The following is a 57,075-nucleotide window of genomic DNA, read 5'->3' on the forward strand; positions in this document are numbered from 1 at the left end:
ATGCTGCCCTGGTTGTAGGGGGCGGGCGCGCTGCGACACGTTGAATTTCCCGCAAACGTCGCCATTGCTTTCATGACCGAACAGGACGTGACGGCATGAAACGATGGATGCGACGCGCAGTACTGGCCATGACCCTGCTGTGCAGCGCGGCGATTGCCGCGCCTGCACCCGATGAGACGGCTACGCAGATCATGCGGCACGCCGGCGACCACCGCCTGGTCGTGCTCGGCGAATATCACGGCACCGCCGAAACGCCGCTGCTGGTGGCCGACCTGATGGAGCGCTACAGCCGCAACACGGCCGCCGTGCGGCTGGGGCTGGAACTGCCGATGAGCGAGAACGTCGCCCTGGCGCGCTACCTGCGCTCAGACGGTGGTGCCGACGCGCGCGAGACGCTGCGCACGTCGCCGTTCTGGGCGGTCAAGGACGATCAGCATGACGGCCGACGCAGCCGCGACATGCTCGCGCTGATCGAGGCCGTCCGTGTGTTGCGGGCCCAGGGCCGCGATGTGGGCGTGGCCGGCTATGACACCGAAACCGGCGCCTCCACCAGCAGTGACCAGCGCGATGCGGCCATGGCCACGCACCTGCGCCAGCAGTTCAATGCGTTGCCTGCCGATGCACGGATGCTGGTGCTGACCGGCAACGTGCATGCCATGCGCACCCGGTCGGCCGATGCGCCCCCAGAGATGCAGAAGACGATGGCCGCGTACCTGCTGGACCTGCCGCTGTACAGCGTGCGTCTGGAAGCGCTGCGCGGCCATTTCTGGGCGTGTTTTCAGCCGTGCCGCGCGGTACCGCTGATCGAGCGTCCGCCGCACGCGGCGAAAGAAGATACAGGAGCGGATCGGCAGTACGACCTGTGGATATGGATGCCCGCCTTGAGCGTTGCCACCCTGACCGACCCGTAGTGCCGGATGTCGCGTCAGACCTGTCGCTACCCTGTTGCGATGCCTCTGCGCGGTCTTTGGTGATGGTCTTCATCGGAACATCGTCGGGATATGCCGTGTTGAAGTGTCCGCTACGCCCCAATGCGTGGTGAGTTGGAATGCAGTGCACCGTTTACCCTCACCGTGCGGCGTACATAGGTGGTGCGAGGTGACTCGCCAACATGTGAGGGAGCGGCAATGAAACTAATCAGACGCCTTGGCGCCGGGCTGCTGTTGATGGTCGCATTCGGGAGCGGGGATGCGGCAGCAGAAGTAAAAGCCATCAGCCGAGCGAACTGTCTTGGCTTCGTCAATGAATCGATAACCTACGACAGGCCCCAGTTCAGGAGCATTCAAGGCTCTGCGGCCAGTAGGCACATTCCGTTGGGCGCCATCCAGGCAAAGCATGTCCTCGGTGCGCCAAACAACGGGGGCTTCTCCTGGCAGTTCAGGGCAGGCGATCAATCCGATCCGGAGCGAATGCTCGTGCGCGGGTACCACACCTGGGTACTCAACCGGATCGTGCACACGCGAAATACCGCGACCGCCGACTGCAGCCTGACCGAGTGGTGATGCACATGAAGAAGATCTCAATCGCGCTCGCGCTGTTTGCTTCGTTATCGTCGGCCCATGCCAACGCGGAATCCGGCGATGCGATCGGTCAATGGCTTCAGGAGCGCGTCATGCGGGCCGCTCTCAACGACGATCTGCACGGTGCCCGGCAGAATGATGAAGAGGGAACCTACCGGATAGTGCCGCTTGCCGATCTGGACGCTCCCGACACGGTCAAGAGCGCGTTCCGCACTCAGATCGCGCGCAGTCGGGCAGGTGCCGTACGTGTCCCTGTTGGCGCCATTCCATCTCAGGCCGAACTGCTCACCGCCTTGCCCAAAGTGCAGCGCCCCGATTCGGTTCTTCGCCAGCGGCTGCCCAGTCCGCCGAGTAACCTGCAGGGCACCGTGCTCGGCGTTGCAGAGGTGATCGGCATGGAGCCAAGCGGTGCGCTGGATGGGGTCAAATCGTCCGGGCTGACCCGCTTCTATCGGTTGACCGATGTGGGCATCGTCGCCTTCAACGAGGAGAACTTCCGCATTCCCGGCACCACCATCGAGGTCATTGCCGAAGCCCAGAACACCGCCGTCAACGGCTTGCCCGCACAGATCGACATGAATGTTGACGGACAGGGACGTGGTCGCGTGGTGTTGTCGTGGGCCGCTGGAGACAAGGCGTACACACTTACCGCAACCGGCGACAGTGACGTGGAGGGCAAGGCGCGCGTGTTGCAGGGGATCGCCGCGGCAATCACCGATTGATCTTGAGCAGACGGGGACTGACGTGCAAAAAACGGAGGGAGTCGAGCGAGCTCAACTGCCTCCGTCACCCTTCAGCGGTTCCACCGGATCGCGCGCATACCGCTGCGCGATCATCGCGCAGACGATCAGCTGGATCTGGTGGTAGATCATGATCGGCAGCACGATCGCGCCCAGGCTGCCGCCGGCGAACAGTACCTTGGCGATCGGGACGCCGGTGGCCAGGCTCTTCTTGGAGCCGCAGAACAGGATGGTGATCTCGTCTTCGCGGTTGAAGCCCAACCGGCGGGCGATGAAGCGGATCAATGGCATCGCGATGCCGAGCAGGACGGCGGCAACAATGGCCACGGTGAACAGCGACACCAGTGGCGTCTTGCTCCACAGCCCTTCGCTGACCGCTTCGCCGAATGCCGAATACACCACCAGCAGGATGGTGGCCTGGTCGGTGTAGCGCAGCAGCGCGCGCTGGCGTTCCACCCAACCGGCAATCCACGGGCGCAGCAGGTGGCCGGCCACGAACGGCACCAGCAGCTGCAACATGATGCTGACGATGGCCTGCACCGGGTTGTGCATGCCGCCCTCGGTGCCGGCGAGCAGGGCCAGCAGCAAGGGGGTGAGGAAGACGCCGAGGATGCTCGACAGCGAGGCGCTGCACACCGCCGCCGGCACGTTGCCGCGCGCCATCGAGGTGAAGGCGATGGACGACTGCACCGTGGACGGCAGCGCGCACAGGAACAGCACGCCGATGTAGAGCTCGGGCGTGAGCAGCCAGCCATCGAGCGGTTTGAACAGCAGCCCCAACAGCGGGAACAGCACGAAAGTGCAGGCCAGGATGGTCAGGTGCAGGCGCCAGTGCAGCACCCCGGCCACGATCGACTCACGCGGCAGCCGCGCGCCGTGCAGGAAGAACAGCAGGGCAATGGCCACGTCGGTGACATCGTCGAGCACCATCGCCGCCGCGCCGTGCATCGGCAGTAGCGAGGCCAGCAGCACGGTGCAGAGCAGGGCGAGGGTGAAGTTGTCCGGCCGCAGGCGCGACCACCAGGGCTTCATGCGCGGCATGCTCCTGTGAGGATGAAAAGAGAGAGGGAAAACACGGGCTGACTCAACGCGCGGCAGCCTGTTCGAGCAGGGCGCGGGTAGGCGCTTCCAGCGAGGTCATGCCGGCATCGCGACCCAGCTGCAGGGCGTGCTCCACCGGGGCGCCATCGCGTGCGTCCAACAGCGCCAGCAGCGCACCGGCGCGGTTGCCGGAGGCGCAATGCACCAGCACCGGGCCGCTGCTCTGCGCCAGTGCCGTGCGCAGCGCGTGCGCATTGGCGTCGGTCAGGCCGGCAGCGCCGGCCACCGGTATGCGTACATAGCGCAGGCCCAGGCGTTCGGCGGCCGCGGTTTCATCGAAGCCGCGGTCTTCATCGGGCTGGCGCAGGTCGATCACGGTGGTGACGCCGGCGTCGGCGGCCTGTTGCAGCTGGGCGGCACTGGGCTGGCCGGCGCTGTACAGCTGGGGGCGCGGCTGCGCGAAGGGCAGCGTGTCGGCCACTGCCGGCAGTGCCATGGCCAGCAGGGCGGCGAGGGCGCCAAGGCGGACGTGGCGGGCGAAGGATGCGGCGGGGTTCACTCGGGGAGAGGCCACGGCTGCTCCGTTGGTCAGAAGCGGAGGGTGCTGCGCGCCTTGAGCAGTTCGCGCAGTTCGTACTTGTCAGTATCGTCCAGACCCTGCTGGCTCTGCTTTGCCTGAAGCTCATCCATGCGTTGCCGCATCAGCTGCTTTTCAAGCTGGGCCACCGCATCGTGCAGTTCCTCGGTCCACATCGCCTCGTCGCCTGGCTGGGTGTGGGCGGCCAGTTTCTGCAAGGAGGCCTGTTCCTCGCGCCCCTCGAAATGCTCCAGCAGTGCGCCGGTGGTGATGTCCGGGCGCTGTTCGACCAACCCAAGCAGCTCCAGCAGCAGCTCAATGCCGGGCAGGCGCAGGCCGTTGAAGTGGTGGCCTTCCAGGGTCATGGCCAGCGAGGGCTGCTGCAGCAGGATCGCAATGGCCGCGCGCACCAGGCTGCGGCGCTGGGTGGGTGCCACCGCACGCGGTGATGGGCGCGAGGGCTGCGCCGATGCCGTGGGCCGGGCACCCAGCCCGGTGAGCGTGGTCAGCTGCTGCTTCATCAGGTCGCCGAAGGCGCCATCGGGAATCTGCGCCAGCATCGGCTTGGCCCGCTCGGCCAGCCGCGCCTTGCCGTCCAGCGTGGCCATGTTGACCTCGCGGGTGAGCTCGTCGAAGAAGAACTGCGACAGCGGCGTGGCCTGCTTGAGGCGTTCGTCGAATGCGGCGCTGCCTTCCTTGCGCACGATGGTGTCGGGGTCTTCGCCGTCGGGTAGGAACAGGAAGAACGCCTGGCGGCCATCCTTCATGCGCGGCAGCACCGACTCCAGCGCGCGCCAGCCTGCGCGGCGGCCGGCGGCGTCACCGTCGAAGCAGAAGAACACGTCCGGCGCATTGCGGAACAGCAGCTCGGCGTGGTCCGGCGTGGTGGCCGTGCCCAGCGTGGCCACCGCCTGGGTGACCCCGTACTGGAACAGCGAGACCACGTCCATGTAGCCTTCGACCACGATCAGCCGCTCGATCTTCTGGTTGGCCTGGCGCACCTGCCACAGGCCGTACAGTTCGCGGCCCTTGTGGAACAGCGCGGTCTCGGGCGAGTTGAGGTACTTGGGGCCGTCGTCCTTCTCCATGACCCGGCCGCCGTAGGCGATCACGCGGCCGCGGCGGTCGAAGATCGGGAACATCACCCGGTCGCGGAACTTGTCGTAGACATGGCCGCGGTCGTTCTTGGAAAACAGCCCGGCGCGGTCCAGCAGCTTCATGCGCCGCTCGTCCTTGCCCAGTGCGTCCTTCAACGCGCTGTAGCCGTCGGGCGCATAGCCGATCGCGAACCGCGTGCGGTTTTCCTCGTCTACGCCGCGCTGGTCCAGGTAGGCGCGGGCCTTGTCGCTTTCCTCCAGCGATTTCTGGAAGAAGCGCGTGGCCGCATCCAGGGCCGAGTACAGCTCGCGGCTGTCGTCCTGCTGCTGGGCGGTGCGCGGCTGGGTATCGCGCGGCACTTCCATGCCCACGCGCTTGGCCAACTCATCAACCGCGTCGAGGAACTCGAGGCGGTCGTAATTCATCAGGAAGCTGATCGCGGTGCCATGCGCGCCACAGCCGAAGCAGTGATAGAACTGCTTGGTGGGCGAGACCGTGAACGAGGCCGAGCGCTCGTCGTGGAACGGGCAGCGTGCGGCGTATTCCTTGCCTTGGCGCTTCAGCGGCACGCGGCTGCCCACCACCTCGACAATGTCGGAGCGGGCCAGCAGGTCGTCGATGAATGCGTCGGGGATACGGGCCATGGGCAGCAGGCAGGTGGCGCGACCGGTAACGGCCACGCAGGGCAGCGGGGGACACCGCTAGTCTACTAGCTGCCGGTGGCTTCGCCCGGTTTGGGCACGGCGATGCCGGCCTGGGCCAGGTGGAAATGCGCGCGCAGGCGTTCATCGATGACCGCGGTCATCAGCGCGCCTACGAAGAACACCACCGTGGCGTAGTAGATCCACACCAGCGAGATCACCAGCGCGCCCATCGAGCCGTAGGCGCTGCCCGGCGCGACGGTGGCGATGTACAGCCCGATGCCATAGCGGCCCAACGCGAACAGCGCCGAGGTGATGGCCCCGCCGATGAAGGCTTGTCGCCAGGCCACGCGGCGGTCGGGCAGGTAGTGGTACAGGAAGGCGAAGCCCACCGTGTACAGCGCCAGGCTGGTCAGGTAGCCGATTGCCGGCAGTACCGAGGGCAGCTGCGCGAAGGCCACCTGCAGCATGGTGGTGGCGGTCATCGACAGGATCAGCAGGAAGCCCAGCGCCAGCACCACGCCGAAGGAGAACACGCGCTTGCGCAGCCACGCCACGATGCCGTCCAGGCGCTCGCCACTGGTGTTGAAGATCAGGTTCAGCGCGTTCTGCAGCTGCGCAAACACCGCCGTGGCGCCGATGAACAGCAGCAGCGTGCTCCAGACCCCGGCCAGCGAACCCACGTCGGGCTGGTTGTCGGCGTTCTTGAGCACGGTGTCGGCCACGGTGGCGGCACTGCTGCCGGCCACGTCGTTGATCTGGGCGATCAGCGCCTGTTGCGCCGGCGGATACAGCGAGGCGGTGAGCCACAACAGGAGCACCAGCAGCGGCGCCATCGACAGCAGGGCGTAGAAGGAGACCGAGGCGGCCTGGGTGAGCACGTCGATCTCGACGAAGCGCTTGCCCACGGCCATCGGGAAGCTGCGTTGCAGCCGGTCGACATACTTGCGCAGGCGCGGCGGCACGCCGGCGTGGGCGGGCGAGGGATCGGCGTCGGGGGTGGGGGCAGGCGGCAGTGAAGACATGCGGCCGATTTTTGCAGGCCCGGGTCGAAGGCGGGGTGAAGCGGGCGCGCGGCAGTGCGCGTGCATGCATGCATGCACCGACCAACGGTCGGTGCCTACCGGAATCCGGATGACGTACATCCGGCGAGGCAGGTAGCGACCGTGGGTCGCTACCTGGCCCGATCAGCCTGCCAGCTGCTGCTTGACCAGCTTGGACACCAGGCCCATGTCGGCCTGGCCGGCGAGCTTGGGCTTCAGTGCGCCCATCAGCTTGCCGATGTCGGCCGGGCTGGCCGCGCCGGTTTCGGCGATGGCGGCCTGGATGGCGGCCACGATCTCGGCCTCGCCCAGCTTGGCCGGCAGGTACTGGTCGATGACCAGGATCTCTTCGCGCTCGATCACGGCGAGGTCTTCACGGTTGGCCGCTTCGAACTGGCTGACCGAATCCTTGCGCTGCTTGACCATCTTTTCCAGCACGGCCAACGCGGTGGCGTCGTCCAGCTCGATGCGCTCGTCCACTTCCTTGCGCTTGATGTCGGCCAGCATCAGGCGGATCACGCCCAGACGGTGCTTCTCGCCGGCCTTCATGGCGGCCTTCATGTCATCGGTAAGCTGCTGTTTCAGGCTCATGGAACACCTCGTATTCGGTCAAAAGGGCGGAAAGAGACGCCAAACGACTGGAACGCAAAAAGCCGGCAACGCTCGCGCGTTCCGGCTTCGGCTCCGCCACGACAGACCAGCGGCCTGTCGTATCGAAGTTGCGTCCGACTCAGTACAGGCGCTGACGCTTGGTAACGTCGCGCGACGACCGGCGCAGCTGACGCTTCACAGCAGCAGCAGCCTTACGCTTGCGCTCCTGGGTCGGCTTTTCATAGAACTCGCGCTTGCGGGTTTCGGCCAGCACGCCGGCCTTTTCGCAGGTGCGCTTGAAGCGACGGAGCGCAAACTCGAAGGGCTCGTTCTCGCGGACTTTAACGCTGGGCATGGAATCTCCGGGACACAGTAGAACCGGGTCACGCCCGGTGAGAGCCGCACATTATAGCGGCGACAAAAGAAGTTGCAACCCACCCCGGCAAACTTCTTGGCCACAGGTGGTGTCAGGTGGGCTGGCGGTAACGCTGCCGGGGCCTCAGCGGTCCATAATACCCGGTATGCGAGTCCTTGGTATTGAATCTTCCTGTGATGAGACCGGCGTGGCGGTGTACGACACCGCCCTGGCCGGCCCGGACGCCCTGCGCGCCCATGCGGTCTATAGCCAGATCGCCCTGCACGCCGAGTACGGCGGGGTGGTGCCTGAACTGGCCAGCCGCGACCACGTGCGCAAGCTGCTGCCGCTGATCCGCCAGACCTTGGCCGAGGCCGGGATGGGCGTGGCCGACATCGACGGGGTGGCCTATACGGCTGGCCCGGGGCTGGTCGGCGCGCTGCTGGTGGGGGCGGGCGTGGCCCGCTCGCTGGCCTGGGCGCTGGAGGTGCCGGCGGTCGGTGTACACCATATGGAAGGGCATCTGCTGGCCCCGCTGATGGAAGACGACCCGCCGCAGGCGCCATTCGTGGCGCTGCTGGTGTCCGGCGGGCATACCCAGCTGGTGGCAGTGGACCGGATTGGCCAGTACCGCCTGCTGGGCGAGACCCTGGACGATGCGGCTGGCGAGGCCTTCGACAAGACCGCCAAGCTGATGGGCCTGCCGTACCCGGGCGGCCCGCAGCTGGCGGCGCTGGCCGAGCGCGGTACCCCGGGCAAGTACAAATTCACCCGCCCCATGACCGACCGGCCCGGGCTGGATTTCAGCTTCTCCGGCCTGAAGACCCAAGTGCTGCTGGCCTGGCGCGACAGCGACCAGAGCGAGCAGACCCGCGCCGACATCGCCCGGGGCTTTGAAGATGCCGTGGTGGACACCCTGGCCATCAAGTGCGAGCGCGCGCTGGATGAGGCCGGCACCGATGTGATCGTGGTGGCCGGCGGGGTAGGAGCCAACAAGCGGCTGCGCGCCAAGCTTCAGCAGATGGCGGCCCGCCGCGGCGGCCGGGCCTGCTTCCCGCGCCCGTCGCTGTGCACCGACAACGGCGCGATGATCGCCTTCGCCGGCGCACTGCGGCTGGAAGCCGGCCAGCACAACCCGCCGCAGGTGCAGGTCACCCCGCGCTGGGATATGGCGACGCTGCCGGCGGTGTAGGTGGAGTTGGGGCCCTTCGTGTTTACTCCGGCGCGCCTGCAAGAGAGCGTACGGTGCGAATCCACTGCGCATTGCATTGCAGTTCTGCCACCCCGGGCTTGCCGCTGTCGTTGCCATCACGTAGCGTCATCATGACGTGCCACCGGGACATGCGGATGGGTGATCCCCATCTCCCCCCGGGGACAAGGTGGTAAGCAAAGGGCCCCGCGGGGCCCTTTGTCTTTAGGCGTCTCCGACCGCATTTGCCCCCGGTTCCCGGCACGTTCCGGCCCGCGCCGTTACCATGTTCGGCATCTTCCACGTGGCATGGCTATGGACAAGGTATTCATCGAAGGGCTCGAGATCGATGCCCTGATCGGCATCTACGACTGGGAACGGCGGATCCGCCAGACCCTGCGGTTCGACCTGGAAATGGGCTTCGACAACCGTCGCCCGGCGGCCAGCGACGACATCGCCGATACCCTCAATTACAAGGCCGTGAGCAAGCGCATCGAACAGTTCGTGCGCGAGTCCGATTTCGGCCTCGTCGAAACCCTGGCCGAGCGCATCGCCGAGATCGTGCTGCGTGAATTCAAGGTGGAATGGCTGCGCCTCAAACTGAGCAAGCCCGGCGCCGTGCGCGGCGCGCGCGCGGTGGGCGTGATCATCGAACGCAGCGCGTCCTGACCGGGTGCTGCCCACCGTAGTGCCGGGCGCTGCCCGGCAACCCCCAAATCTGGAGACCTCAACAAGATGCTGGATGCGGTAGTAGCAACCCGTTGGCTGGACGACCTGCAGCGAACCCTCGAACCCTGGCCGTGGGCCTACACCGCCGCGGTGCTGTGCCTGCTGGCGCTGGCCGCGTGGCTGGCCAATTTCGTCACCAAGAAGATCCTGCTGCGCGGCCTGCGCGGGTTGATCAACCGGCTTCCCGGCGGCACCGCCCATGGCGGGCGCGGCAGCAACGTGATGCGGGTGGTGTCGCGGTTGTCCAACGTGGTGCCCAGCCAGGTCATTGCCGCCGGCATCACCGTGGTGCCCGACCTGCCCGCGCCGCTGGTGGCCTTCGTCATCGGCGCCTGCCAGGCCTGGGCGATCCTGACCGTGGCGCTGGCGATCTCGCACGCGCTGGACGCGGCCAACGACATCTACGAGCGCCGCCCCGACGCGCGCAACAAGCCGATCAAGGGCTACCTCCAGGTTGGCAAGATCGTCATCTTCGTCATTGCCGGGCTGTCGATCGTGGCCACCCTGGCCGGCGTGGACCTGCGCTATCTGGTCACCGGCCTGGGCGCGGCCACCGCCGTGCTGATGCTGATCTTCCAGGACACCATCCTGTCGCTGGTGGCCAGCGTGCAGATCAGCGGCGACGGCCGGGTGCGGCTGGGCGACTGGATCGAGATGCCCAGCCAGAACGCCGACGGCGACGTCATCGACATTGCCCTGCACACCATCACCGTGCAGAACTTCGACAAGACCATCACCACCATCCCGACCAAGAAGCTGGTCACCGAGTCGTTCAAGAACTGGCGCGGCATGCAGGAGGCCGGCGGACGCCGGATCAAGCGCGCGCTGTACCTGGACCAGCACAGCGTGGGCTTCGTCGACGCGCCGATGCTGGCCGAACTGGAACAGTTCGCGGTGCTGGGCGAATACCTGCGCGAGAAGCAGAGCGAACTGCAGCAGTGGAACGCGCAGCTGCAGGCCAAGGGCGTGGCGGCGGTGAATGCGCGGCGGGTGACCAACCTGGGCACGTTCCGCGCGTATGTGGAGCGCTACCTGCGCCAGCATCCCGGTATCCATACGGACATGACGCTGCTGGTACGGCAGCTGCAGCCGACCACCGAAGGCCTGCCGCTGGAGATCTACTGCTTCACCCGCACCACCGCGTGGGGCGAGTACGAGGGCATCCAGTCGGACGTGTTCGACCACCTGCTGGCCACGCTGCCGGCCTTCGGGCTGCGCGTGTTCCAGGCCTCCAGTGATGCGATGTTGATGGCCGGCCAGCAGCGCCTGGCCGCCGCGGAGTAAGCTCCTGTGCCCCCGCCACCGCGCTCACGGTGGCGGGGTTCTTCCCCCGGGGAAGAAAAATGAACGTCAAAATCATTCACAACGGGCCCGGGAACGCTAGAATCCTGGCCTTGTAAACGTTTTCATAAGGACAGCCGGTGGCCGCCGATCGTATCGAAACCCTCATTGCCAAGATGACCGTCGAAGAAAAAGTCGGCCAGCTCGGTGTGTTCGCCGACATGGTTCGGCCGTTCGCCCCGGACGTGAACCCGGAAGCCAACGTGCTCAACGCCGACCAGGTGCTGCAGCAGGTGCGCGAGGGCAAGGTGGGGTCGCTGTTCAATGGCGTGGGCGTGGAAGCCGGCCGCCGCATCCAGCAGGTGGCGCTGGAAGAAAGCCGCCTGGGCATTCCGGTGATCCTGGCCGCCGATGTCATCCACGGCATGCGCACCGTGTTCCCGATCCCGCTGGGCGAAGCCGCCAGCTTCGAGCCGGACCTGGCCGAGCGCACCGCGCGCGCCACTGCGGTGGAAGCCACGGCGGCCGGCCTGCACTGGACCTACGCACCGGCGGTGGACATCGCCCGCGACCAGCGCTGGGGCCGCGGTGCCGAAGGTGCCGGTGAAGACGTGGTGCTGGGCTGTGCCTTCGCCGCCGCCCGCGTGCGCGGCTTCCAGGGTCCGGACCTGCGCGCCGCCGATGCGCTGCTGGCCACGCCGAAACATTTCGCCGCCTACGGCGCGGTGATGGCCGGCATGGAATACAACATGGTCGACATCTCGCCGCAGACCCTGCGCGACGTGCACCTGCCGCCGTTCCAGGCCGCCTTCGAGGCCGGCGCGCTCACCGTGATGTCCTCGTTCAACGACATCAACGGTGTGCCGGCCAGCGCCAACGCCGAACTGCTCACCGACATCCTGCGCGGCGAATGGAAGTTCCCGGGCGTGGTGATCTCCGATTACACCGCCGACATGGAGCTGGTGGCGCACGGCTATGCCGCCGATGACCGCGACGCCACCGCCAAGGCCTTCACCGCCGGCCTGGACCTGAGCATGCAGAGCGGCTTCTATGCCGAACACCTGCCGGGCCTGATCGAGAGTGGCGGGGTGCCGATGGCCACGCTGGACGAGTCCGTGCGCCGCATTCTGCGCCTGAAGGATGCGATCGGCCTGTTCGACGATCCCTACCGCTCGCTGGATCTGGACCGCGAAGCCTCCACTGCGCACATCGCCGAACACGATGAACTGTCGCGCGACGCTGCGCGCCGTTCGATCGTGCTGCTCAAGAACACCGACGCGGTGCTGCCGCTGAAGAAGACCGGGCAGAAGATCGCGCTGATCGGCCCGTTCGTGCAGGACCGCGAGAACATTGAAGGGTGCTGGACCCTGTTCGGCGACAAGACCCGCTATGTGAGCCTGGAGACCGGCGTGCGCGCGGCGATCAGCGATGAAGCGCTGCTTGAAATCGTGCCGGGTTGCGACCTGGAAGCGGCCGTGCAGGATGGCATCGAGCAGGCCGTGGCCGCTGCACTGCGCGCCGACGTGGTGGTGCTGGCGCTGGGCGAGCCGCAGCGTTACAGCGGTGAAGCGCAGTCGCGCGTGGAAATCACCCTGCCGCCGGCGCAGCAGGCGCTGGCCGAAGCGGTGGCCATGACCGGCAAGCCGCTGGTGGTGCTGCTGCGCAATGGTCGCGCGCTGGCACTGCAGGGCGCGGTGCGCAATGCGCAGGCCGTGGCGATCACCTGGTACCTGGGCACCCAGACCGGTCATGCCGTGGCCGATGTGCTGTTCGGCGATTACAACCCGTCCGGCCGCCTGCCGGTGAGCTTCCCGCAGGTGTCGGGCCAGCAGCCGTTCTTCTACAACCACCCGCGCACCGGTCGGCCGGAACTGCCGACCATGTCCGAGTTCAAGGCGCGCTGGCGCGAGATTCCGAACGAGGCGCTGTATCCGTTCGGGCATGGCGTGGGCTACACCACCTTCGGTTACGGCGTGCCGCAGCTGAGCGCGGAGACGCTGGGCTGGGACGACACCCTGACCATCACCACCACGCTCACCAACACCGGTGCGGTGGCGGGCGAGGAAGTGGTGCAGCTGTATATCCACGACCGCGTGGCCAGCCGCGTGCGGCCGGTGCGTGAGTTGAAGGCGTTCCGCAAGGTGGCGCTGCAGCCGGGCCAGAGCACCGAGGTGCAGTTCACCCTGGACCGCCACGCGCTGGGCTTCACGGGTCGCGATGGCGTGTTCCGTGCCGAGCCGGGTCAGTTTGAGCTGTGGGTGTGTGCGTCGTCGGCGAGCGGTGAGCCGGTGATCTTCGAGTTGCTGGCGGGTTGATCCTGCGGGGGGCATCGCCGCCGCTCCGGCGGTAGAGCCGACCGTTGGTCGGCTGCCCCAAACGCATCGGTCTCCGCTTGACGGCAGCCGACCAACGGTCGGCTCTACGTTATGGGTCGGTTGTCTGTGACGGTAGCCGACCAACGGTCGGCTCTACGTTGTGGGTCGGTCGCCTGTGGCGGTAGCCGACCAACGGTCGGCTCTACCCCGGTTGTTTTGGGTCTGGCCGTTATCCCCTGTGGTGCGGCTGTGGCCGTCATCGGCGGCTGACGTTTGGGCGGTTAGGCTGGCTGCCTTGCACATCGATGGAGCCAGCATGCGCGCGATCCGAATCCTGCTTCCCACCCTGTTGCTGGCGGCATGCTCGCAGCCGGCACCGCCGGCGGCCGATGCGGCCGCCCCTGCACCCACCTCGCCGCCCACCACGACCACTACGCCCAGCGAGGACGCGCCGACGGCCGGCATGTCGCCGGATGCGGTGGCAACGCCGGCCGAAGCGGCCGCGCAGACCACGCCTGCTACCGCCGCACCGGATGCGACCGCCGACAGCAGCGACGGCGACGTCCGCCAGCGCATCGAACGCCTGCTCGGCGATGCACCCCGTTATGAGGCCGTCTTCACTGCACTGCAGAAGGGCGTGGCCGCGCACGATGCCAAGGCCGTGGCCGCCCTGCCGCTGTACCCGGTGAACGTCAACGTGGGTGGCAAGAAGCGCAAGGTCGCCGATGCCGCGACATTCGAGCGCGAGTACGACCGCATCATCACCGCCGACATCGCCAAGACCATCACCGAACAGACATTCGATGATGTGTTCGTCAACTGGCAAGGCGTGATGCTGGGCAACGGCCAGATCTGGATCAACGGCATCTGCCCGGCCAACGACTGCACCAAGGCCAAGGTCGGCATCGTCACCGTACAGGATTGACCGGTGCGTACCGACCGTTGGTCGGCACGCCATGACCGGGCATTGCCCCGAACCGGTGGGTACCGACCCGCTGCTCGGCACCCCGTGATGGGGCATTGCCCCCACCCGGTAGGTACCGACCGTGGTCGGTACGCGCAGATCCCGCGGTACGCCCTCAGCTCACCCCTTCGGGGTGAGCTTCAACAACCGCCCGTTCTTCCCGTCTTCCAGCAGCCAGATCGCGCCATCCGGACCCTGTTCCACTTCGCGGATGCGCTCGCCCATGTCGAAACGCTCGGCTTCGCGCGCGTTGTCGCCATCAAAGGCCACCCGCACCAGTGACTTGGACGACAGCCCGCCGATGAAGCCGCTGCCCTTCCACTGCGGGAACTGCGTACCGGTGTAGATGATGAAACCGGCCGGCGAAATCACCGGCGTCCAGGTCACCTTGGGCGCGGCGAATTCCGGGCGGGTGCTGTGGTCGGGAATGTCGCGGCCGTCGTAGTGGTTGCCGTTGGACACGATCGGGTAGCCGTAGTTGGCGCCCCGCTCGATCAGGTTGAGCTCATCGCCACCGGCCGGGCCCATTTCATGCACCCACAGCTTGCCGCGCGCATCGAAGGCGATGCCCAGCGCATTGCGGTGGCCCAGCGACCAGACCTGTGCGGCCACGCCGCCCTGCGAGGCAAACGGGTTGTCGGCCGGCACGCTGCCATCGTCGTTCAGGCGCACGATCTTGCCGAGGTTGCCGCCCATGTCCTGGGCCGGATCGAACTTCTGGCGTTCGCTGGAGGTGATCCACAACTTGCCGTCCGGGCCGAACGCCAGCCGGTGGCCGTAATGGCCGCCGCCTTCCACCTTGGGGGTCTGGCGCCAGATCACCTTGAAGTCCTGCAGCGCGCCGCTGCCATCGGCGGCCAGCACCAGGCGGGCGCGGCCCACGGCGGCGCCGCGGGTGTCGCCTTCGCCGGCCTCGGCATAGCTCACATACAGCAGCTGGTTCTTGGCAAAGCCCGGGTGCGGCAGCACGTCGCCGAAACCGCCCTGGCCGGCATAGGCCACCTTGGGCACGCCGCTGATGGCGGCGCGTTTGCCGGTTTTCAGGTCTACATGCTGCAGGGTGCCGGCCTTTTCACTGACCAGCAGGCTGCCATCGGGCAGGAAGCTCATCGCCCACGGTTCGTTGAAGGTGCCGGCGTCGGTGGCGGCGAAGGGCCACTGGGCCTTCTTCAGGACCGGCGCGGACGCCTTGTCAGCCGCCACGCAGGCGGTGGCGAACAGGGGCAGGGTAAGGGTGACGGCGAGCGAGAGCAGCAGCTTGCGGGTCATGGGGTATCTCCGGGTGGGGATGCGATGGCCAGCCATGGTTGTACAGCATGCCCATCAACGCGGCGTGGACCATACGTCATCCCCCGTAGGCGCGCGGGCCGTGATCGGCTACCGTTGGCGCGGGCTGCCCGTGGGGCGGCGCGTGCGGCTTGCCGCCATCAAATGGAGTTGGATCACATGAAACAACAGGTGCACAAGCCGTCCCCGGCCTTCATTGCCGCCTCGTGGGCAGCGCTGCTGCTGGGCGCGGCGGCCTATCTGGTTGGTCTGTTCAACGCCGAGATGGCGCTCAACGAGAAGGGCTATTACCTCACCCTGCTGTTGTTCGGCCTGTTTGCGGCGGTGTCGCTGCAGAAGAGCGTGCGCGACCGCGTGGAGGACATTCCGGTCAGCGGCCTGTACTACGCGCTGTGCTGGTTCGCCCTGCTGGCCTCGCTGCTGTTGCTGCTGGTGGGCCTGTGGAACGCCACGCTGCTGCTCAGCGAAAAGGGCTTCTACGGCATGGCCTTCGCCCTGAGCCTGTTCGGCGCAGTGGCGGTGCAGAAGAACACCCGCGACCTGATGGCCGCGGGTGGCAATGTGCGCGAGATCCCACCGCTGCCCAGCGGCGACTAAGCGCTGGCGGGTGCCGCGCGCTGCCTCAGGTGCCGCGCGGCACACCCTTGTCCAAGTGCGACTGGTGCAGGGCGGTGGATTCATCCCAGCCACGGCGCACGGCGTTGCGCGCCTGTTCCCAGGTCAGTTTGCTCTTGCCGCGCTCCTGCGCCCAACGCGTTTCCAGCTCGGCTTCCACCTGCTCGTACGCGCGGATCATCTCGTCGGCGCGCGAGTAGTGCCCCAGCTGGTAGGCCGGCTCGTAATCGTCGTAGAACTGGCTGTTGTCGTAGTACGGCTCGCTCGGGAAGCGTTCGCGCCAATAGTCCGATACCGCCTGGCGCGGCACGCCGTCTTCCGGCACCCGGCCGGGAATCTGGTAGTCAGTAGGCATGTGGTGGCTCCGGTTGGGTGAGGGTCCAACTTACCCAGACGCCGGTTAACGCCGTGGGCCGACGAGGTGAATGACACATCAAGCGTCATCCACCGCGTGGCTGCGGTTCAGGCCGGTCGATCCTTGCGCGGCAGTTGGTAGATCACCGCGCCCACCACGAACGCGATGCCGGCTGCGGCGATGTTCTGCCAGCTGGCACTCACGAACAGCGCCACGCACAGCACCAGTGCCAGCACCGGAATCACCGGGCCGCCGGGCAACTTCAACGCACCGGGGCGGTCGCGGAAACGACGTGCCAGCACCAGTACCGCCGCGGCCGTGCCGATATAGGCGAACAGCCGCGTGGTCATCGACAGCAGCGCCAACTGCACGAACGAACCGGACAGCGCCAGCGCCAGTGCGATCACGCCCTGGGTCACGATGGCCGCCGCCGGCGTGCGGAAGCGCGGGTGCACGTTGGCCAGCACCTTCGGCCCGTAGCCATCGCGGGCCAGGGCGAACAGGAAGCGCGGGCCCATCATCATGGTGTTGCTGTTGGTGCCCAAGATGGAAATGGTGGCGCCCACGGTGAGGATCAGCGCCAGCGCCTCGCCACCGAAGCGGGAGGCCGCGTCGGCCAGCGGCGTGGGCGACGCGGCCAGGTTGGCCAGCGTGCCCTGCGCCACCAGCTGCACCGCGCCGTAGATGACGGTGACGCTGACGATCATGGTGATCAGTGCGAACGGAATATCGCGGCGTGGGTTCTTGTACTCGCCCGCGGCAGCCGGAATGTTCTCGAAGCCGGCATAGGCGTACAGCAGCAGCAACGCCGCCTCGCCCATGCGCTGCAGGTCGTGCGGGTCCGGGCGGACCCCGGAGAAGGCCAGATCCATGTCGACGTAGAACGCGCCGATCGCCACGAACAGCAGCAACGGCAGCAGCTTGCCGATCACCAGGATCACCCCGGTGCGCGCAGCCGAACGCACGCCGGCCACGTTGACGGCGGTGAGGAAGCCCAGCGACACCACGATGATCAGCACGCGGCCGAGATCATGCCCGGCCCATGGCCAGAACCGCGCCACCGCGTCGGCCAGCGCGTTGCTGAGCGCGGCGGCCGAGCTGATCCGGGTGAGCCAGATCATCCAGCCGATCTCGAACCCGGCAAACCGGCCGAATGCCTCGCGGGCATACAGGTAGCTGCCACCGGGCTCGTCGAAGTAGCTGGCCGCCTGCGCGTAGCACAGCACCAGCAGCGCCACCACGATGCCGGCGGCGACCACGCCCCACAGGCTGAAGGGCCCGAGCAGGGCGACGGTGGCGGCGGGCAGCAGGTAGATGCCGCTGCCGATCACATCGTTGATCGACAGCCCGACGATCTGCCAGCGGCTGACCGCGCGTTCCAGTTGGGGATCGGCCGGGGCGCTCATGGCGTGTTTTCCAGTGCCGCCGGCAGGTTCCAGTCGTGCTGCATCTGCTGGTACTGCGCGCGCGGCAGCAGCACGAACAGCGGCCGCCTGGCCGGATCCAGCCAGGCCAGCAGGCGCTGCATGTGTTCGGGCTGCATGGCGGTGCAGCCTGCGGTGGCCTCACCGGGGGTGCGCCACAGGTGGGCGAAGATGCAGCTGCCGCGGCGGGCTTCGCCCTTCGGGTTGTGCTCGATCACAAAGCCCTCGCGATAGCGCACATCCCCCTTGTTGTGCAGGTCCAGGCGCATCGGCTCGGTGGAGCCTTCCACCGCATCGCTACCCACCACCTCGGCATCCACGATGCGGTTGTAGTACGGCGAATCGGGCACGTCCATGCAGTAACTGCTGGCCAGCATCGGCTGGTACGGCAGGGCGGTGGTGATCGTCGGGGCGTAGCCGAAGGCCGGGCCGATGTTGAAGAAGCCGGCCGGGCTGCGGCCATCGCCTTCCTTCTTTACCGGGTCGCCGGGCTTCACCGGGTCACCGGGCTGGTGCGGGGCCACGCCTTGCGCCGGCACCACGCCCACGCCCCAGGCGCTACCGTTGCGGCCCACGGCCACCTCGAATGCGCCGCCCTGTGGCGCCCACCCCTTCGGGGTGCGCGTATAGGCCTGCAGCCGGCCATGGGTGGCATCCCAGCCGTCGGTGACGACCACGATCATCTGGTGGTGGTCCTGCAACGGCCCCACCGCCGGGGTGAGCGCGGCGGCGGGCAGGGCGCTGGCGACCAGCACGACGGCGAAGACGGATCGGAACAACGGCAGCATCGTGGCGGACTCCAGAAGATCAGGTGTCGATCAGGTGTTCGATCCGTTCCAGGTTCACCCCGAGCTGGCGGTGGCGGTCCGGGTTGGCATGGCACAACAGCACGAAGACAAAATCCAGCAGGGACTGCAACGAAGCACGGTACAGCAGCTGGGCCAGGTGCGGCGCCGGGTCGTGCGCGCACAGCACCAGTGAGGCATCAGCGTGCGCGCGCAGCGGGTTGGCGCTGTGCCGGGTGATCGACACCACCTTGCCGCCCACGTCCTGGAACTGGCGCGACAGTTGGAACAGCTGCGGCAGCTTGCCGAACTCGGAAAACACCAGCATCACGTCGTTGGCGCGCGCCGCCGACAGGTTGGCCATCATCAGGATCGGGTCGGCGTGGTGCACGGTGAGCATGCCCAGCAGCGACAGCCGCATGGCGAACTCGCGCGCATACAGGCCATCGTCGCCCAGACCGTAGACGAACACCTTGGGCGCGGCGTCGATCAGCTGCACGATGGCCTCGACGTCGGCCTGCGGGTTGGCCACCCGGGTCTCTTCCTCGGCGGCGGCCTTGCTCAGGCGCAGGCGCTCGGCGAGGCTGGTGTAGGCGTTGCTGTCTGCCGCGGCAGGCGCCTGGGCCTGGGTGCCGTTGCCGGCGCGGGCCACCGCTTCGCCGATGGAGTACTTCAGGTCCGGGTAGCCCTTGAAGCCCAGCTTCTGGCTGAACTTGACCACGCTGGACTGGCTGATCCCCAGCGCGCTGGCCAGCTGCTGGGACGAGTAGTCGCGCAGCAGGTGGGCATTGTCGAGGATGAAGTCGGCGATGCGGCGTTCGATCGCCGACATGTGGTCACGCTCGGAGCGGATTTTCACCAGAGGGGGCATGGGTGGGGCATCAGGTCCGGAAAGGAGAGAATACGCAAAGCGCCCGGTAGAGCCGACCGTTGGTCGGCTGCGCACGCCGGAATTGCGCGAAGAGCAGCCACCCATGGGGTGGCTCTACCCGCAGGTGGTACAGGCAGCGTCACCACCGCGGCGGCGTGATCATCTCCAACCCCCGCACCTCGGTGATGCCCAGCCCCGGCGCGTCGCTGATGGTGATCTCCGATTCATTGAAATTCACCCCGCCGCTGACCGGGTTGAACTGCCCCAGCGACGGTCCGTCCAGGTCCACCTTGGTGATCACATCGCTCTTGGCCACCGCCAGGTGCACGGCCGCTGCCACGCTGATGCTCGACTCGATCATGCAGCCGATCATGCACGGTACCCCGTAGATGGCGGCGATGTCGGCGATGCGGATCGCGTTGGACAGCCCGCCGGTCTTCATCAGCTTGATATTGATGATGTCCGCGGCGCGCTGCTGGATCAGGTCGACCACCTGGCCGGGGTTGAACACGCTCTCATCGGCCATCACCGGCGTGTTGACCCGGTCGGTGACGTACTTCATCCCGCTGATGTCGGCGGCCTTGACCGGCTGTTCCAGCAGCTCCAGCACGACCCCGGCTTCTTCCAGCGTGCGCATCGCGTGCACCGCCTGTTTGGCGGTCCAGCCCTGGTTGGCGTCCAGGCGCAGCAGCGCACGCCCCTGGACGGCGGCGTGGATCGCCTTGACCCGCTCGATGTCCAGCCCGATGTCCTTGCCCACCTTGATCTTGAGCGACTCGAAACCGCGTTCGATCGCCGACAGCGAATCGGCCACCATCTTGTCGATGTAGTCCACGCTGATGGTGATGTCGGTGGTGATCACCGGGTCGCCACCGCCCAGCATCTGGTACAGCGGCGCCTTGTGCAGCTGCGCCCACAGGTCGTACACCGCGATCTCCACCGCCGCCTTGGCGCTGGTATTGCGCTCCATCGCGCCCTGGATCAGCGCGCACACATGGTTGAGGTTGGCCACGTCCTGGCCGATCAGGCGCGGCTTGATGAAGCTGTTGATGGCCTCGACGATCGAGCCGTGGGTATCACCGGTGATGACCGCGGTGGCCGGCGCTTCGCCGTAGCCGGTATGGCCGGTGTCGGTGCGCACCAGCACCACCACGTCTTCCACCGTATCCACGGTGCGCAGCGCGGTCTTGAACGGGGTCTTCAACGGCACGCGCAGCATGCCAAGTTCGATATCGGTGATCTTCATTCAGGAGTCTGGGCTCGAAGGCGCTGGATGTTGGTGATGCGGTCGATGTAGCGCACGGTGTCGCTGGCCATCATCGGCTCCAGCGGGGTCACCGACACACCGTTGAGGTGCGCCTGCACGCGGGTCCCGTCGGCGCCGAACCAGCTGCCGCCGGCGGTGTCGTGGATCACCCAGGTGCGGCCGTCCACATGGCCGATGGCGACCATGACGTGGCCGGGGATATAGACCAGGTCGCCCACCTGCAGCTGGTTCACCGCCGTGGTGCGCCGGGCGCTGCCGTCCTTGCCGGTGAAGGCGATGCGATCCAGCGCCGGGCTCACCGCCTGCGCGCTGGTGTTGCGCGGCATCAGCACGCCCACGCTGCGGTAGATCTCCGACACGAAGCCGCTGCAGTCGCGGGTGTCGTAGTCGTGGCCCCAGCCGTAGCGCTCGCCGAGGAACTTGAAGGCCTGGGTGAGCAGGGTCCGCGGGGTCAGCGGCAGGTAATCGGCCGCACTGTCCTGCGAGCGCGGCAGCAGCGCCGGTACCAGCGCCAGGCGGCCATCGTCATTGCGCACCGGCAGCTGCAGTACGTAACCGGCGTGCGCCTGCTGGCCGTTCACCGGCGTGCCCGGCGGCCAGTCGGCCAGCACCGGCAGGCGCACGCCCATGTCCAGCTGCAGGCGCGACACGCGCGGTTCTTCCGGCGTGTAGGCGGTGAAGGCGGTCGCGCCGGTGATCACCCGGTACGGCCCGTGCTGGCCGTAGCCGAGCACCGTGGCTGCATCGCCGATGCCAACGAAGCGTTTCTCGATCCACGCCGCATAGCGTTCGCTGGTGACGAACAGCCATTGGCCATCGGCGCTTTCATGCATCACCGCCACCGCGTCACCGGGGAACAGCGCCGATTCCTGGAAGCGGTCGATATCGGTGTCGCCCTGGGTGGTGAACACCCGCAGCGAAGTGGGGAAGGCGCGCAGTGCGGCGCGATGGGTGACCAGGCCGTACTGCAGCGCGCGTTGTGCGGGAATGGCCGACAGCGCCAGGTTGTCCAGGCTGGCGGTGCGCTGCGCAGCACCGAGCGGCTTGCCATCCACACCGTACAGGGTTTTCTCCGGCCACTTCGACAGTGCCTGCACCGCGGCCAGTACCTGTGCACGCGGCAGCTGTGCGGGCAGCGCGCGCAGGTCGTGGATGGAGGCATCTTCGGCGCGCATGCGCGCGTTCTGCGCCTCGATCTGGGCGCGGTCCAGGATCACCGCATCGGCAGTGGGCAGGCGGGCGGCCCAGTACTGCGGGGTGAGGTAGGCCTCATGCAGGTCCACCACATACGGCAGCGGCGCGCCCGGGTCGGGCTGGCCAGGCGCGCTGCCGTCGGCGGCCCATGCCGGCGCGCCGGCCACCGCCAGCAACAGTGCCAGCACGCGTTTGGCGGCGGGCCAGGGGGCAGGGCGGAAACGGGTCATGGCGGCACTGTCCTCGGTGGGCGCGCAGGTGGCGGCGGCGCGGGTCATGCCGCCCACTCCGTGGCCACATCGGCCGCATAGCGCGCCGGTAGCGAAGGCGCCGCGCGGTAGTGGGTGCCCATGCGAACGTAGGCGTGCGCGCGCCAGGGGAACTGCGCGATGGCGGTCGCAATGGTGGCTTCCAGCGCCGCCAGGTCGGTCCAGGTGGTGCCACAGCTGCCACAGCCCCATACCGGCGGGTGCAGCGTATCGACCCAGCAGGCATCGCCGGTGCAGGCGCGTTCCGGGCAGGGCAGGGAGGGCGTGGGGTCGGCCGGGCGCGCGGCGCCGGGCTGGGTAGGGTCCACGGCGGTGCCGTGATAGCAGTGCGGGCAGTCCAGCATCACCAGGCGCATGCCCTTGGCGCGGGAGGTATCGAACAGCACGGCCTGCGCCCCGGTCGGCACGAAACCGGCCTGGCAATGGTCGCAGCGCAGCTCTGGATGATTCATGGGGCGCGTCCTCCAGCGGCGGCGGGTGTCATGGAATACTTATTCCTTTCGCTGTGGAATGCAAGAATAAATTATTGACCGGCGTCACGGCCCGTGTTACACAGCCCTTACCACCCGCGCTGGGGAAGTGTCGCTGTGGATCGTGCCGTTCGCAAACCGCTTGTGCCTATCGCCGCCAGCCTGCTGGTGGCGGCGCTGCTGTCGGTGCCGTCGGCCCAGGCGGGGCGCGCCGACGCGGGCACGGCAGACGACGCGGCAGAGCGCGCGCGTGTCGCCGATCTCATCGATGCCGGGTACTTCGCCCGCGCCGAGCAGCGCATCGCCGCGCACGGCAGCACGCCGCCAGCGGCGTACGACGAACACACGCTGGCCTTCCAGCGCGAGCGCATGCGGCGGATCCGGCTGGATTTCAGCCTGGACACCGCCGCGGCCAAAGACGCCGTGCGGCGTTCGATTCCGGACCTGCGCGACGACGAATTCGAGCGCTGGGACCGGCAGGGGCTGCTGGAGCATCTGGACATCGACGGCACCCGGTTCTACTTCAAGCGCGCGCCGTCCAATCTGTTCCGGCTGAGCGATGAAGCACGTGCGCGCCGCCGTGCCGACGCACCGCTACCCAGCGACGGTCCGTTCGAACACCTCACCCCGTACCACGCCAACGTGGTGGAGGCGGCCACGGCATCCGGGCAATCGTCGGTGCTGCCGCAGAGGGTGGAAGTCACCCAGTCGCTGACGGTGAAGGCCGATGCGGTGCCCGCCGGCACCACGCTGCGCGCGTGGATTCCGTACCCGCGGGCCATCGCCGGCCAGCAGGAACAGATCCAGTGGCGCGGCAGCACGCCCGGCCAGGCGCGCATTGCCCCGGCCAGCGCGCTGCAACGCACCGCCTACCTGGAGGGCACCGCGGTGGCCGGGCGGCCCACCCGTTTCGAGATCCGCTACGCGCTCACCGTGCAGGCCCGGCACACCCGCATCGACCCGACCGTGGTGCGGCCCACGCCCACCGACGCGGCGCTGGCCCCGTACCTGGCCGAACAGCCGCCGCACGTGCGCTTCACCCCGGCCCTGCGGCTGTTCTCCGACCAGGTGCTGCAGGGCGAAACCCGTCCCTACGAGGTGGCCCGCCGGCTGTTCGATGCGGTCGACCGCATTCCGTGGGCCGGCGCGCGCGAGTATTCCACCCTGACCAACATCAGCGACTACGCGCTGCACGCCGGCCACGCCGACTGCGGCCAGCAGACCCTGCTGCTGATCACCCTGCTGCGCATGAATGGCATCCCCGCGCGCTGGCAGTCGGGCATGGTCTACGCCGACGACGCGGTGGGCTACACCAACCTGCACGACTGGGGCGCGCTGTACCTGGCTCCGTATGGCTGGGTGCCGATGGATGTCACCACCGGCCGCCTGGACAGCCCGCAGCCGGCGCTGCGCGATTTCTACTTCGGCGGGCTTGATGCCTACCGCATCGCCTTCAACGACGCCGTCAGCCAGCCGCTGGTCCCGGCCAAGCGCTTCCCGCGCTCGGACACCGTGGATTCGCAGCGCGGCGAGGTCGAGTGGGACGGCGGCAACCTGTACTTCGATCAATGGAACTACGACTTCCAGTCGCACATCGTGCCACTGGCGGTGAAGCGGTAAACGGCACCATCCACGATTCCATATCTGCAGGAGAGAGCAGGGAATGAACACGAACAGGTTGAAGCGGGCGGCGCTGTGCGTCGCGTTGGGGGCGTGCCTGGGCACGTTGGCGCCGGTGGCGATGGCGCAGGACGGCGCGGTGGTGGGCAAGCTGCTCACCGACCCGGGCCAACGCCTGGACAACGCCACGGTGACGGTGCGCAACCCGTCCACCGGCTTTGTGCGCTCGGTACGCGCCGAGGCCAATGGCAGCTACCGCATTCCGCTGCTGCCGGTGGGCACGTACGAGCTGGAGGTAGCCGTTGCCGGTGGCGCGCCTACCCGCGTGGGCCAGATCAACGTGGGCCTGGGCAGCGCCACCACGGTCAACGTGCCGGTGAGTGGAGTGAGCACGCTGGGGGCGGTGGAAGTGCGCGCGCCGCAGGTGGTGTCGATGGTGGATGTGAAGTCCACCGAGTCGGCCACCAACATCACCCGCGAAGAACTGTCGCGGCTGCCGGTGGACCGTGATATCACCGCCGTCGCGCTGCTTGCGCCCGGCGCGGTCAAGGGCAAGGGTTCGCTGGGCGGGCAGGGCATTTCCTTCGGCGGCTCGTCGGTCGCCGAGAACACCGTCTACATCAACGGCCTGAACGTCACCGACTTCTACAACCGGGTGGGCTTCTCCTCGGTGCCGTTCGGCTTCTACCAGGAATTCCAGGTCAAGACCGGCGGCTACTCGGTGGAGTTCGGGCGCAGCACCGGTGGTGTGATCAACGCGGTGACCCGTTCGGGCAGCAACGACTTCCAGGCCGGTGCGCAGCTGGTGTTCGAACCGCGCGCCTGGCAGTCGCAGGCACGCGACCGCTACACCGCCGATGGCAGCCGCTATATCACCGCCAGCCGCGACGACTACAGCCGCAGCGCACTCAACGTGTTCGCTTCCGGCGCGCTGGTGCAGGACAAGCTGTTCTTCTTCGGCATGTACGAAGCGCGCGACTACACGCCCCATTCCACCAACGACGCCGGCACCGTGTTCAACGCCGGCAAGGCCGACGACCCCTTCTGGGGCGGCAAGCTGGACTGGCAGATCACCGACAACCAGATGCTGTCGCTGTTCGGCTTCTCCGACAAAAGCGACACCATCACCGACGTGTACCGCTACGACTACGCCAGTGGTCGTGCGGTGGGTGACAGCACCAACCAGATCTACAACACCGTGGGCGGCAAGAACTGGTCGGGCACCTACAGCTGGCAGGTCAACAACGACCTGACCATGAAGCTGATGTACGGCGAGAACAAGCGCAACCGCTCGCAAAGCAGCCTCATGGACCAGAATTGCAACCGCGTGTTCGACAACCGCACCGCCAGCCAGGGCGTGCCCACCGCGCTGCAGGGCGACCGCAGCTGCACCAGCAGTTCGCAGCTGGAATCGGCACTGGATACCCGCAAGGCCGCGCGTGCGGATTTTGAATGGTCCATCGGTGACCACCTGCTGCGCTTCGGCCTGGACCGCGAAGAGAACACCTCCGACTACGAACGCGCCTACCCCGGCCCGGGCGGGTTGCGCTACGACGTGTACTACCGCACCCCGGGCAGCTCGCTCAACGGCGGCGTCGTGCCAGCCAGTGGGCTGGTGGCGCGCACCCGCCGCTATGAAGTGGCCGGTTCGTTCGAGACCATCAACTCGGCGTACTACCTGGAAGACAACTGGCAGGTCACCCCGAACTTCCTGCTGAACATCGGCGCGCGCGTGGAAGGCTTCGACAACAAGGGCGGCGACGGCAACAGCTACATCAAGATCGACAACATGATCGCCCCGCGCCTGGGCTTCTCCTGGGACATGCGCGGCGACGGCACCACCAAGCTGTTCGGCAACCTGGGGCGCTACTTCCTGCCCGTGGCCAACGTGATCAACATCAAGCAGGCCGGCGGCTTCCTGGACGAGCGCACCTGGTATGAATTCCTGGGCTACTCCGGCGCGGCCAACAACGTGCCCGGGCTTGGCGGACAGATCGGTCCGGTGGACAACTCGCAGGGCGACGGCAGCGTGCCGGACCTGCGCGCCGAGGTGAACCGCGAGATGGACCCGGTGTACCAGGATGAAGCAATCCTGGGCTTCCAGCACATGCTGAGCGAATCGTGGTCGCTGGCCGCCAGCGTCACCTACCGCCGCCTGAACAACGCCATCGACGACATGAACATCACCGCCACCGGCCAGTGCGGTGCCATTGACGGTGTGTGGATCATGGGCAACCCCGGCCGCACCAACACCGTGTGGGGCGACAGCAACTGCGACGGCAGCAACGATGCCTGGATCGATATCGACACCTCGCGCGAAGGCTGGGCGCTGTACGACGATGACGGCAACTACGTGGGCCAGCGCGGCTGGGTCAAGCCCAAGCGCGACTACAAGGCGCTGGAACTGCAGGTGGACCGCGCCTGGGACGGCACCTGGGGCTTCAATGCGTCCTATACGCTGGCTTATGGGCGCGGCAACGCCGAAGGCCCGGTCAACTCCGACACCGACTTCGCTGATTCCGGGCGTACCGAAAACTTCGACAACCCGTGGGTGAACTACCGCGGCTACGGCTACCTGGCCAACGACCGCCGCCACCAGTTCAAGTTCCGCGGCAGCTACGCGCTGACCGAGAACCTCACCGTGGCCGCCACCCTGGGCATCCAGTCGGGCAGCCCGATCACCCGCTTCGGCGCCGGCAACCCGTTCGACGACACCGACTTCCACAGCTATTACGTGTGCGTGTCCAACTGCCAGGCCACCGTGCCGTCCGAACGGGTGTTCGTGCATTCCCCGCGCGGCGGCGATGGGCGCACGCCATGGACCTACGACCTGGACATGAGCATTGCCTACAAGGTGCCGGTGCCGCAGGACATCAACCTGAAGCTGGCCGTGTACAACGTGCTCAACCAGCAGCGCATCGTGTCGGTGGACCAGGACTACGAACCGCAGGACAGCATCGGTACGCTGAACCCGATGTACGGCTACGGCACCGGGTTCCAGTCGCCGCGCTATGCGCAGCTCACGGTGACCTGGAACTACTGATGGGATGACCGCGATGACGCTGCACCGGTGGCGTGCCCTGGTGGTGGCGCTGGCTGTTTCAGCCAGCGCCACTGCGGCGCCCGCACCGCCCTTCCAGCCGATGTTCGACCAGGCCCGGCAGCACTACGCGCTGCCGGGCCTGGCCATGGCCGTGGTGGAAGACGGGCAGGTGGTCTACCAACACACCGCCGGCGAGCGCCGCATCGGCACAGGTGAGGCCATCGATGAGAACACGCTGTTCAAGATCGCCTCCAACAGCAAGGCGATGACCGCCGCGCTGCTGGCACGGCTGGTCGACCGCGGTGCGTTGCGCTGGGACGACCCGGTGATTCGATACCTGCCGCAGTTCCGCATGCACGACCCGTGGGTGACCGAGCACATGCAGGTCCGCGACCTGCTCATCCACAACAGCGGCCTGGGCCTGGGCGCCGGTGACCTGATGCTGTGGCCCGAGCCCAATGCCTTCACCCGGCAGGACATCATCGCCGGGCTGGCGCATCTGAAACCGGTCACCAGCTTCCGCAGTGGCTACGCCTACGACAACCTGATGTACGTGGTGGCCGGGGAGGTCGCCGCGCGCGCGGGCGGCAAGCCGTACGACCAGTTGCTGCGCGAAGAGGTATTCGTGCCGCTGGGCATGCAGCGCTGCCAGGTGGGGGCGTGGTCGGTGGCGGCGGTGGGCAACGTGGCCCAGCCGCACGCACGCCGCGATGGCCGCAACGTGGTCACCCAGCCCGATGCCGACACCAGCCCGGACCTGGCGTCCATGGCCGCTGGCGGCATCCGCTGCAGCCTCAAGGACATGACCCGCTGGATGCAGGTGCTGCTGGACCCGGCGCAGGTGCCGGGCTGGCTCAGCGATGCCCAGCGCCGCGCGCTGTGGACCGCGCACATGCCGATGCCGATCGGTGCGCGCCAGCGCCAGTGGGACAACGCGCACTTCGCTGCGTATGGTTACGGCTGGCGCTTGTCGGACCTGGACGGCCAGTGGAAGGTGGCCCACACCGGCACGCTGTCGGGCATGTATTCCTCGCTGGCGTTGCTGCCGGACCGGCGCGTGGGCGTGGTGCTGTTGATCAACGGCGATGCCGAAGACGCCCGCACCGCCTTGATGCAGGCCGCGCTGCGGCACTACACCGCGCCCGATGACACCCGGGGCGTGCTGGACTACGCACGCCTGCTACGCGACGAACAGCAGCAACGCCGGAACAGCGGCCACGTGCGCCCGGACACGCGTGCGCGCGCACCGGCCAGTCTGCAGACCACGGCCGCCTGGCAGGGCCGCTACCGCGACCCGTGGCTGGGGCCGGCCCGTGTGTGCCCGCACAATGGCCGGCTGCGTTTCCAGGTGGAGAAGTCGCCGCAGCTGCAGGGCACGGTGATGCAGCTGGGTGCGCGCTGGCTGGTGCAGTGGGATACGCTCGGGGCCGATGCCGAGCCCTGGCTGCAGCCGCAGCCGGGCACGCCGCCCACGCTTGCACTGCGCGCCATCGACCCGGATATCGACTTCAGCTATGACTACCAGGACCTGCAGTACACCCGCATCGGCGATTGCCCGTAGCGCCTTGCTGATGCTGGCCGTCGTCGGCGGTGCGCAGGCGCAGCCGGTAGAGGTATCCCCCGCGCGCACCGTCGAGCAGGCCGGGCTGGTCGACCTTGCCCGCCTGGTGCCCGACATCGCACTGGACATCCGCTACGCCGGCAGCAACAACTTCACCGCCCGCCCCGTGCCCGGCTACGCCGCGCCCAAGTGCCTGCTGCTGGCCCCGGCGGCCACCGCGTTGGCCGCGGTGGAAGCGGACCTGCGGGCCGAAGGCTACCGGCTGCGCGTGTTCGACTGCTACCGCCCGGCGCAGTCGGTCACTGCATTCGTGGCCTGGGCCCACGACCCGGCCGAACAGTCGCGCAAGGCGCTGCAGTACCCCGACCTGGACAAGCCAGCACTGCTGGGCGGCTACATCGCCGAGACCTCCGGCCACAGCCGCGCCGCCACCGTCGACCTGACCCTGCTTGATTGCCGCACAGGCCCCTGCAGCGCGCTGGACATGGGCACCGACTTCGACTTCTTCGGCCCGCGTGCGCATACCGATGCGGCAGACATCAGCGCCCTCCAGCGCGCCAACCGCCAGCGGCTGGTGCAGGCGATGGCCCGGCACGGCTTTGCCAACTATCCGCTGGAGTGGTGGCACTACACCCTCCGCCCCGAGCCGGACCCGCACACCGCCTACGACGTGCCGGTGCGCTGAACGCCGGGGGCGCGGGCCGCGCCGCTACACTGTGGCCTGACCTGCCGCCCGGACCACGATGAACCTGCCGCTGCACTTTGGATTGCTCGGAACCCTGGAAGCAGGGCTGATCGCGCTGCTGGTCGGTCTGCTGGTGTATGCGCTGTGGCACCGCCTGTGCCGCGCGCTGGGCTGGACCGCCGGGCACGCCATCGGCTGGGCCTGCGTGATGGCGGTGGTGGTATCGGCCGGCATCGATGCGTGGAAGCTGTTCTACATGGGCATGATGCGGTTGGAGTCGCCGCTGTACGCGCGGTTGTTCCTGGCCGGCATCCACGATCCCAACGAACTGGGCTCACGGGTGGTACTGGAAGTGGCCGGCGCCCTCGGCGGCGTTGCACTGGGCTGGATGATATTCAGTTCGCGCTCAGGCGAAAAAAGCGCCAGCGAAGGCTGACATTCCGTTTGCATCCGGTTAAATCCGCGCCGGTTGAATGCTCTGCTTACTACCTGCTCACCTGCACATAACCTGTGCGGTAAACGACGCGCGTGGACACGTGGTTAAGACCGCGTGCGCAGGCCGGTTGCGACGCAAAGTTGATTCACAAACGGGGTGGCAGTGTGGGGCCGTGCGGAAACAACGAACCGTGCAACACCCCAATAGCAGGAGACCACCCAATGACTATTCGCAACCGCAAGCCCCTGATCGCCCTGATCGTCGCCGCAGGCAGTGTGCTGGCCATTCCGGCGATGGCCCAGTCCGCGCAGCAGAGCGCCGCGCAGGCACAGAACCAGGCCGCGCAGGCCCAGCAGGCAGCGGCGCAGGCCGGCCAGGCGGCAGATTCGGCCGCCGGTGCCGCCGCGCAGGCGTCGCAGCAGGCCAGTGGTGGTGGCCAGACGTGGGCCAGTGTGGATACCGACGGCAACGGCACCATCAGCAAGACCGAAGCACAGGTCAATGCGGGTCTGGCCCAGGTGTTCGACCAGGCCGACAGCAGCAAGGACGGCGAGCTTTCGCCGGACGAGTACAAGGCGTACGTGGCGGCCCAGCAGGGCAAGGCCGCCAGTGGCAGCGGCGCACAGCCGGGCAACTGATCCACGTGCAGCATGCAGTGCACTGAGCGCAAGGGCTGAACACCGCTGGACACCGGTGAACGGCAGTGAGGGGTTGGGCGGCTTCGGCCGCCCTTCTTTTATGATGGACAGCATGGATCATCCCGGCCGCCGGCCTCCCTTCGACGTCTACCTGCCCGTTCCGGGCGAACCGCCGCCGCAGCGGGTGTCGCACCTGGCACCCGGCGAAGTGGTGGTGGTGACCGGTGCCTCGCCGGGCGGCTGCGCCGAATCGATCGCCTTCGACGACCACGGCCCGCGCTGGGCCAACGCGGCCCTGCAACAGGTGCTGGGCGAGCTCAACACCCGCGGCCTGCCATTCCAGCACCAGCCGCATGATCCCGAAGGCCCGGCCGCGCTCATGGCGTGGTGGCAGGAGACCGGGCAGCTGGCCAGCAGCTACCGCCAATTCAGCTGGCAGGGCCCGGGGCAGTGGTTGCTCACCCGCATCGAGCTGCCGCAGCTTGGCGTGCTGGGCTGGGACGGCCCGCGGCCGTTCGGCCAGTGAGCCGATGATGTCATTGGGCTGGCGCGGCGCTGTTGCTATCCTTGCCCGATGATGACCTCCTCGTCCGCGCCCACCGGCGCCATCGGCCTGGTCGGTTTTGACGGTGACGACACGCTGTGGAAGAGCGAAGACTATTACCGCAAGGCCGAGCAGGATTACCTCGCCATCCTGTCGCGCTACATCGACGTGCACGACACCCAGACCGCACGCCACCTGCTGGAAGTGCAGCAGCGCAATCTCGGCGTGTTCGGCTACGGGGTGAAGGGCATGACCCTGTCGATGGTCGAAGCGGCCATCGAGATCACCCAGCAGATGATCACCGCACGCGACCTGCAGCAGATCCTGGATATCGGCCATGACACCCTGCGCCACCCGGTCGAGCTGATCGATGGCGTGCGCGAGTCGGTCACCGAGATCGCGCGGGACTACCCGGTGGTGCTGATCACCAAGGGCGATCTGTTCCACCAGGAGGCCAAGATCAAGCTGGCCAACCTGCGCGACCTGTTCCCGCGCATCGAAATCGTGTCCGAGAAAGACCCGGAAACCTACGCGCGCGTGCTGGAAGAATTCGACCTGCCGATCGAGCGCTTCTGCATGGTCGGCAACTCGCTGCGCTCGGACATCGAGCCGGTGATCACCCTGGGCGGCTGGGGCATCCACACCCCGTACGCGGTGACTTGGGCGCATGAAACCCAGCACGGCGTGGCCGACGACGAGCCGCGCATGGTCGACGCCCCGACCGCCTTCGACTGGCCGCAGGCCCTGCGCGTCATCGAAGCCAAGGCAACGCAGGCCTGACCGGCATGCAGCGCTGCGGCGGTGTCGTCCCATGACCCTGCGCACGGTGCTGGTGCTGCTGGTGCTGATGCTGCCGTGGGCGGCATCGGCGCAGCAGACCGCGGAGAAGTCCGAAGCCTATGTGGTCGACACCGGCGATGCCTGGGTGGACGCCCAGCTGCAGGACATCAACCACTACGCCGAACGCTACCCGGACAGTTTCCTGGACGAGGTGGCGCGCTATGCCGGCGTATCACGCGGCTACATCGCCGCGCTGATGTACACCCACGGCTGGCAGGCCGGTGACATCTACTTCGCCTGTTTCTGGGCACATGCCATCGAGCGCGGGTGCCGCGACAGCGTGCAGGCCTGGAGCCGTGCGGTGCCGGAAGAGGGCCAGCCCAAGCGCTGGGAGGACGTGGTGGCCGCGCTGCCGGTCACGCCGACCAACCTGCACTGGCGCGCGCTGCGCCACGCCATCGTGGCCAGCCACGACCATTGGGACCGCCCGATCAAGCTTGACGCCACCCTGCAGCGCCAGCTCGGCGACCGCGCCCAGCGCCAGCGCGCGGCAGGCAATCCCACGCCTTCCGCGCGCTGAGTTTCTGCGCAGCCACCCATGGGGTGGCTCTACCCGGCCGGTGGCCCAACCCACGCCATGCGCGGCTTCGATCCCACCCGGCACCCCAATCGCCGCCCACGCGGTAGAGCCACCCCATGGGTGGCTGCCCTTCGCGCCCATCGCATTCCGTGCAGCCACCCATGGGGTGGCCCAACCCACGCCATGCGCGGCTGCGATGCCACCCGGCATCCCAACCGCCGTCTACGCGGTAGAGCCACCCCATGGGTGGCTGCCCTTCGCGCCATCGCATTTCGCGCAGCCACCCATGGGGTGGCTCTACCCGGTGACCCCTTTGCTGCTGTGCAGATCGCGGTAACCCCCGCGCTCGGCGACAATGCGCGATTGCTGCACCTTCCCCCGTGATCCGTTGCCGAGTACGTAATGAGCGCCGACCGTTTCGTTTCACCCGACGATATCCGCAGCCTGTTCGCCCAGGCCATGTCCACCATGTACCGCACCGAGGTGCCGTTGTACGGCACGCTGGTGGACCTGGTGGCCGAGATCAACGATGCCGTGCTCACCGCCAACCCGGCACTGGCCGAGCAGCTGGACCGCACCGACGAACGCACCCGCCTGGACCAGGAGCGCCACGGCGCCATCCGCGTGGGCACCGCCGAGGAACTGGCCACGCTGGGCCGCCTGTTCGCGGTGATGGGCATGCACCCGGTGGGTTATTACGACCTGTCGGTGGCCGGCGTGCCGGTGCACTCCACCGCGTTCCGCCCGCGCACCGCGAAGGCGCTGGCGCACAACCCGTTCCGGGTGTTCACCTCGCTGCTGCGGCTGGAGTTGATCGAAGACGCCGCGCTGCGTGACGAATCTGCGCGCATCCTGGCCCGGCGCCGCATCTTCACCGACACCGCGCTGGCCCTGATCGACCAGGCCGAGCGCGACGGTGGCCTCCGCCAGGAAGACGCCCGCCGCTTCGTCATCGAATCGCTGGAGACGTTCCGCTGGCACGGCGATGCCACCGTGTCGCTGGCCACCTACCACGCGCTGCACGACGCGCACCGCCTGATTGCCGACGTGGTCAGCTTCCGTGGCCCGCACATCAACCACCTCACCCCGCGCACGCTGGACATCGACGCCGCCCAGGCCGCCATGCTCGCGCGCGGCATCGACGCCAAGGCCGTGGTCGAAGGCCCGCCGCCGCGTCGCTGCCCGATCCTGCTGCGCCAGACCAGCTTCAAGGCACTGCAGGAAACGGTGCACTTCCCGTCTGGTGAGGCGGCCGACGCCGGCACCCACACCGCGCGGTTCGGCGAGATCGAACAGCGTGGCCTGGCACTGACGCCCAAGGGCCGCGCGCTGTATGACCAGCTGCTCGCCCAGGCACGCGACAGTGGCGGTGCCGGCAGCACCGGGCAGGATTACCCGGCCCGCCTGGCCGCCGCGTTCACCGCGTTCCCGGACGACCACGCCACCCTGCGCCGCGAGGACCTGGGCTACTACCGCTACGCCCTCACCGACGCCGGCCGCGCCGATCCGGCCGCCATCGGCGACCTGCCGGCCGAGGCCCTGATCGCCGCCGGTCTGGCCAGCGCCGACCCGATCGTCTACGAGGATTTCCTGCCGGTCAGTGCCGCGGGCATCTTCCAGTCGAACCTGGGCGGTGAAGAGCAGCGCGCGTATGCCGCCCACGCCAACCGTGAGGCATTCGAGCAGGCGCTGGGCATGCAGGTGGAAGACGAATTTGCGATCTACGAACGCCTGCAGGCCGAATCGCTGGCGACGCTGCGTTAGGGTCGCATCCCGATCGACCGCCGTGGCATCTGCCGCGTTCGGTGATGGCATGACGCTGGCCGGGGAAGGCGTTTGCTGCGTTCCGGGGTCATGCGTTACCGGATGCTGATCGGTTCACGGCGGTCGTTTGGGAACCGACCCTACCGCTGTGACCCGCGCCTTTCGCGGGAGGGGCAGCACGCGTGGTGTGCGCGACGCCAAGGTAGGGTCGCATCCCGATCGACCGCCGTGGCATCTGCCGCGTTCGGTGATGGCATGACCTTGGCCGGGGAGGGCATTTGCTGCGCTCCGGGGTCATGCGTTACCGGATGCTGATCGGTTCACGGCGGTCGTTTGGGAACCGACCCTACCGCTGTGACCCGCGCCTTCCGCGGGAGGGGCAGCACGGGTGGTATGCGCGACGCCAAGGTAGGGTCGCATCCCGATCGACCGCCGTGGCATCTGCCGCGTTCGGTGATGGCATGACCTTGGCCGGGGAGGGCATTTGCTGCGCTCCGGGGTCATGCGTTACCGGACGCTGATCGTTTCACGGCGGTCGTTTGGGAACCGACCCTACCGCTGTGACCCGCGCCTTCCGCGGGAGGGGCAGCACGCGTGGTATGCGCGACGCCAAGGTAGGGTCGCATCCCGATCGACCGCCGTGGCATCTGCCGCGTTCGGTGATGGCATGACCTTGGCCGGGGAGGGCATTTGCTGCGCTCCGGGGTCATGCGTTACCGGACGCTGATCGTTTCACGGCAGTCGTTTGGGAACCGACCCTACCGGCAGTATCGCGCCAAGGAGGGGGCGCTTCGTTCCGACATGCGGATGCAACCGATGCAGTGCATAAAGAAAAAGCCGGGCATTTGCCCGGCCTTTCTGGATCATGCCTTCATCGTCCCGGTATCCAACCACCGCTGGTGCCACGACAACGCTTCGGGCAACAGATGCGGGGTGTGCTTGCCGTAACTGTCGCGGCTGGCGCGGTCGAAGTAATCGTTCAACTGATCGCGGAAATCAGGATGCGCGCAGTTGTCGATCACCACCCGCGCGCGCTTGCGCGGGGTCAGCCCGCGCAGGTCGGCCAGGCCCTGTTCGGTCACGATCACCGACACGTCGTGCTCGGTGTGGTCCACGTGGCTCACCATCGGCACGATCGCCGAGATGCTGCCGTTCTTGGCCGTGGACGGGCTCAGGAACGCCGACAGGAACCCGTTGCGCGCGAAGTCGCCCGAGCCGCCAATGCCGTTCATGATCCGCGTGCCCATCACATGGGTGGAATTGACGTTGCCGTACAGGTCCGCTTCGATCATCCCGTTCATGCCGATGCAGCCCAGGCGGCGCACCAGTTCGGGATGGTTCGAGATTTCCTGCGTGCGCATGATGATGCGCTCGCGGTAGAAATCGATGTTCGCCTTGAACGTTTCATTGGCCTGCGGGCTCAGCGCGAACCCGGTGCACGAGGCGTAGCTCAGCACCCCGTCGCGCAGCAGGTCCAGCATGCCGTCCTGGATCACCTCGGTGAACGCGGCCAGGTCGCGGAAGCCGCTCTTGGCCAGCCCGGCCAGCACCGCGTTGGGAATGTTGCCCACGCCGCTCTGCAGCGGCAGCAGGTTGGCCGGCAGCCGGCCCTTGGCCACTTCGTGCTTCAGGAAGTCGATCAGGTACGCGGCGATCTGCTCGCTGGTGGTGTCGATCGGGCTGAACGGGCTGTTGCGGTCCGGGCCGTTGGTGCGCACCACCGCCACGATCTTGTCCGGGTCGCAGCGCAGCGAGGTCTCGCCGATGCGGTCGTTGGCGTGCACCAGCGGAATCGGCTTGCGGTGCGGCGGCAGCGCCGTGCCGTAGTAGATGTCGTGCATGCCGTCCACGCCGGCCGGCTGCCATTCGTTGACCTCGATGATCACCTTCTTGGCCAGGTCCAGCCAGGTCTTGTTGTTGCCCACCGACGTGGACGGCACCAGCGAGCCGTCCTCGCGGATGCCCGACACTTCCACCACGGCCGTGTCGATGTCGCCATAGAACCCGAACCACACATGCTGGGCCACGTGGCTGAGGTGGATGTCGATGTAATCCAGCTTGCCCTCGTTGATGCGGTTGCGCGCATCCGGGTCGCTCTGGAACGGCATGCGCATGGCGATGCCGTCGGCCTTGGCCAGTGCACCGTCCAGCTCCGGGGCGGTGGACGCGCCGGTCATCAGACTGATCTGGAAGGGCAGCCCCTGGGCATGCACCGCCTCGATGCGCTGGGCCAGCGCCACCGGCACCGCCTTGGGATAACCTGAACCGGTAAAGCCGCTCATGGCGACGGTTTCACCCGGCTGGATCAGGGCGGCGGCAGCTTCAGCGGATACAACGCGGTCACGCAGACGCGCGTTGGCAATGCGATCGACAGACATGACGACAACGTTTCTGGGGGGATCTGCATTATCGGCGATCCACGCCGCAGGGGGTGTGCGACCAAGGTGGGATGGCGCCTCGGGCTATCGGCACTCCCTGTTCAGTTTTGCAATGACTTCTGTACCCGCAAGTATTGTTTTGCAGTGCAGCGTGCAACTTTTCCGAGGACCCTAGAAGATCGACCTGCATCCCGACGTGGGGGAGGGAGCAGAGCCCGCTGGCAGTTCGCTGCAAGCGGGCTTTTTATTGCCTGAAATTCGGCAACCGCCCCGTAGAGCCGGGCTCTGCCCGGCTGCTCTGCGCTCCAACGTAGCGTCATGAACGCCCGATCCAAGCCGGGCAGAGCCCGGCTCTACGCAGCATCTCGCTGGCGGGGCGGGGGCTCCATGGCCGCGGACACGTCCACCGCCGACAAACCCGGTAGGGTCGGATCCCCATCGACCGCCGCCCCAGCCCATCACCGCCGCGAACGCATGACCTCGGCCGAAGAAAGCCGGACGCAGGTATCGCCACCGTCCCGTTTCGCGCACCCGGCAATACGTAGGCACCCCCAGCGCCCTGCATAATCCCTGCATGCCGATTCCCGCCGACGCTGTCCCCGCCGCCCTCGTTCCCCTCGTCGACCGCGCCCTGGCGCGCCTGGCCCTGTCGCTGGCCGACAGCGGCAGCTGGCCACCGCCGGCCGAGGTTCTGGACCAGGTACGCCTGCTGGCCATCACCAGCGATTTCGCCATCGACACCCTGTGCCGCCAACCGGCGCTGCTGGCCCACCTCATCCAGCCCGGCTGCCCCCCGCTGGCGCGCCCCGAGCTGGACCCCCAGCACCCCAGCGACTGGCCGCAGCGCCTGCGCCGCTACCGCACCGCCGCCTCCACCCGGTTGATCTGGCGCGACCTGGCCGGGCTCGACGACGTGCCCGCCACCCTGGCCGGCGCCACCGCCCTGGCCGAAGACTGCCTGGGCATCGGCCTGGCCGCACTCGAGCAGGAATTTGCCACCCGCCATGGCGTGGTCCGCGCCGCCGACGGCAGCGCCCAGCAGTTGGTGGTGTTCGGGCTGGGCAAGCTGGGCGGCGGCGAACTCAATTTCAGCTCCGACGTCGACCTGGTCTACGCCTACCCGCAAGGCGGTGAATCCGACGGCGCGCGCCCGCTGGCCGCCGAGGAATACTTCGCCCGGCTCGGCCAGCGCCTGGCGCGGCTGCTGGACGAAACCACCGTGGACGGCTTCAGCCACCGCGTCGACCTGCGCCTGCGCCCGTTCGGCAGTGCCGGCCGGGTAGCGCTGTCGTTCGCCGGCATGGACCAGTACTTCCAGCGCGAAGGCCGCGACTGGGAACGCTACGCCTGGCTCAAGGCGCGCGCGGTGGCCGGCGACATCGCCGCCGGTGAAGCGTGGCTGCAGACCCTGCGCCCGTTCGTGTACCGCCGCTACCTCGATTTCACCGCGCTCGATGGCCTGCGCGAGATGAAGGCGGCGATCACCGCCGAAGTCTCGCGCCGGGAAATGTTCGACGACATCAAACGCGGCCCCGGTGGCATCCGCGAAATCGAATTCCTGTGCCAGGCCCTGCAGCTGATCCGCGGCGGCCGTGAGGCCAGCCTGCGCGAACGCCGCCTGCTGCATGCGCTGCCCGCGCTGGTGGCGTGTGGGCAGATGGCCGCGCAGGACGGTGAAGACCTGCTGCACGCGTACGGCTTCCTGCGCCGGCTGGAAAACCGCCTGCAGATGCTGCGCGATGCCCAGACCCACGCGCTGCCTACCGACCCCACCGACCGCCTGCGCATCGCCACCGGCCTGGGCTACCCCGACTGGGACGCGCTGATCGCCGCGCTCGACGCGCAACGCACCCGGGTCAGCACCGAATTCGGCGCACTGCTGGCACCGCGCAAGGGCCAGGCCGCGCCCGATGCGCTGTCCAACTACTGGCGCGGCCTGCCCGACAACGGCAGCGCCGAGATCCTCGCCGATGCCGGCTTCCACGACCCGCACAGCGCCGACCAGTCGCTGCGCGATTTCGCCCAGTCGCTGGGCGTGAAGTCGCTGTCCGACAGCGCCCGCGCGCGCTTGGACCGCGTGTTGCCGGCGCTGCTGCACGCCGCCACCCGTTCGCCCCAGCCCGACGCCGCGCTCAAGCGCGTGCTCGGCCTGCTGCAGGCCATCCTGCGCCGCACCAGCTACCTGGCGCTGCTGGACGAACAGCCCAGCGCGCTGGCGCGGCTGGTGGACGTACTGGCGCGCAGCGCGTTGCTGGCCGAACGGCTGGCCGCCTACCCGCTGCTGCTGGACGAGCTGTTGGACGTGCGCGTGTCCGGGCCGATGCCCGACGCCGACGCGATGCAGGCCGAGTGCGATGCCGCACTGGCCGTGGACGACCCCGAAGCGGCGCTGCGCCTGCTCAACGAAACCCGCCTTGCCCTGAGTTTCCGCATGGCGCTGGCCACCCTCGACGGCCGCCAGCGCGCCGTGGACAGCACCCGCCAGCTGGCCGAACTGGCCCAGGCAGTGGTGGTGACCGTGCATGCCATGGCCGCTGCCGACATGCACGCCGCCCACGGCGGCATTCCCGGCGGGCGGTTTGCGATCATCGGCTACGGCAGCTTGGGGGGGCTGGAACTGGGCTTTGGATCGGACCTGGACCTGGTGTTCCTGCACGACCACCCGGCTGACCAGGACAGCAGCGACGGCAAGCGCCCGCTCGATCCGGGCCGCTGGTATGCACGCCTGGCACAGAAGGTGATGGCTCTGCTGGGCGCGGTCACCGCCGCGGGTCGGCTCTACGACATCGACGTGCGCCTGCGCCCGGACGGCGGCAAGGGCGCGCTGGTGTCCTCGCTGGCCAGCTACACCGAGTACCAGCGCGAGCGCGCGTGGACCTGGGAACACCAGGCCTTGGTACGCGCACGCGGCATCGCCGGCGACGCCACTCTGCTGGCCGATTTCGAACGCGTGCGCGCGCAGACACTCGCCCGCCCCCGCGATGCCGACGTGCTCTACGCCGACGTCATAAAAATGCGCGCACGCATGCGCACCGAACTGGACCGCAGCGACGCCGCGCGGTTGGACCTGAAACAGGGCGCCGGTGGCATTGTCGACCTCGAATTCCTGCTGCAGACCGGCGTCCTCGACAGCGCCGGCGCGCACCCGCAGGTACTGGAACCGCGCGACACCCCGCGCCTGATCGACGCCCTGGCCAGCATCGCCTGGCTACCCGGCGGCACCCGCCAGGGCCTGCATGACGCGCACGCCGCGTTGCTGGACGTCGGCCTGGCCTGCACCCTCGACCGCCGCCCGCGCCTGGCCGCGCCCACACCCGTGCTGGAAGAAGCCCGCGCGGTCATCAGCGCCGCCTGCGACGCCGCCGGCCTCCCGTTCCAGACCCCGCACTCCGCGTAGCGCCGGGCGCTGCCCGGCCGGCATCAGGCCCGCGCGTAGAGCCGGGCTCTGCCCGGCTGCTCTTCGCCCGGCACCGCGCAGCCACCCATGGGGTGGCTCTACCCCCCGGCAACACGCGCTGCACCAGGGCCCGGTCGCGTTCGCCACGGCGCAGGATCGCGCGGCGTTGCAGCGCGTCGCGCAGCCGGGGGTCGTCGGCCGCCAGGCCATTGCGCTGGGCGATGTACAGCACCGTCTGCAGCGGCCACGCGTAGAACGCGCTGTGCGCCACCACGTCGTCGATCAGTGCCACTGGCACCGTGCGCCAGGCCAACGCGCGCGTCAGCGCGGCATCGGCCAGGCGGTCGACCAGCTGCTGGGCCAGCGCATCCGCATCGTGGGTACCGGCCCGCACGATCACGCCGCTGTGGCCGGCAAAGCCGGGCATGCCGCCAGCAGTGGACATCACCGCCATCAGCATGTCCGGGTTGGGCAACGCCGAAGCGGTGCCGTCGGCCCACGTCCTGCAGAACGCCAGGGCGGTGGGGCAGTGCACGGTCAACGTTGCCGCCCAGCCCCCTGCCGCACGCAGCGGGTACAGCCCGGCGCTGGCCAGTTCGGTCTTTCCCTCACGCACCACCCAGTCCAGACCGCGCGTACGCACGCCGGTGCAGGTGGCAGCACTTTCGGCCATGCGTACGCGCACCTGGCGCTCCACGGCAATCTTGTAGGTGGCATCGGTTTCCATCGCCACAGCCTGCTGCACCCACCTGCGCACTGTCCAGCCGATGCATCGAAGCAGCGCGTTTACGCCGCGCGCGGCGCCATCTTCCACAGCAACGCGCGGAACGGCGCCAGCAGGAACACACCGATGGTCAGCTTCACCGCCAGGTCGCCCGCGGCCCAGCTCACCCACGGCAAGCTGGAGCCGGCAAACGCGATGCTCCAGAAGATCGTCGTGTCCAGCGTGGCGCTGCAGGTGGTGGCCACCATCGGCGCGCGCCACCAGTGCCCGCGGCGCAGCCGGTCGAACACGGTGATGTCCAGCAGCTGCGCGGCAATGAAGGCCAGGCACGACGCCACGGCGATGCGCGGCGTGGCGATCCAGATTGACAACACCACCGCCAGCGCGAACCCGGCCCACGCCACCTTGCGCGCGGCCTGCGGCCCGAAGCGCCGGTTGATCAGGTTGCTCACCAGGAACGCCACCGGGTAGCTGAAGGCGCCCCAGGTCAGCCAGTCGTTGATCGGGTACTGCACCAGCACGTTGCTGCCCAGCACCACCGCGCCCATGGCCAGCACCGCCAGCAACAGCGCGCGCGGGGTCAACGGGGCAAAGGTGATCGAAGGACGCACAGACATGGCGCACCGGGGGAAGTCAGGGAAGCGGCGGATTATCCGGGCTTGGGCGACGCGGGGCCACCCCGGGCCGGTTCATCTAGAAGCGTTCGCTCATGCTGGTGGCCGCCGCGGTGGTCGTCGGCAGGAACGCCAGCGCCGCGCCGTTGGCGTTGGCAACGGTCCAGCCGGCACCGGCCGGGGTCGGTTTGAAGTCCAGCACGTCGCCCACCTTCACGCCGGCGGCGGGGTTGTCGGCACGGGCCGGCCATTCCACCACCGCCAGGTCCTGCGGCGCCTCCGGGTTGCGCAGGTCCACCCGGTAGCCGCCATCGGGCTGCTGGGCCACGCGTTCCACGGTGAGCGGCGGCAGCGGGCCGGCCTTCTTCGCGGCGGCCCGGGCCGCCCGGTTGTGCGGCATCGAGGCGTCGTGCAGCTCACTGACCCCCAGCGCGCTCAACCACACCGGCGCGGTGATCACCGCCAGGCTCACCACCGAGGTGGCCAGCACGCTGCTGGTCACCGGCGAGGCGCGGCTCAGGTCCTGCGCCGACGCGGGCAGGCCGGTGGCCAGCAGCGCCACCGCCAGCAAAGAGAGTGCAACCGTTCGTTTCATGCCGCCATTCCTCAGGTGAACAACCCGCGCACTGCGCTTACCAGCGCGCACTCGGCTGCGCCGCGTCGGGGTCGGTAGGCAGGAACGCCAGCGTGGTGCCCTGCGCGTTGGCCACGTTCCAGCCGGCGCCGCCCTCGGTGGGGGTGAAGGCCAGCACGTCGCCCACGGCCACGGCGGTTACCGGGCTGTCGGCCTGGTTCGGCCACTGCAGCACGGCCAGGTCTTCGGGCGCCTGCGGGTTCTGCAGGGCCAGCTGGATGCCGCCATCGGCGGTGTGCTCCACTTTTTCCACGGTCAGCGGCGGCAACGGCTGGGCCTTGCGCGCCTTGGCAGCGCGGCTGCGCCGGGCCGAACCGTCGCTGGCCTTGCTCACCCCGGCCGAGACCATCCAGATCGGCGCGGTGATCACGACCACGCTCACGATCGAGGTCACGATGACGCTGCTGGCCACCGGGTGCTTGTTACCGGTCAACATCTGCGCCGAGGCGGGCAGGCTGGTGGCGCACAGCGCAACGGCCAGCAGCGGCGAAACGGCAAGGCGGGCAATCCGTGTCATCAGCGTTTCCCTGGGGGCATCCCTGTAAGGCCGGCAGTATGCCTGCAATCGTGCTGCCCGCAGCTGACTCACGGCTTGGGCGCGGTGATGCCGTCCACCGCCACGTGCGCGATCGGCAGTTCCATCTGCAGCGCCTTCTGCTGCTGCACGAAGTCGAACACCGACTCCACCGTCACCACCGAATAGTTGCCCGAGATGCGCTCGCTGGCCGGGTGGTCGGTGACCGCCGCATTGGGCACGAAGAAGCGCGCGCCCAAGCGCTTGGCTACGCCGATGTGCAGCGTGCTGGGCCGGTAGCGGTGCTGCTTCAGCCAGTCCTGCACCTGGGTGCGGTTGACGATGAGCGTGCCGTCTTCGTTCTGCGCCAATGCAGCCGCCAGCACTTCCAGAATCCATTGGTTGGAGTTCTGGTATTCGGTACTGAACGGGTAGGCCACCACGCTGTAGCGCGCCTCGTGCAGCGCGCGCGCCTGGATGGCCGGCTGGGTCAGCATCGTCTTCAACGTCGCGCGCAGCGCCGGCGTGGGCACGCCGATGCGCAGGTCGGTATGCGCGGACGTTTCACCAATGAAGGTGGCCACGCCTTCGCGGAACAGGTGCGACTGCGCCGTCTTGCACGGATTGAGCAGGTGCACCGCGCGCCACTGGCCGTCGTCTTCGCGCAGCAGGAACGCCACGTGGCTGTGGCGCAACCCGTACTTGCTCAGGTCCTGGCCGCCGCGTGCCACCAGCACCACGTCCACGCCCTCCAGCGCATCCAACGCGTCGGTGGTGGCCAGCGCCACATCGAACATCGACGCCAGCGCCGCCGGCGTGGGATAGCGTTCAACGCACTGCGGTTCGGCCTGGGCGATGGCGGCGGTGCCAAGCAACAGCCCGCACAGCACCGCCTGGCGCAGGCGCGTGATCATCGCAGGACGGCGGTCTTCCATGAGGCGTGTTCTCCCACGGCACGGTGCCGCCGGCGCATCATACCGGCAGCAGGCGCGCCTGTACTTCGGCGGCAATGCGCGTGGTTTCGCGCAGCGGCGTGATGCGCCCGTCGGTGTGCCAGTCCAGCCAGCGCGGTTGCAACCGCCCGCGTTCGCGCAGCGCCTGTTGGAACTGCGCCAGCCGCGCCTGCGCCTGGTCGGCCAGGGCCACCGCCACCGGCATGCGCGTGGCGCACGCCTCGGACAGCAGGTTCACCGAATCGGGCGACACCACCACGCGGTTGGCCCAGCCCAGCAGCCCCGCATACGGATTGACGCCGTCGCCGCCGTCGCCCCAGATCACATGCGGAACATCGGCGAAGGCACTGCGCAGCGCGCCCACCAGCGCCGGCGGCGTGCGCCGCGACGTGGTGGCCAGCAGGCTGCCGCCTTCGGCACGCAGCTGCGCGGCCAACTGCTGGAACACCTGCACCATGTGCGGCTCGTGCCACGGCGCGTGCGGGGTAGGGCCACCCACCAGCAGTGCGGTGCGTGGGCCGGGCAACGCGCCGAAGGCAGCGAACGCGGCGCGCCCGCAGGCCAGCCAGTCATCGTTGACCGGGTTCAGGCTGCCCAGCAGGGTCAGGACGTTGCTGCCGCGCAGGCGGTCGTGTTCGGGCACCACCAGCAGGTCCCAGTGCCGCGCGCTGATCCGCGGGTCCAGGATCTGCACCACCTTGGTGCCGCCCCGGCGCAGTTCGCGCAGCGCCCCGGCCGCCTGGCGGCCACAGCCAATGGCCAGCTGCGGGTGCGCGGCAGCCAGCTGCTGGAAGGCCGGGCCGAAGCCGCGTGCCGCGCCCGGAAGCCAGCGTGGCGCCAGCCAGCGCCACGGCGCGCGCGGGCTCAGCACCAGCGGTTGATGCGCCCCCAGTTTCAGTGCCGACGCCAGCGCCACCGCCTGCCGCACATTGCCGGCACGGCCGTCAGTGATCGTCCAGGGCGGACTCCATCGTTTCACGTATGGCATTAATTCGTTTCAGTCAGGCTGGGTGTTGCAACTGTCACGACACTCTACACTGCCAGCCTTCGCCCCTCCCACGGTCACCCCGACCGACCGGCAGGCGACGCCAAGGTTTTCCCCCTTTTCTGGAGGCTCCATGTCCCACGTGCTCAACGATGCTGCGCTTGACCAGCTGTTCCGTACCGCCCGCACCCAGAACGCCTTCCTCGACACGCCCGTCGACGACAGCCAGCTGCAGGCCCTGTACGAACTGCTGAAGTGGGGCCCCACCGCGGCCAACGGCAGCCCGGCGCGCTTTGTGTTCGTGAAGAGCCCGGAAGCCAAGGCCAAGCTCGCCCCGGCGCTGTCTGAAGGCAACCACGACAAGACCCTGGCCGCGCCGGTCACGGTGATCGTCGCCTTCGACGAAGACTTCCACGAAAAGCTGCCCTACCTGTTCCCGCACACCGACGCCAAGGCGTGGTTCGACGGCCCGCGTGAAGCCCGTACCGAAGGCGCATTCCGCAACGGCAGCCTGCAGGGCGCCTACCTGATCCTGGCCGCCCGCGCGCTGGGTCTGGATGCCGGCCCGATGTCCGGCTTCGACAATGCCAAGGTCGACGAAGCCTTCTTCAAGGGCACCGCGATCAAGTCGAATTTCCTGGTCAACTTGGGGTACGGTGATTCTTCGGGCCTGTTCCCGCGGCTGCCCCGCCTGAGCTTCGACGAAGCAGCGCGCATCGCATAAGCGTTTCCGCCAGACCCCGGCCCGTCTGAGCGGACGGGCTGTTTGTCTCACCTTTGTACTTTTCCCTTCGCATTCGAGAGAGACCTGACATGACCATGACCCGCAAACTGCTGTTGCCGCTGGCCCTCACCCTGGCCATCGCCGCCTGCTCCAAGCCGGCCGACGAAGCCGCTGCCCCGGCCGCCGACGCTGCGCCGGCCGCTGCCGCCACCACCCCGGCTGCCGACACCGCTGCTGCTACCCCGGCCGCCCCGGCTGCTGAAGCCATCCAGATCGCCTCGGGCACCTACAAGCTCGACCCGACCCACACCGACGTGCTGGCGCAGTGGAGCCACTTCGGCTTCTCGCACCCGACCGCCCACTTCGGCGCGGCCGAAGGCACCCTGGTGTATGACGCGGCCGACGTGACCAAGTCCACCGTGGAAGTGAAGCTGCCGCTGACCGGCCTCAACAGCTTCACCGCCAAGTTCGACGAGCACCTGAAGAGCGCCGACTTCTTCGACGCCGCCAAGTTCCCGGCTGCTTCGTTCAAGAGCACCAAGGTGGAAGCCAACGGCACCAACAAGCTCACCGTGACCGGCGACCTGACCATCAAGGACATCACCAAGCCGGTGACCCTGGATGTGACGATCAACGGCGGTGGCGAGCATCCGATGGCCAAGGTGCCGGCCGCCGGCTTCGACGCCACCACCACCATCAAGCGCAGCGATTTCGGCGTGGGCGCGTATGCCCCGAACGTCAGCGATGAAGTGAACATCCGCATCACCACCGAAGCCACCGGCGAAAAGCCGGCTGCTTGATCGGTTGCTGATGTAGAACTGCAGAAAGCCCGCCGAAAGGCGGGCTTTCTGTTTGGGTGGGGGGCGTGGTCCCGCAGTTGTTTGCGCGGCCCAACCCGGGTAGAGCCGACCGTTGGTCGGCTGCCGTTGCATGACATCGATGGGCCCATTGCCGCGACAGCCGACCAACGGTCGGCTCTACCCTGGGCCCATTGCCGCGACAGCCGACCAACGGTCGGCTCTACCCCGGTCGTGTCGCAATGCCCCCGGCGGGGCTGATCCGCATCGCCTACACTCCCCCGCTTCACGCGCAAAGGGAGCACACCCGTGCAAGACGCACAATTCTGGATGATGGAATTCTGGACCGGCCTGAGCCTGCTCGACCTGATCGGCGGCAGCCTCATCGGCACGCTGGTCGGTCTGGGCCTGGGTATCGCCACCTGGCTGGCCATGCATCGCCGCCGCTGGTTCGCCCGCCGCAACCGCTGGCACCATTACACCCTGGCCACCTACGTGGTGCTGCTGCCGCTGCTGTTCGCCTTCACCGGCCTGCAGCTGGGCTTTGCCGCCGGCGCGCAGCGCGCGCTGTACAAACAGATCGACCATTTCCAGCCGCACCTGCAGACCCTGGTGGCCAGCTGGATGGTGGATTTCGAACAGTCGCTCGACGATCCCGCCCTCGCCACGTTGATGCGCAGCGACGCCACCGTGCACGACGCCACCCGCCAGGTGGTGGACGCCTACCTGGCCGAACACCCGTTGCCGGGCGCAAGCTACCTGCAGGGCGAAGGCACGCTCACGCGCTGGACCCGCCGCGGGGTCGAACACGTGCGCAGCGCGCTGATGTCGCAATGGGTGGAAGACAGCGTGTCCAAGGAAGTAGCCGGCTACAGCGGCGTGGACAAGAAGGTCTTCCGCGAAGCGCTGGGCATGCGCATGAACGAGTTGCTGCACACCAAAGGCGTCATCCGCCTGCTCAAGGCGCAGCTCACCAGCATGATGCCCGGCATCTATTTCGGCCTGCTGCTGCCGCTGTTGATCATCCTGGCGCTGGTGCTGATCGAGGCCGGCCTGGCCAAGCGCTATGGCTGGCGCCGCGTGGCAGCGTCACCACCCTCGGCAACTACGTAAGCAGACTGGCGCCAACCACGGAATCCGACTGTCGCCAACCACGTAACCGGACTGTCGCCAACCACGTAACCGGACTGTCGCCCACCACGTAACCGGACTGCCACCCACCACGTAACCGGACTGTCGCCAACCACGTAACCGGTAGTGCCGGCCGCTGGCCGGCTCCCCAGCCAACCGGCATCACCAGGAGCCGGCCAGCGGCCGGCACTACCGCGGCGCCCTTCAGCCCGCCTCTACCGCCGTGACCACCTTGCCCAGCCAGGCCGTGGCAAAGTCGGTGGGCAGCCGGCGCGCCGGCGCGGTCAAGCCGCCGTCGCGCAGGAAGGCGTGCGTGGCCTGGGCGAAATTCTGCCGGGCAATCAGCGCAGCCTGCTTCACCGTGGCCTGCTGCTTGCGCAGCTGCACGATCTGCAGGCTCGGCTTACCGGGCGCGGCAAACTTCTGATAGCGGCGCAGCTCATCGGCCACCAGGCCGATATCCGCGTTGGCCTGCACCAGCGCCGCCTGCGCCAGGGCCAGCGGCACCAACGCCGCCCGCAGCGGGGCCACGTTGCCGCCCACCGACGGCGCCAGCGCGGTCAGCGCGGCATCCAGGGCGGGGTCGGCGCGCTCGGCGCGGGCGATCAGGTCGGCCAGCGCCGAATAAGAAACTGCTTGCATGGAAAAGCACCGGCCCAAAACGCGATTGTCGCATTCGCAGCCGGTGCCCGTCGCGGGCGCATTCCAGTCGAGGACCCTCCGGTGCCCTCCGCCGGGTTGCCATCGCCGTGCAGGCGCAGCCGCGGGCGCCGCGCCGCCCCTTGAACGGCCCCCGGCGGCTGACTGGACAGGCGGTTGTGTATTGCCGGCCGCTGGGCCACTCTCGCCCGGTGCCTGGTCCTGGCCAACAGGGGCATTGCCACGATGAACAACACGGATGAAGGCCGCAATCGTTGGTTGGAACTCGTCCAGCGAGGGCACATTCGGCAACATTTCCCAGCGACAGTTCCTGGCCGACGCGGGGTACTACTACTATGAAAAGTACGGTGGCGACTAAGTGTTTCGGCGCATTCTGGCTGCCACTAGCCCGCCTTTTGCTGGGGATGGGGGCAGTTGTTGGGCTGTCCAGTTGCAACTACCTCAGCTGCGGCGAGTACTACAAGTTTGTGAATGACAAGGGCGATGCCGCCGAGGTAGTTGCGTGGGCGGACAGCCAGATACTCGGTCGCAACTCGGCCACATTCAAAGTGACCAGCGGGCTATTGGTGGGGCCTGGCGAAAAGCGCGTAGTGGGGCTGCAACAGCCTCCAGGCGGGCTGGCGGGTAGCGAGGTGCGCATTCTGCACGAGCGCCAAGACGGTGTGTCGGCCATCTTCGTCGGCAGGCGCACCCTCAAGGGGCTGCTTGTTACCCGCGGCGCGATGCCCGGCGCCCTACAGGGTATCCCGCTGTCAGGCGCTTCCATTTACGAACGTGGCGGGCGAACGGCCGTCATGTGCTTCCACCAGCGATAGTATCCGGGGCAACGGCCACCAGGCGCTGCCCAGGCGTTCTCCGCTGACCTTGCCTGCGTCAGAAGCCGCCCCGGCCTGGCTCAATCCCCGTCGTGCTCGTCGGCGTGGGCCTTCCAGTAGCCGGTCGAGCGGATCCAGTCCTTGGGCACGCCCAGGTGGCCTTCGATGTACTTGCGCATCATCCGCGCCCGGCGCGACTCGGTGGCGATCCAGTAGAACGTATCGCCGTCGGGCTCCTCGAAATCGGTCAGCACGTCTTCCAGCAGCGTGCTGCTGGCCGCATCGAAGCCGTTGCGCTCCAGCCACGACACCCGGATGCGGTCATCGTCCGGCAGTTCCTGGCGGTCGCCCGACTCGGGAATCTCGATATACACATCGGCGTGCGCGCCTTCCGGCAGCGTCTCCAGCCAGCGGCCAATCGCCGGCAGTGCGGTTTCGTCGCCAATCAGCACGTAGGTGTCGTAGTCCGGTGCGGTCATGTGCGACCCGCGCGGGCCGCCCACCGCGATCGCGTCGCCCGGCTGCGCGTTGGCGGCCCAGCTCGACGCCACGCCGTGCCCATGCATGACGAAATCCAGCGCCAGCTCACCGGCCTCCAGGTCCCACCAGCGCGGCGTGTAGTCACGGGCGGGCGAGGGCTGCTGGCCTTCCGGGTAGCGCGGGCCTTCCGGGGTCATCGTGGGCACCACGAATTGCCCCTCGGCATTGGGGAAGAACAGCTTCACGTGGTCGTCGGGCGAGGGCGAATCGAAGCCCTCCAGCGCCGGCCCGCCCACGATCACCCGGCGCATGCACGGGCTGATCTCTTCGGTGCGCAGCACCTGCAGCGGGCGGAACTTCACGGTATGACGCAGCAGTTTGTTTTCATGCACAGCCATGGGGAACACCTGTAATCAAATGCGCCGCAGCGCGGCGTAGGGGGAAGACCTGGCTGGCCGGGGCTGGCTGGGTCGAATACGTGGAAGGGGGCAACGGCATGCTCAGCGTCCTTGCCCGCGGATATGGGCGGCGGCATCACGCAGGGCCTGCGCCACGCTGCTGGCGTTGGTGTCGTTCCAGCGGCCGTGGCACAGGCCCAACGCGGTTTTGAGCTCGCGCAGGGCATCGCGCACGCTGGGCGGCAGGTTGGCCTTGGTGATCGTGCGGGCGCTGTCGCGCACCCGGCGCAGCGCCGCGTCCACCTCTTCGCGCTGCGCGGCCAGCTCGGCCGCCCCCAGCGCGCTCAGCTGGTAGCGCTTGCGCCCGCCGTCCTCGATGGCGCCCACCCAGCCGGCCGCCTCGAACTGCGCCAGCACCGGGTAGATCGAGCCCGCGCTGGGCGTGTACACCCGCACGAACATGTCGCTGATCAGCTGGATCAACTCGTAGCCGTGGCGCGGCTGCTCGCCCAGCAGCGCCAGCATCAGCAGGCGCAGGTCGCCGCGGCTGAGCGGGCGTGCGGTCAGCGGGCGGGCAGGGCGGTCGAGGTCACGCGGAGCAGTCATTTCGATATATCGAATGCGATGGCGGAACGATATATCGATATCCCGCCCGCCGCCAGCAACGGCGCGCGCACGGCAGGCATGCGTTCAGGTGCATCCCCGCTGCGACGGTGCGTGCCCGTGGTGGAACAATTCGCCCCCTCGCCGGCACCCGTTGGCCCTGCCCGCAGCGCGCACAACCGCCGCACTTGGCAGCGCCAACCGCCCGCAGCGCCCGCGCCAGCTGCATCGGCTTGTCCAGCGCTGTCCTTCTGACCTGCCGGCGTCATCGCGCCCGCCCATGCTTAACACGCGCGTGGAACCGTAGCAGCGGGCCAAAACCGTGGCCCAAGCTGTCCCCAAGGACACCGCCCCATCGTCCATACGCACCCGTAGCGAAGTAAGCAAACCCTAGGGTGCGCTACACTTTGCGGCTAGAAATCTAAAACAGTCGCGCGCGTGCGTGCGGTCATGGGAGCGCAAATGAACTGGTTGAACGAGGTGCTGAACAACGACCCGAATCCTGTGGAAACCCAGGAATGGATCGAGTCGCTGAAGGCCGTAATTGATGTCGAGGGCCCCGAGCGCGCGCATCAACTGTTGGAAGGCATGGTTGAACTCACCCGTCGTTCGGGCGCGTACCTGCCGTTCTCTCCCACCACCGAATACGTGAACACCATCGCGCCGACCCTGGAGGCCAAGAGCCCGGGCAACGCCGAACTGGAATGGCGCATTCGTTCCATCATCCGCTGGAACGCGATGGCCACCGTGGTGCGCGCCAACCGCAAGCCCGGCGACCTGGGCGGCCACATCGCCAGCTTCGCCTCCGGCGCCACGCTGTATGACGTGGGCTTCAACCACTTCTGGCGCGCCCCCAGCGACAACCACCCCGGCGACCTGCTCTTCATCCAGGGCCACAGCGCCCCGGGTATCTATGCGCGTTCCTTCCTGGAAGGCCGCATCGACGAAGCCCAGCTGGACAAGTTCCGCATGGAAGTGGACGGCGGTGGCCTCTCCAGCTACCCGCACCCGTGGCTGATGCCCGATTACTGGCAGACCCCCACCGTGTCGATGGGCCTGGGCCCGCTGGCCGCCATCTACCAGGCGCAGTTCCTGCGTTACCTGGAAAACCGTGGCCTGATCGAGAAGTCCGACCGCAAGGTGTGGTGCTTCATCGGCGACGGCGAGAGCGACGAGCCGGAAACCCTGGGCGCCATCGCGCTGGCCGGCCGCGAAGGCCTGGACAACCTGATCTTCGTGGTCAACTGCAACCTGCAGCGCCTCGACGGCCCGGTGCGTGGCAACGGCAAGATCATCCAGGAACTGGAAGGCGTCTTCCGTGGCGGCGGCTGGAATGTCATCAAGCTGCTGTGGGGCGGTTACTGGGATGCCCTGCTGGCCAAGGACACCAATGGCGTCCTGCGCAAGCTGATGATGGAAACCGTCGACGGCGAATACCAGAACTGCAAGGCCTTCGGTGGCGCGTATACCCGCGAGCATTTCTTCGGCAAGTACCCGGAGACCGCCGCGATGGTGGCCGGCCTGTCCGACGACGATATCTGGCGCCTCAACCGTGGCGGCCACGATCCGCACAAGGTGTATGCCGCGTACCACGAAGCCGTGAATACCAAGGGCATGCCCACCGTGATCCTGGCCAAGACGGTCAAGGGCTACGGCATGGGCAGCGCGGGTGAAGCACTGAACCCGACCCACCAGACCAAGAAGCTGGACGACGACGCCGTTCGCCACTTCCGCGACCGCTTCAACATCCCGGTGACCGACGCCCAGCTGGCCGACGGCCAGGTGCCGTTCTACCACCCGGGCCCGGATTCGCCGGAAGTGAAGTACCTGCAGGAACGCCGCGCCGCCTTGGGTGGTTACCTGCCGCAGCGCCGTCGCAAGGCCGAAAAGAGCTTCGTGGCCCCCAAGCTGGAAAGCTACGAGCGCCTGCTCAAGAGCAGCGGCGAGCGCAGCTACTCCACCACCATGGCCTTCGTGCAGAGCCTCAACATCACCCTGCGCGACAAGGAACTGGGCCCGCACATCGTGCCGATCGTGGCCGACGAAGCCCGTACCTTCGGCATGGAAGGCCTGTTCCGCCAGATCGGCATCTACGCGCCGTTCGGCCAGAAGTACAAGCCGGTTGATGCCGACCAGCTCATGTTCTACCGCGAAGACCAGAGCGGCCAGGTGCTGCAGCAGGGCATCAGCGAGCCGGGCGCCATCGCCTCGTGGATGGCGGCCGGTACCAGCTACTCGGTCAGCAACGTGCCGATGCTGCCGTTCTACATCTACTACAGCATGTTCGGCTTCCAGCGCGTGGGCGATCTTGCCTGGCAGGCCGCCGACATGCGCACCCGTGGCTTCCTGCTGGGCGGCACCGCCGGCCGCACCACGCTGAACGGTGAAGGCCTGCAGCACGAAGATGGCTTCAGCCACATCGTGGCCGGTGGCATCCCCAACGTGCGCAGCTATGACCCGACCTTCGGCTTCGAAGTGACGGTGATCCTGCAGCACGGCACCAAGGCCATGATGGAAGATCAGATTGATGAGTACTACTACATCACCCTGATGAACGAAAACTACACCCACCCGGAAATGCCGGAAGGCGCGGCCGACGGCATCGTCAAGGGCATGTACCTGCTCACCGACGCCGGCAAGCCAAAGAAGGGCGAACTGCGCGTGCAGCTGCTGGGTTCGGGCACCATCCTGCGCGAAGCCATTGCCGCGGCCGAGCTGCTGGACAAGGACTTCGGCGTGACCGCCGACATCTGGAGCTGCCCGAGCTTCAACGAACTGCGCCGCGACGGCTTCGACGTGGAGCGCTACAACCGCTTCCACCCGGAAGGCGAGCAGCGCAAGGCGTTCGTGACCGAGCTGCTGGAAGGCCGCCAGGGCCCGGCCATTGCCGCCACCGACTACGTGCGTGCGTACGCGGACCAGATCCGCTCGTTCGTGCCGATGTCGTACACGGTGCTGGGTACGGATGGCTTCGGTCGTTCGGATACGCGTGCCAACCTGCGTCGCTTCTTCGAGGTTGACCGGTACTACATCGCGCACGCCGCGATTGCGGCGCTGGCGAAGGAAGGGAAGATGACGGCTAAGGATGTGGCAAGGGCGATCAAGCAGTACAAGATTGATCCTGAGAAGGCTAATCCTGTCGGGGTTTGATAGCTAATGTAGTGAGTCAATCGAAAGGGCGGCCGCAAGGCCGCCCTTTCGCGCTATAACTGCACCAGCTCTCTCTGGTCTCAACCCATGCGACCTTGTCCGTTCATGCTCTTCTATGGAGAGCAGTGCGGCGGTTGCATAGCTCGCGAATACTAAGCACGATGAAAAATAAGAGTAGCAACCCAAAACCTAATCCAGAAGCCCTTAGAGTTGTTTCTTTATTTTCGGGCTGCGGCGGCATGGACTTCGGCGTGAAGGCGGCCGGCGGTAAAATTGTGTTCAGTAATGACATTCTTCCGGATGCCTGTGAGACGCTTAGGAAGTATTTTCCAGATTCTAAAGTTTCTTGTGGGGATATAGCTTCCATCGAGGAGTTTCCGGAGGCGGATGTGGTTGTTGGAGGTTATCCGTGCCAGTCATTCTCTATGGCCGGCAACAGAGATCCAAAAAAAGACGCAAGAACGAGCCTCTACAAGCAGTTTTTGAGAGTTATAGAGCTCGTAAGACCCAAGTACTTTGTGGCTGAGAATGTTTCAGGCCTAAAGCAGCTCGGGGCGGGCAGCTTCCTTGAGGAGCAGGAACAGGCTTACAAAGAGGCTGGATACGCTGTCACGCATAGCCTTTTAAATGCGCGTGACTTTGGCGTGCCCCAGTCGCGAAAGCGTCTATTCATTGTGGGTATCAGAAACGACATTTCTAAAGAGTTTTCTTTTCCTGAACCGACTCACGGAAAGCCCTCAAGAAAGTGCCCAGACTTGAAGCCCTATGCGTCACATGGAGATGCAATCAAGGATTTACCGCTGTGGCCCAAGGGTGAGTTCTATGAGCGACCTCATGATCCGGATGGGCACTTTTCCTGGTATTTCATGTCTCGTAATAGAAAGGCAAAATGGGACGGGCCTGCGTTCACTGTCGTCGCGAATTCTCGGCATATCACTTTGCATCCCGCAAGTCCAACAATGACGTTGACTTGGTCTAACCTGGAGGATGGCTGGAAGCAACGCTGGGACTTTACCGGCGAGTATGATCATCTGGTAAAGGGGCAGTCTAGAAAAAAACTCAAGGAGCCACGTAGGTTGTCTTGGCGTGAGTGCTCACTCATCCAAACGTTTCCGAAAGATTTTGAGCCCGTTGGGGATATGGACTCTAAGTTCACCCAGATCGGTAACGCAGTGCCTCCGATGCTTGCAGAAGTGATGTTTAGGCACTTATTTTCCGGTAAGGGTTTGGTTGAACGTAAGCCATCTTGTGAGGACTAGTAAAATATGGACGCCACGCAAATGGATGACGTCAGCCGGGATCTGGTGCAGGCAGCTTCTCTTGCATCAAACTCAGCGAAGAACGAGGCTCAGCTCAGGCATGAAGTTGAGGTTGCCCTTCAGCGCGCGTGCATTTCGCTTCGCATCGCCTGGACTCCGTTTCAGATGGAGCGTGCGCTGAAGCAACGTGGAGCATCTACAAAATTCATTGACGTGGCTCATGGCGGAGTACTGATCGAGTACGAGCCACCACGGTGCTTTTCAGGCGGAGTTAACGCCAAGGCTCGGCATGCTCGAAGGCAAATAGAAGAGTATTCTCACCTCATCTCATTAGAAGAGGGGCGTCCGCTAGTTGATTATCTCCTAATTGCATGGGACGGAGCATCTATTACATTCGGGCGTCACTCAGCCGAGAATCAAAATGTCATTTGGGAGAGTGTAATTCCCTTTGACATTAATTCCGCAAGTCGGCTTTTGATGGCAATGGCGTCAAGCGGCAGGCCATTTGTTCATCCTAAACTTCTTCAGTCTCTAATTGGCCCTGACTCCGAGTCCGGTATAAAGCTGATCCCCATCCTTTATGCGCAAATTTGTAGTAGTTCCAGGGACAGTTCAAATAAAACAAAGATACTCTTTAGTGAATGGATTCGACTTTTCGGTCAGGTAGTTGGCTTTCAGCCTGATGGCATGAAACGTTTACTTAGGAGGCAGGAGATATCACACGGTCAACCTTATGAGGATAATCCTTCCGCCTATTTGTTTGCTCTCAATACATACGTAGCCATTGTAGCAAAGGTCGTGGTGGCATGTGCCCTGCCAAATGCTGCTCAAAGCGTTCTCGATAGTTCAGTGCCATTAAAATCCAGGTTGACCGCGGTCGAGAATGGATCTCTGTACGAAGGCTTTGGTATTCTAAATATGCTAGATGGGGATTTTTTCTCTTGGTATTTAGAAGGCGCAGGCTGGAGCGCGATAGAAAATAGTCTTGAGGGGATGGTTGGCAAGCTGTCAGGGGTGGACTTTACTGTAGCAAAGAAGGATCCAACAACAACTCGAGATTTGTTTAAGGGTATATACGAAGAGTTCATTCCTCGTGAGATACGTCATGCTCTGGGAGAGTTCTATACTCCAGACTGGCTGGCGGAATTTGTCATCTCTATGACGGATTGGAAGCCGGAGGATTCCATTACCGATCCGGCATGTGGTTCAGGTACGTTCTTGCTTGAGGCGCTTCGTCGCCGCCTCGTCGAGGGGTGGAGTGGTAGTGCTCGAGAAATGCTTGCCGGAATCAGTGGCGTAGACCTAAATCCTCTAGCTGTGCTGACAGCCAAAGCGTCGCTTGCCGTATTTATGTCGCAGTATCTAAACCCTAAAGATCCTGTTCGTCTACCTGTATATCTGGCAGATAGCATAAATCCGGCAAAGCCTGCCGGTGGCTTATTCCCATCGTTCTGCTATTCACTGCGTACTGAGCTTGGGATCGTTGAACTCTCAGTGCCTGTGGCACTAATAAAGAGCGACGCCTTCTACCCTGTCTTTAGGCGGATAAGAGACCTTATAGAAGAAGATCGAGGGTCGGACTGGATCAAGGCTGAGGTCAACGTACTACTTTCGAAGTATGGGCTTGGATCAGATATCTGTGCGTCTCTCGTAGCCACAATTGACTCTTTTGTCGATCTGCATAACAGAGGGTGGAACGGCATTTGGTGTTCGATCGTAGCCGATCGATTTGCGGCAGGCGCAATCGAGCCTGCACAGTATGTATGCGGCAACCCGCCTTGGATTAAATGGAGTAATCTCCCGAGAGAGTATACCGGGCAGATCCAACAGCTCTGTAAAGACCTCGGCGTCTTCAGTAATGACAGGTGGGTTGGCGGTATTGAAGGTGATGTTTCAACTGTAGTCGCCTTCCAGGCTATTGAAACGTATCTTTCGGATAATGGTCAGATGTGTTTATTAATGCCGGGTTCTGTTTTTGAAACTCCATCGAGCGCTGGATTTAGACGAATGAGAGTTGGCAAACAAAGAATTCCGTGCGCTATAGAGATGATTGAGGATTTTGACGAGATTGCGCCATTCGATAGTGTTGCGAACATGCCAAGAGCTATCCTCGTCCGAAAGGGAGTTGCCACAAGCTTTCCGGTGCAGTACAGGAAGTGGATCTTCGATTCCGAAGTGCCCTCAGTAGGAAGATATCTTCGTTCGGCGGGAGAGTTTTACGATAACGCTATCGAGAAAGATCTTCGTGCATGGCCAGTTCCAGGTGGTTCTGATAGGCCTTGGATCGTCGGACTCGAATCTGAAATCGAAACTCTAAATTCGGCTTTCGGCGAGGGGAGTCCGAATTACGTTGCGCGGAAGGGGGTGACAGCTGATAGGAATGGCATATTCTGGGTCAAGGAGTGTAGTGACGACAGGGATGGGCTCACCACAATTCAAAATGATGCAGGCATAGGAAAGACGAAGGGCATACCTTCTGTTCGTGCCCCAGTTGAAACAGAGCACATTTTTCCGCTTTTGCGCGGAAGGGGCGTTTCGAAGTTTCGCGCTCGCCCGGATGCTGAGCTCCGCTATTTTGTTCCCCAGA

52 protein-coding genes (2 of these 52 cut by a window edge) are annotated in these 57,075 nt (G+C 66.6%); 28 read left to right on the forward strand and 24 right to left on the reverse strand.

Going from position 1 to position 57,075, the window contains the following annotated elements; genetic code table 11:
- From cyoE to ACZ0AE_RS01770, 4 genes are all read left to right on the forward strand, one after another.
- On the forward strand, positions 1-18 hold the end of the coding sequence (cyoE, locus tag ACZ0AE_RS01755; protein ID WP_038690917.1) for a heme o synthase. The gene continues 873 nt to the left of window position 1, outside the view; the window shows 18 of its 891 coding nt (coding positions 874-891); its start codon lies off the left edge, out of view; its stop codon occupies positions 16-18.
- 89 nt (positions 19-107) lie between these two features.
- Positions 108-911, forward strand: a complete 804-nt coding sequence (locus ACZ0AE_RS01760; protein ID WP_463600236.1) for a calcium-binding protein — start codon at positions 108-110, stop codon at positions 909-911.
- Between the two features lie 216 nt (positions 912-1,127).
- A complete protein-coding gene (locus ACZ0AE_RS01765) occupies positions 1,128-1,502 on the forward strand; it encodes a hypothetical protein (protein WP_463600237.1) in 375 nt (124 codons plus the stop codon).
- A gap of 5 nt (positions 1,503-1,507) precedes the next feature.
- Positions 1,508-2,242, forward strand: coding sequence for a hypothetical protein (locus ACZ0AE_RS01770; protein ID WP_185753391.1), 735 nt, complete (start codon positions 1,508-1,510; stop codon positions 2,240-2,242).
- A gap of 51 nt (positions 2,243-2,293) precedes the next feature.
- On the opposite strand, the gene ACZ0AE_RS01775 is transcribed toward ACZ0AE_RS01770, so the two are convergent.
- From ACZ0AE_RS01775 to rpsU, 6 genes are all read right to left on the reverse strand, one after another.
- Entirely contained in the window at positions 2,294-3,292 is a 999-nt protein-coding gene (locus ACZ0AE_RS01775) for a bile acid:sodium symporter family protein (protein ID WP_463600238.1), read from the reverse strand.
- A gap of 52 nt (positions 3,293-3,344) precedes the next feature.
- Positions 3,345-3,797, reverse strand: a complete 453-nt coding sequence (locus ACZ0AE_RS01780) for a protein tyrosine phosphatase family protein (protein ID WP_463602047.1) — start codon at positions 3,795-3,797, stop codon at positions 3,345-3,347.
- 92 nt (positions 3,798-3,889) lie between these two features.
- A complete protein-coding gene (gene dnaG / locus ACZ0AE_RS01785; RefSeq protein ID WP_038690904.1) occupies positions 3,890-5,620 on the reverse strand; it encodes a DNA primase in 1,731 nt (576 codons plus the stop codon).
- 65 nt (positions 5,621-5,685) lie between these two features.
- On the reverse strand, positions 5,686-6,642 hold the full coding sequence (locus ACZ0AE_RS01790; RefSeq protein WP_051598914.1) for a YihY/virulence factor BrkB family protein: 957 nt from the start codon (positions 6,640-6,642) through the stop codon (positions 5,686-5,688).
- Positions 6,643-6,804: 162 nt separating this feature from the next.
- Entirely contained in the window at positions 6,805-7,251 is a 447-nt protein-coding gene (locus ACZ0AE_RS01795; RefSeq protein WP_038690903.1) for a GatB/YqeY domain-containing protein, read from the reverse strand.
- Between the two features lie 139 nt (positions 7,252-7,390).
- Positions 7,391-7,606 carry a 30S ribosomal protein S21 gene (gene rpsU, locus ACZ0AE_RS01800; RefSeq protein WP_002808376.1) on the reverse strand — a complete coding sequence of 72 codons (216 nt, stop codon included), beginning with the start codon at positions 7,604-7,606 and terminating at the stop codon, positions 7,391-7,393.
- A 166-nt stretch (positions 7,607-7,772) separates the two neighbouring features.
- On the opposite strand from rpsU, the gene tsaD reads away from it, so the two are divergent.
- From tsaD to ACZ0AE_RS01825, 5 genes are all read left to right on the forward strand, one after another.
- Positions 7,773-8,798, forward strand: coding sequence for a tRNA (adenosine(37)-N6)-threonylcarbamoyltransferase complex transferase subunit TsaD (gene tsaD / locus ACZ0AE_RS01805; RefSeq protein WP_038690893.1), 1,026 nt, complete (start codon positions 7,773-7,775; stop codon positions 8,796-8,798).
- A 312-nt stretch (positions 8,799-9,110) separates the two neighbouring features.
- The gene (folB, locus tag ACZ0AE_RS01810) at positions 9,111-9,464 is read left to right on the forward strand and encodes a dihydroneopterin aldolase (RefSeq protein ID WP_038690891.1); all 354 of its coding nucleotides are present in this window, start codon (positions 9,111-9,113) and stop codon (positions 9,462-9,464) included.
- 66 nt (positions 9,465-9,530) lie between these two features.
- Positions 9,531-10,808, forward strand: coding sequence for a mechanosensitive ion channel family protein (locus ACZ0AE_RS01815; protein ID WP_447591549.1), 1,278 nt, complete (start codon positions 9,531-9,533; stop codon positions 10,806-10,808).
- Between the two features lie 137 nt (positions 10,809-10,945).
- Positions 10,946-13,120: a beta-glucosidase BglX gene (bglX, locus tag ACZ0AE_RS01820; protein ID WP_463600239.1), complete on the forward strand. Its 2,175-nt coding sequence runs from the start codon at positions 10,946-10,948 to the stop codon at positions 13,118-13,120.
- Between the two features lie 316 nt (positions 13,121-13,436).
- Positions 13,437-14,045 (forward strand): hypothetical protein, encoded by a 609-nt coding sequence (locus tag ACZ0AE_RS01825; protein WP_463600240.1) that lies wholly within the window; start codon positions 13,437-13,439, stop codon positions 14,043-14,045.
- Positions 14,046-14,204: 159 nt separating this feature from the next.
- Here the strand turns inward: ACZ0AE_RS01825 and ACZ0AE_RS01830 are convergent, their stop codons facing one another.
- Positions 14,205-15,353, reverse strand: coding sequence for a PQQ-dependent sugar dehydrogenase (locus ACZ0AE_RS01830; RefSeq protein WP_463600241.1), 1,149 nt, complete (start codon positions 15,351-15,353; stop codon positions 14,205-14,207).
- A gap of 177 nt (positions 15,354-15,530) precedes the next feature.
- On the opposite strand from ACZ0AE_RS01830, the gene yiaA reads away from it, so the two are divergent.
- Entirely contained in the window at positions 15,531-15,968 is a 438-nt protein-coding gene (gene yiaA, locus ACZ0AE_RS01835; protein WP_038690881.1) for an inner membrane protein YiaA, read from the forward strand.
- Between the two features lie 25 nt (positions 15,969-15,993).
- Here the strand turns inward: yiaA and ACZ0AE_RS01840 are convergent, their stop codons facing one another.
- The 7 genes from ACZ0AE_RS01840 to ACZ0AE_RS01870 all read right to left on the reverse strand — a co-directional run bounded on the left by ACZ0AE_RS01840 (position 15,994) and on the right by ACZ0AE_RS01870 (position 22,603).
- On the reverse strand, positions 15,994-16,341 hold the full coding sequence (locus tag ACZ0AE_RS01840; RefSeq protein WP_038690880.1) for a hypothetical protein: 348 nt from the start codon (positions 16,339-16,341) through the stop codon (positions 15,994-15,996).
- A 107-nt stretch (positions 16,342-16,448) separates the two neighbouring features.
- A complete protein-coding gene (locus ACZ0AE_RS01845) occupies positions 16,449-17,747 on the reverse strand; it encodes an APC family permease (protein WP_038690877.1) in 1,299 nt (432 codons plus the stop codon).
- On the reverse strand, positions 17,744-18,553 hold the full coding sequence (locus tag ACZ0AE_RS01850; protein ID WP_463600242.1) for a L,D-transpeptidase family protein: 810 nt from the start codon (positions 18,551-18,553) through the stop codon (positions 17,744-17,746). The genes ACZ0AE_RS01845 and ACZ0AE_RS01850 overlap by 4 nt, the downstream gene beginning before the upstream one ends.
- 19 nt (positions 18,554-18,572) lie before the next feature.
- Entirely contained in the window at positions 18,573-19,421 is an 849-nt protein-coding gene (locus tag ACZ0AE_RS01855; protein WP_038690872.1) for a MurR/RpiR family transcriptional regulator, read from the reverse strand.
- A gap of 139 nt (positions 19,422-19,560) precedes the next feature.
- The gene (locus tag ACZ0AE_RS01860; protein WP_463600243.1) at positions 19,561-20,667 is read right to left on the reverse strand and encodes a dipeptide epimerase; all 1,107 of its coding nucleotides are present in this window, start codon (positions 20,665-20,667) and stop codon (positions 19,561-19,563) included.
- Positions 20,664-22,112, reverse strand: coding sequence for a C40 family peptidase (locus ACZ0AE_RS01865; RefSeq protein WP_463602048.1), 1,449 nt, complete (start codon positions 22,110-22,112; stop codon positions 20,664-20,666). Before ACZ0AE_RS01865 ends, ACZ0AE_RS01860 begins: the two co-directional genes overlap by 4 nt.
- Before the next feature lie 44 nt (positions 22,113-22,156).
- Positions 22,157-22,603 carry a hypothetical protein gene (locus ACZ0AE_RS01870; RefSeq protein ID WP_463600244.1) on the reverse strand — a complete coding sequence of 149 codons (447 nt, stop codon included), beginning with the start codon at positions 22,601-22,603 and terminating at the stop codon, positions 22,157-22,159.
- A gap of 135 nt (positions 22,604-22,738) precedes the next feature.
- Here ACZ0AE_RS01870 and ACZ0AE_RS01875 point away from each other — a divergent pair, with 135 nt between their 5' ends.
- The 10 genes from ACZ0AE_RS01875 to hglS all read left to right on the forward strand — a co-directional run bounded on the left by ACZ0AE_RS01875 (position 22,739) and on the right by hglS (position 34,272).
- Positions 22,739-24,241, forward strand: coding sequence for a transglutaminase-like domain-containing protein (locus ACZ0AE_RS01875; RefSeq protein ID WP_463600245.1), 1,503 nt, complete (start codon positions 22,739-22,741; stop codon positions 24,239-24,241).
- Between the two features lie 43 nt (positions 24,242-24,284).
- A complete protein-coding gene (locus ACZ0AE_RS01880) occupies positions 24,285-27,284 on the forward strand; it encodes a TonB-dependent receptor (RefSeq protein WP_463600246.1) in 3,000 nt (999 codons plus the stop codon).
- A 4-nt stretch (positions 27,285-27,288) separates the two neighbouring features.
- Entirely contained in the window at positions 27,289-28,845 is a 1,557-nt protein-coding gene (locus ACZ0AE_RS01885; protein ID WP_463600247.1) for a serine hydrolase, read from the forward strand.
- 10 nt (positions 28,846-28,855) lie between these two features.
- The gene (locus ACZ0AE_RS01890) at positions 28,856-29,530 is read left to right on the forward strand and encodes a M15 family metallopeptidase (RefSeq protein WP_463600248.1); all 675 of its coding nucleotides are present in this window, start codon (positions 28,856-28,858) and stop codon (positions 29,528-29,530) included.
- Between the two features lie 58 nt (positions 29,531-29,588).
- On the forward strand, positions 29,589-29,966 hold the full coding sequence (locus ACZ0AE_RS01895) for a hypothetical protein (protein ID WP_038690862.1): 378 nt from the start codon (positions 29,589-29,591) through the stop codon (positions 29,964-29,966).
- A 221-nt stretch (positions 29,967-30,187) separates the two neighbouring features.
- Positions 30,188-30,604, forward strand: coding sequence for an EF-hand domain-containing protein (locus tag ACZ0AE_RS01900; protein WP_038690861.1), 417 nt, complete (start codon positions 30,188-30,190; stop codon positions 30,602-30,604).
- A 112-nt stretch (positions 30,605-30,716) separates the two neighbouring features.
- On the forward strand, positions 30,717-31,130 hold the full coding sequence (locus ACZ0AE_RS01905; protein ID WP_463600249.1) for a hypothetical protein: 414 nt from the start codon (positions 30,717-30,719) through the stop codon (positions 31,128-31,130).
- Between the two features lie 48 nt (positions 31,131-31,178).
- Positions 31,179-31,928 carry an HAD family hydrolase gene (locus ACZ0AE_RS01910; RefSeq protein ID WP_463600250.1) on the forward strand — a complete coding sequence of 250 codons (750 nt, stop codon included), beginning with the start codon at positions 31,179-31,181 and terminating at the stop codon, positions 31,926-31,928.
- Positions 31,929-31,959: 31 nt separating this feature from the next.
- A complete protein-coding gene (locus ACZ0AE_RS01915; protein WP_463600251.1) occupies positions 31,960-32,508 on the forward strand; it encodes a hypothetical protein in 549 nt (182 codons plus the stop codon).
- 402 nt (positions 32,509-32,910) lie between these two features.
- Positions 32,911-34,272: a 2-oxoadipate dioxygenase/decarboxylase HglS gene (gene hglS / locus ACZ0AE_RS01920; RefSeq protein ID WP_463600252.1), complete on the forward strand. Its 1,362-nt coding sequence runs from the start codon at positions 32,911-32,913 to the stop codon at positions 34,270-34,272.
- 863 nt (positions 34,273-35,135) lie between these two features.
- Here hglS and ACZ0AE_RS01925 read toward each other — a convergent pair.
- Positions 35,136-36,650 carry an acetyl-CoA hydrolase/transferase family protein gene (locus ACZ0AE_RS01925; protein WP_463600253.1) on the reverse strand — a complete coding sequence of 505 codons (1,515 nt, stop codon included), beginning with the start codon at positions 36,648-36,650 and terminating at the stop codon, positions 35,136-35,138.
- A 574-nt stretch (positions 36,651-37,224) separates the two neighbouring features.
- On the opposite strand from ACZ0AE_RS01925, the gene glnE reads away from it, so the two are divergent.
- Positions 37,225-40,047 (forward strand): bifunctional [glutamate--ammonia ligase]-adenylyl-L-tyrosine phosphorylase/[glutamate--ammonia-ligase] adenylyltransferase, encoded by a 2,823-nt coding sequence (gene glnE / locus ACZ0AE_RS01930; RefSeq protein WP_463600254.1) that lies wholly within the window; start codon positions 37,225-37,227, stop codon positions 40,045-40,047.
- Here the strand turns inward: glnE and ACZ0AE_RS01935 are convergent.
- The 6 genes from ACZ0AE_RS01935 to ACZ0AE_RS01960 all read right to left on the reverse strand — a co-directional run bounded on the left by ACZ0AE_RS01935 (position 39,992) and on the right by ACZ0AE_RS01960 (position 44,474).
- Positions 39,992-40,774, reverse strand: a complete 783-nt coding sequence (locus tag ACZ0AE_RS01935; protein ID WP_463600255.1) for a hypothetical protein — start codon at positions 40,772-40,774, stop codon at positions 39,992-39,994. The genes glnE and ACZ0AE_RS01935 overlap by 56 nt on opposite strands.
- 59 nt (positions 40,775-40,833) lie before the next feature.
- Positions 40,834-41,388 (reverse strand): queuosine precursor transporter, encoded by a 555-nt coding sequence (locus tag ACZ0AE_RS01940; protein WP_038690846.1) that lies wholly within the window; start codon positions 41,386-41,388, stop codon positions 40,834-40,836.
- Between the two features lie 76 nt (positions 41,389-41,464).
- Positions 41,465-41,980 carry a hypothetical protein gene (locus ACZ0AE_RS01945; protein WP_314403170.1) on the reverse strand — a complete coding sequence of 172 codons (516 nt, stop codon included), beginning with the start codon at positions 41,978-41,980 and terminating at the stop codon, positions 41,465-41,467.
- A 37-nt stretch (positions 41,981-42,017) separates the two neighbouring features.
- Positions 42,018-42,536 (reverse strand): hypothetical protein, encoded by a 519-nt coding sequence (locus tag ACZ0AE_RS01950; RefSeq protein WP_448132891.1) that lies wholly within the window; start codon positions 42,534-42,536, stop codon positions 42,018-42,020.
- 68 nt (positions 42,537-42,604) lie between these two features.
- A complete protein-coding gene (locus ACZ0AE_RS01955) occupies positions 42,605-43,468 on the reverse strand; it encodes a DUF2145 domain-containing protein (protein ID WP_081797277.1) in 864 nt (287 codons plus the stop codon).
- Between the two features lie 37 nt (positions 43,469-43,505).
- Positions 43,506-44,474, reverse strand: a complete 969-nt coding sequence (locus tag ACZ0AE_RS01960) for a mitochondrial fission ELM1 family protein (RefSeq protein WP_137191225.1) — start codon at positions 44,472-44,474, stop codon at positions 43,506-43,508.
- 130 nt (positions 44,475-44,604) lie between these two features.
- Here ACZ0AE_RS01960 and ACZ0AE_RS01965 point away from each other — a divergent pair, with 130 nt between their 5' ends.
- From ACZ0AE_RS01965 to ACZ0AE_RS01975, 3 genes are all read left to right on the forward strand, one after another.
- The gene (locus tag ACZ0AE_RS01965) at positions 44,605-45,195 is read left to right on the forward strand and encodes a malonic semialdehyde reductase (RefSeq protein WP_038690839.1); all 591 of its coding nucleotides are present in this window, start codon (positions 44,605-44,607) and stop codon (positions 45,193-45,195) included.
- An 89-nt stretch (positions 45,196-45,284) separates the two neighbouring features.
- Positions 45,285-45,995 (forward strand): YceI family protein, encoded by a 711-nt coding sequence (locus ACZ0AE_RS01970; protein ID WP_463600256.1) that lies wholly within the window; start codon positions 45,285-45,287, stop codon positions 45,993-45,995.
- A 306-nt stretch (positions 45,996-46,301) separates the two neighbouring features.
- Positions 46,302-47,105 (forward strand): hypothetical protein, encoded by an 804-nt coding sequence (locus tag ACZ0AE_RS01975; RefSeq protein ID WP_463600257.1) that lies wholly within the window; start codon positions 46,302-46,304, stop codon positions 47,103-47,105.
- A 222-nt stretch (positions 47,106-47,327) separates the two neighbouring features.
- On the opposite strand, the gene ACZ0AE_RS01980 is transcribed toward ACZ0AE_RS01975, so the two are convergent.
- Complete coding sequence (locus ACZ0AE_RS01980; RefSeq protein WP_051598912.1) at positions 47,328-47,765, reverse strand: hypothetical protein; 438 nt, start codon at positions 47,763-47,765, stop codon at positions 47,328-47,330.
- 353 nt (positions 47,766-48,118) lie between these two features.
- Between ACZ0AE_RS01980 and ACZ0AE_RS01985 the strand changes: the two genes are divergently transcribed.
- Complete coding sequence (locus ACZ0AE_RS01985; RefSeq protein WP_185753389.1) at positions 48,119-48,598, forward strand: hypothetical protein; 480 nt, start codon at positions 48,119-48,121, stop codon at positions 48,596-48,598.
- A gap of 80 nt (positions 48,599-48,678) precedes the next feature.
- Here the strand turns inward: ACZ0AE_RS01985 and ACZ0AE_RS01990 are convergent, their stop codons facing one another.
- Positions 48,679-49,476, reverse strand: a complete 798-nt coding sequence (locus ACZ0AE_RS01990; RefSeq protein WP_463600258.1) for a siderophore-interacting protein — start codon at positions 49,474-49,476, stop codon at positions 48,679-48,681.
- A 102-nt stretch (positions 49,477-49,578) separates the two neighbouring features.
- Positions 49,579-50,082 (reverse strand): PadR family transcriptional regulator, encoded by a 504-nt coding sequence (locus ACZ0AE_RS01995; RefSeq protein ID WP_354285675.1) that lies wholly within the window; start codon positions 50,080-50,082, stop codon positions 49,579-49,581.
- Positions 50,083-50,541: 459 nt separating this feature from the next.
- On the opposite strand from ACZ0AE_RS01995, the gene aceE reads away from it, so the two are divergent.
- The 3 genes from aceE to ACZ0AE_RS02010 all read left to right on the forward strand — a co-directional run.
- A complete protein-coding gene (gene aceE / locus ACZ0AE_RS02000; protein ID WP_159495571.1) occupies positions 50,542-53,229 on the forward strand; it encodes a pyruvate dehydrogenase (acetyl-transferring), homodimeric type in 2,688 nt (895 codons plus the stop codon).
- Positions 53,230-53,390: 161 nt separating this feature from the next.
- Complete coding sequence (locus ACZ0AE_RS02005) at positions 53,391-54,488, forward strand: DNA cytosine methyltransferase (protein WP_463600259.1); 1,098 nt, start codon at positions 53,391-53,393, stop codon at positions 54,486-54,488.
- A 21-nt stretch (positions 54,489-54,509) separates the two neighbouring features.
- On the forward strand, positions 54,510-57,075 hold the 5' portion of the coding sequence (locus ACZ0AE_RS02010; RefSeq protein ID WP_463600260.1) for an N-6 DNA methylase. It continues 560 nt past the right edge of the window; only the first 2,566 of its 3,126 coding nucleotides appear in the window; the start codon lies at positions 54,510-54,512; its stop codon lies off the right edge, out of view.

This window comes from Stenotrophomonas sp. AC248 (assembly GCF_979258185.1).

Coding starts and splice junctions, on each gene's coding strand:
- rpsU (WP_002808376.1), bottom strand. CDS start 7,606: ATGCCCAGCGTTAAAGTCCGCGAGAACGAGCCCTTCGAGTTTGCGCTC.
- ACZ0AE_RS01935 (WP_463600255.1), bottom strand. CDS start 40,774: ATGGAAACCGATGCCACCTACAAGATTGCCGTGGAGCGCCAGGTGCGC.
- ACZ0AE_RS01910 (WP_463600250.1), top strand. CDS start 31,179: ATGATGACCTCCTCGTCCGCGCCCACCGGCGCCATCGGCCTGGTCGGT.
- aceE (WP_159495571.1), top strand. CDS start 50,542: ATGAACTGGTTGAACGAGGTGCTGAACAACGACCCGAATCCTGTGGAA.
- ACZ0AE_RS01765 (WP_463600237.1), top strand. CDS start 1,128: ATGAAACTAATCAGACGCCTTGGCGCCGGGCTGCTGTTGATGGTCGCA.
- ACZ0AE_RS01980 (WP_051598912.1), bottom strand. CDS start 47,765: ATGCAAGCAGTTTCTTATTCGGCGCTGGCCGACCTGATCGCCCGCGCC.
- ACZ0AE_RS01830 (WP_463600241.1), bottom strand. CDS start 15,353: ATGACCCGCAAGCTGCTGCTCTCGCTCGCCGTCACCCTTACCCTGCCC.
- ACZ0AE_RS01995 (WP_354285675.1), bottom strand. CDS start 50,082: ATGACTGCTCCGCGTGACCTCGACCGCCCTGCCCGCCCGCTGACCGCA.
- ACZ0AE_RS01895 (WP_038690862.1), top strand. CDS start 29,589: ATGAACCTGCCGCTGCACTTTGGATTGCTCGGAACCCTGGAAGCAGGG.
- ACZ0AE_RS01795 (WP_038690903.1), bottom strand. CDS start 7,251: ATGAGCCTGAAACAGCAGCTTACCGATGACATGAAGGCCGCCATGAAG.
- ACZ0AE_RS01955 (WP_081797277.1), bottom strand. CDS start 43,468: ATGGAAGACCGCCGTCCTGCGATGATCACGCGCCTGCGCCAGGCGGTG.
- ACZ0AE_RS01815 (WP_447591549.1), top strand. CDS start 9,531: ATGCTGGATGCGGTAGTAGCAACCCGTTGGCTGGACGACCTGCAGCGA.
- ACZ0AE_RS01905 (WP_463600249.1), top strand. CDS start 30,717: ATGGATCATCCCGGCCGCCGGCCTCCCTTCGACGTCTACCTGCCCGTT.
- ACZ0AE_RS01990 (WP_463600258.1), bottom strand. CDS start 49,476: ATGGCTGTGCATGAAAACAAACTGCTGCGTCATACCGTGAAGTTCCGC.
- yiaA (WP_038690881.1), top strand. CDS start 15,531: ATGAAACAACAGGTGCACAAGCCGTCCCCGGCCTTCATTGCCGCCTCG.
- ACZ0AE_RS01890 (WP_463600248.1), top strand. CDS start 28,856: ATGCTGGCCGTCGTCGGCGGTGCGCAGGCGCAGCCGGTAGAGGTATCC.
- ACZ0AE_RS01970 (WP_463600256.1), top strand. CDS start 45,285: ATGACCATGACCCGCAAACTGCTGTTGCCGCTGGCCCTCACCCTGGCC.
- ACZ0AE_RS01940 (WP_038690846.1), bottom strand. CDS start 41,388: ATGTCTGTGCGTCCTTCGATCACCTTTGCCCCGTTGACCCCGCGCGCG.
- ACZ0AE_RS01770 (WP_185753391.1), top strand. CDS start 1,508: ATGAAGAAGATCTCAATCGCGCTCGCGCTGTTTGCTTCGTTATCGTCG.
- ACZ0AE_RS01925 (WP_463600253.1), bottom strand. CDS start 36,650: ATGTCTGTCGATCGCATTGCCAACGCGCGTCTGCGTGACCGCGTTGTA.
- folB (WP_038690891.1), top strand. CDS start 9,111: ATGGACAAGGTATTCATCGAAGGGCTCGAGATCGATGCCCTGATCGGC.
- hglS (WP_463600252.1), top strand. CDS start 32,911: ATGAGCGCCGACCGTTTCGTTTCACCCGACGATATCCGCAGCCTGTTC.
- ACZ0AE_RS01870 (WP_463600244.1), bottom strand. CDS start 22,603: ATGAATCATCCAGAGCTGCGCTGCGACCATTGCCAGGCCGGTTTCGTG.
- ACZ0AE_RS01885 (WP_463600247.1), top strand. CDS start 27,289: ATGACCGCGATGACGCTGCACCGGTGGCGTGCCCTGGTGGTGGCGCTG.
- ACZ0AE_RS01960 (WP_137191225.1), bottom strand. CDS start 44,474: ATGCCATACGTGAAACGATGGAGTCCGCCCTGGACGATCACTGACGGC.
- ACZ0AE_RS01855 (WP_038690872.1), bottom strand. CDS start 19,421: ATGCCCCCTCTGGTGAAAATCCGCTCCGAGCGTGACCACATGTCGGCG.
- ACZ0AE_RS01840 (WP_038690880.1), bottom strand. CDS start 16,341: ATGCCTACTGACTACCAGATTCCCGGCCGGGTGCCGGAAGACGGCGTG.
- ACZ0AE_RS01900 (WP_038690861.1), top strand. CDS start 30,188: ATGACTATTCGCAACCGCAAGCCCCTGATCGCCCTGATCGTCGCCGCA.
- ACZ0AE_RS01985 (WP_185753389.1), top strand. CDS start 48,119: ATGAAAAGTACGGTGGCGACTAAGTGTTTCGGCGCATTCTGGCTGCCA.
- tsaD (WP_038690893.1), top strand. CDS start 7,773: ATGCGAGTCCTTGGTATTGAATCTTCCTGTGATGAGACCGGCGTGGCG.
- ACZ0AE_RS01945 (WP_314403170.1), bottom strand. CDS start 41,980: ATGAAACGAACGGTTGCACTCTCTTTGCTGGCGGTGGCGCTGCTGGCC.
- ACZ0AE_RS01880 (WP_463600246.1), top strand. CDS start 24,285: ATGAACACGAACAGGTTGAAGCGGGCGGCGCTGTGCGTCGCGTTGGGG.
- ACZ0AE_RS01780 (WP_463602047.1), bottom strand. CDS start 3,797: ATGGCACTGCCGGCAGTGGCCGACACGCTGCCCTTCGCGCAGCCGCGC.
- ACZ0AE_RS01860 (WP_463600243.1), bottom strand. CDS start 20,667: ATGAAGATCACCGATATCGAACTTGGCATGCTGCGCGTGCCGTTGAAG.
- ACZ0AE_RS01760 (WP_463600236.1), top strand. CDS start 108: ATGCGACGCGCAGTACTGGCCATGACCCTGCTGTGCAGCGCGGCGATT.
- ACZ0AE_RS02005 (WP_463600259.1), top strand. CDS start 53,391: ATGAAAAATAAGAGTAGCAACCCAAAACCTAATCCAGAAGCCCTTAGA.
- ACZ0AE_RS01775 (WP_463600238.1), bottom strand. CDS start 3,292: ATGAAGCCCTGGTGGTCGCGCCTGCGGCCGGACAACTTCACCCTCGCC.
- ACZ0AE_RS01865 (WP_463602048.1), bottom strand. CDS start 22,112: ATGACCCGTTTCCGCCCTGCCCCCTGGCCCGCCGCCAAACGCGTGCTG.
- ACZ0AE_RS01915 (WP_463600251.1), top strand. CDS start 31,960: ATGACCCTGCGCACGGTGCTGGTGCTGCTGGTGCTGATGCTGCCGTGG.
- ACZ0AE_RS01825 (WP_463600240.1), top strand. CDS start 13,437: ATGCGCGCGATCCGAATCCTGCTTCCCACCCTGTTGCTGGCGGCATGC.
- ACZ0AE_RS01845 (WP_038690877.1), bottom strand. CDS start 17,747: ATGAGCGCCCCGGCCGATCCCCAACTGGAACGCGCGGTCAGCCGCTGG.
- dnaG (WP_038690904.1), bottom strand. CDS start 5,620: ATGGCCCGTATCCCCGACGCATTCATCGACGACCTGCTGGCCCGCTCC.
- glnE (WP_463600254.1), top strand. CDS start 37,225: ATGCCGATTCCCGCCGACGCTGTCCCCGCCGCCCTCGTTCCCCTCGTC.
- ACZ0AE_RS01950 (WP_448132891.1), bottom strand. CDS start 42,536: ATGACACGGATTGCCCGCCTTGCCGTTTCGCCGCTGCTGGCCGTTGCG.
- ACZ0AE_RS01965 (WP_038690839.1), top strand. CDS start 44,605: ATGTCCCACGTGCTCAACGATGCTGCGCTTGACCAGCTGTTCCGTACC.
- ACZ0AE_RS01790 (WP_051598914.1), bottom strand. CDS start 6,642: ATGTCTTCACTGCCGCCTGCCCCCACCCCCGACGCCGATCCCTCGCCC.
- ACZ0AE_RS01850 (WP_463600242.1), bottom strand. CDS start 18,553: ATGCTGCCGTTGTTCCGATCCGTCTTCGCCGTCGTGCTGGTCGCCAGC.